The following is a 55973-nucleotide window of genomic DNA, read 5'->3' as shown; positions in this document are numbered from 1 at the left end:
TCGGGTGATGCGCCTCGCGGCGCTCCGCGAAGGCCGGTCCGTGGACGAGCACGAGACCGGCGAGCAGCGCGGCGCGCGACGTCAGGGGCCACAGCCTCGAGAGACGGTCAATCATGGTCAGGATCCGGCCGGCGCGGGAGGAAGGGTCAGAACTTGACGGCCGCGCCACCCCGGACGGTGTTCAACTGGGCGTTGTGACCGTTGAAGTCCTGGAACCGCACGTACTGGTACTCGCCGCGCACCAGGATATTGGGCGTGATGGCGTATTCCAGGCCGAAGCCGAGGGCGACGCCGCCGATGGTCTTGGTCCGGGCATTCGCGGTCAGCGGCGTCGGCGCGTACGGGACGGTCTGGGCGCCCTGTCCGGCCGGCGTCGAGTTGTTGAGCGGGAAGTTCGGATTGAAGCTCGCGTAGCCGTGCTGGTAGACCGCCGCGGGCTGCCCGGTGGTCAGGGCCTGGTTCGCCGCGTAGGTGGTGGCGCTGTAGCCGTAATTCTGGACCGATACGGTATCGTTGATCGTGACGCGGCCGATCGCGGCACCGGCGGTGACGTAGGGGAGCAGGTTGCCGAACGCGTAGCCGGCGCGGCCCCGGATGGTGCCGTAATCCTCGATCCGCGTGTTCGACGTGCCGAACAGGTTCACCGACTCGGAGTTGCCGGCGGCGGTCGTCATGATCCGGTTGATGCCGTTGGTCGACCAGCTGTTCTGGTCCGTGTGCGTGTAGTCGGCCTCGATGCCGAGGACGATCCCGTCGAACTGCACATTGAAGCCCGCGAAGGCACCGAAGCTGGCCCCGCGCGTCCGCGTGCCGGGGAGCGACAGCATTTTCGAGACGCTGAACTCGGATTCCACGGTGCTGTAAGCGAAGTAATTCGCCAGCGTGGACTGCATCGCGTTGCGCTGCGACAGGCCGCCGGAGGTGAAGCCGCCGTGGCCGCCGACATACACGCCGCTCCAGTCGACCACCGGGGCCGGGACCGGGTCGTAATCGGCGCCGCGCAGGTAATCGTAGTCCAGATCGGCGGCGCGCGCGGTGTTCACGCCGCAGAGACCGAGAACCGCCAGCAGCGGAAAGGTGACGGTACGCATCGGGATCGTCCTGGGACGGAAAGAGACGGATGGCGGATCGAGCCTCGACACGGTGATATGCCGGTAACCTTAATTCTCCGTTGCTCGACTGCGACAGGTCAGTCCCGATCCGGGGATGCCAGTCCCGGCGCGTATTGGGCTGGCCAAAACCGGCCGAGGACCGGCCGAGAACAGACCCGGTCGCGACGGGGCGCCGAAACGCGAAACGGCGCGGAGACCCTCCGCGCCGTTTCGCCTGTCAGTGGGATCGCGGTCGAGGTGCGATCAGTACTTGCGCACCAGCGGGCCGGGGACCGGCTCCGGCATCAGCGGCGGCAGCGGGGCCGCCACGACGCCGCCGAGGTAGTAGCGCAAGCCGATCTTCACGTCGTGCGCCTCGATGTCCTTGATCTTGATCGCCTGGAGGCTGCCGGTGCAGCACGGGACGAAGCCCGGGCCGGTCTCGGCCTTGCCGAGGTTCAGGTAGCGGTAGGCCAGCTCGATCTTCAGCGCGTCGGTCACGTTGTAGGCGAGACCGGCGTGGAGCGCCCAGGCGAGGCTGCCGCTGGTCTTGTCCTTGTAGAACTTGCTGCCGCTGTTGGTGTTGTAGACCGCGTTGCCGTTCGCGTCGTAGACCGGCGCGTAGTTGTAGGAGGGTTGTCCGCAGCCGCAGCCGTAGATCGGGTTCGCGTAATCGTAGCCGTAGGTCGGGCTGGTGAACTGCTGGTTGGTCGAGTAGCTCGAGACGTGGTTGAACGCGTAGCCGACGCCGCCGCCGATGAACGGCGTGATCCCGTACCACGTGCCGAGGTCGAAATACGCGTTGGCCAGAACCACCGCGGAGTCGAAGTTGCCGCTCGACTTGTTCACGCCGTACGACCCGAGCCCGTTATCGAAATCCGGACCCTTGTAGTACTCGCTGCCGCGCAGGCCGGTGGAGTAGCGGTACTCACCGGTGATGTCGCCGCGCAGGAACGGGGTGAACTGGTAGCCGACGCCGACGCCCGCGAAACCGCCGCCGCCGACCGCGTTGCCGAAGGCGCGGTTGGACTCGGCGTAGCCGGTGTAGTCGTAGGCGTCGCTGTAGCGCGGACGGGTGTAGATGCTGGCGCCCACGTCGCCGCGCAGGTACCAGCCGCCGCCGACCTCGATCGGCGGGGGCGGCGGCGGCGGGGGCGGCGGGAGCATCAGATCCGCGGCCGCGGCGAGGCAGGGCGCGCCGACGCTCGCCGCGAGCGTCAGGCTACGCACCAAAGCGTTCAGCTTGGAGCGGGCCATGGAGATTCCTTCACTGGACTCGTGAGCCGGACGCGCGGCGCGCGGTCCCGGGGTACGAGGGCAGGATGGAAGGAACGTCTTAAATCCGGCTTAACGTTAAATGTTAGCCTTGCGCATCCGTTGCCGAGCTGTCGAAACGGGTAACCGGGCGAGACTTGCTTGTTTCCGCCGCGTCGCGCCGCCGGGTCGGCGCAGTTCATCTGTCGGGGAGGGCCGCGTGGGCGACCCGATCGGCGTCGCCCGGCCGCCCGGGCCGCGCGGGAGTTGAGCGATCCGCATGGGGCCCGACGACGTGCGCATCCTGGCGCTGATGCTGCCCGAGGCGGTGGCGGGCGCCCACAGCGGCAACCCGGATTTCCGGGTCGGCGGCCGGGTCTTCGCGACCCTCTGGGTCGAGGAGGCGCGGGTGGTGCTGCGCCTCGCGCCCGCCGATCAGGCCGCCCTGTGCGAGGCCGAGCCGGACCTGTTCGCGCCGCTCGACGGCGCCTGGGGGCGGCGGGGCTGGACCAATCTCGACCTCGACCTCTGCCCGGAAGAGACCCTGCGGGCGGCGCTGCTGGGGGCGTGGCGGACGACCGCACCCGCGGAGCTGCGCGCCGCCTACGCCGACCTAGGCTGACCTAGGCTGACCTGGACCGATCCCGCCCCGATGCGGCGCGCCCGGCCCCCCGGGGGCGGAGCCGGGATTGCGGGCCGGGCCGCTCCGAGGCTCCGGCCTCAGGCCGCCGCGCGGGTGACGGCGTCGACCACCTCGTCGACCACCGCGTTGACGAGGCCGCGGTCGTCGCCCTCGGCCATGACGCGGATCACCGGCTCGGTGCCCGACGGGCGGATCACGAGGCGGCCGGCATTGCCGAGCCGCTCGCGGGCGTGCTCGATGGCGCTGACCACGCTGTCCTCGCGCAGGGGCTCGCCGCTCCGGTAGCGGACGTTCTTGAGGATCTGCGGCAGCGGGTCGAAGCAGTGGCAGACCTCGCTCACGGGCCGGTTCTGCCGCTGCACCACGCTCAGGAGCTGCAGGGCGGCCACGAGGCCGTCGCCGGTGGTCGTGTAGTCCGACATGATGATGTGGCCGGACTGCTCGCCGCCGAGATTGTAGCCGTGCGCCCGCATGTGCTCGAGGACGTAGCGGTCCCCCACCGCCGTGCGGGCCAGGCTCAGGCCGAGGCCGCCGAGGAAGCGCTCCAGGCCGAGATTCGACATGATCGTCGCCACCACGCCCGGCTGCGTCAGGCGCTCGTCCTCCTTCCAGGAGCGCGCCACGACGGCCATGAGCTGGTCGCCGTCGACCACCTGGCCCTTCTCGTCCACGATCAGCACCCGGTCGGCGTCGCCGTCCAGCGCGATGCCGATATCGGCCCGGCGCTCGCGCACCATGTCGATCAGGGCCGCGGGCGCGGTCGAGCCGACATCCCGGTTGATGTTGAACCCGTCCGGCTCGGTCCCGATGGCGATCACCTCGGCGCCGAGTTCCCACAGGGTCTCGGGGGCGACCCGGTAGGCCGCGCCGTTGGCGCAGTCGACCACGACCCGCAGCCCGTCCAGGGTCACCTGCCGCGGCAGCGTGCGCTTGGCGAACTCGATGTAGCGGGCGTGCACGCTCTCGATGCGCTTGGCCCGGCCGAGGTCGTTCGAGCCGGAGAGACGCTTGTGCATGTCGGCGTCGATCAGCCCCTCGATCTCGTGCTCGATCGCGTCGTTCAGCTTGAAGCCGTCGGGCCCGAACAGCTTGATGCCGTTGTCCTCGAACGGGTTGTGCGAGGCCGAGATCATCACGCCGAGATCGGCCCGCATGGAGCGGGTCAGCATCGCCACGGCCGGCGTCGGCACCGGCCCGAGCAGCAGCACGTCCATGCCGACCGAGGTGAAGCCGGCGACGAGCGCGGTCTCGATCATGTAGCCGGAGAGGCGGGTGTCCTTGCCGATCACCACCCGGTGGCGGTGGTCGCCGCGCTGGAACACGAGGCCGGCGGCCTGACCGACCTTGAGGGCGAGTTCCGGCGTGATCACGCCGTTGGCCCGGCCCCGGATGCCGTCGGTTCCGAAATACTTGCGCACCATCACGTCTCCGGCGCCCGGTCTCGCGGACCGGGCACAGCTTAGCAGGTTATCGCGCCCGCCGGCGGCTCAGCGGCCGGCAGAGTCAACGGGGTGCTCCCCGACAAAGGCGGTCGAAATGGGGCGCCCGGCGCGCTGCAGGAGCCGCGGCGCCGAGGCCGAGACCAGCGCGAGGCCCGAGACGGTCAGCAGGCCGAGCACGAGCCGGCGGAAGGCGACCTCGCCGATGCCGAGATAGATCCGGGTGCCGAGCAGCGTCGGGACCAGCATCGCCGGCAGGATCACCGCCAGCATCGGCAGCGTCGCCCGGGTGACGAGCCCCGCGGCAAGGTAGGTCGCCAGGGTCACGCTGAGCATCGCGAGGTTGAAGTTCTGGATCACCGAGCGCTGCACGTCGCGCTCGTAGCGGCGCAGGGTGCACCAGAGGGTCGGCAGCACGCCCGTGAAGCCGCCGAGCCCGCCCATCATCCCGCCGCCGAGACCCACCGCGGCGTCGGCGAGCCGGCCGCCGGCCGTGATCCGCGGCAGGTTCCGGGCGAGGAGCATGGTCGGGCACCAGACCACCAGCAGGAGGCCGAGGAGCATCTTGAACCAGTCGGCGTCGAGCCGCGGCAGCAGGAGGACGCCGAGGGGGATGCCGGCGAGGCCGCCGAGGATGAAGGGCGCGAGGCGCCCGGGCTCGAACCCGCGCCGGACCGAGACCGCGGCGATGACCTGGCCCGTGAAGGCGCCGGAGACGGCCAGCACGGCGGCGAGCTGCGGGTCGATCACCCAGGCCCAGATCGACAGGGCCGTGAGCCCGAAGGCGAAGCCCGACAGGCCCTGCACGAAGCCGGCGGCGACGGCGCCGAGGGCGACGACGAGATAGGTCGAGACCGGCATCGGGATCTGGCTACGGCCTGTGGAACGGTCCTGTGTTTCCGATTCGGCGGACGCCGCCGAGCCTCCGGCCAAGCTGACGACGTCGATCTGCCGACAGGAGGGCCCGTTTGTCAGGGGCGATGCGAGGATGGTCACGCGTCGCGGTCGAACGCCGACGCGGATGAGAGGCCCGACGCGCGCCCTGTCCCGTTCGGGCGAGGGTTGGGGTGAGGGATACGACGGCCCCGGATCGGGCGGACCGTTGCCGCGCGCCCGCGTCGAGCCACCCTGGGGCCGGCCTGATCCCGCACGCCGTCCCCTCCCCCGCACGGGAGAGGAAACCGGCGCCCGATCCGCGTGAAATCCCGGTCCGGCACGAAAAAGGGCGCCTCGCGGCGCCCTCCTCGCTCATCCGACCGCGCGGTCTCAGGCCTGCGGCTGCGGCTCCAGGCCGCCGTCGCTCTCCTTCGGCCGGCCGCGGCCTGCCGAGGGGACCGAGGAGCCCCGGGCCGGGGTCGGCGGCACGTCGCCGCCGTCGCGGATCGGGGGCTGGCCCTTGAGCAGGTTGCGGATCTCCTCGCCCGAGAGGGTCTCGTACTCGAGGAGCCCCTGCGCGAGGGCCTCCAGGTCGTCCTTGTGCTCGGCCAGGATACGGCGCGCCTCTTCCAGGCCGGTCTCCACGAGGCGGCGGACCTCGGCGTCGATCTTCTGGGCGGTCGACTCGGAGACCGACTGCTGCCGGCCCATCGACATGCCGAGGAAGACCTCGTCGTTGTTGTCGCCGTACGCGACGGTGCCGAGCTCGGGGCTGAAGCCCCAGCGTGTCACCATCATCTTGGCGAGCCGCGTCGCCTGCTCGATGTCCGACTGCGCGCCCGAGGTCACCTTCTCGCGCCCGAAGATCATCTCCTCGGCGATGCGACCGCCCATCATGATCGCCAGCCGCGAGGTCATCTGCTCGAAGCTCATGGAGAGCTTGTCGCGCTCGGGCAGCTGCATGACCATGCCGAGCGCCCGGCCGCGGGGGATGATCGTCGCCTTGTGCACCGGGTCGGTGGCCGGGACGTTCAGCGCCACGATGGCGTGACCGCCCTCGTGGTAGGCGGTGAGCCGCTTCTCGTCCTCGGTCATCACCAGGGTGCGCCGCTCGGCGCCCATCATCACCTTGTCCTTGGCGTCCTCGAACTCGTGCATCGTCACGATGCGCTTGCCGCGGCGGGCGGCCAGCAGCGCGGACTCGTTCACGAGGTTCATCAGGTCGGCGCCCGAGAAGCCCGGGGTGCCGCGCGCGATGGTCTTCAGGTCGACGTCGGGGGCCAGCGGCACCTTGCGGACGTGGACCCGCAGGATGCGCTCGCGGCCGGTGACGTCTGGGTTCGGCACCATGATCTGGCGGTCGAAGCGGCCGGGACGCAGCAGGGCCGGGTCGAGCACGTCGGGGCGGTTGGTCGCCGCGATGATGATCACGCCCTCGTTGGCCTCGAAGCCGTCCATCTCCACGAGGAGCTGGTTGAGGGTCTGCTCGCGCTCGTCGTTGCCGCCGCCGAGGCCGGCGCCGCGGTGGCGGCCGACCGCGTCGATCTCGTCGATGAAGATGATGCAGGGCGCGTTCTTCTTGGCCTGCTCGAACATGTCGCGCACGCGGCTCGCGCCGACGCCCACGAACATCTCGACGAAGTCCGAGCCCGAGATCGTGAAGAACGGCACGTTGGCCTCGCCCGCGACCGCCCGGGCGATCAGGGTCTTACCGGTGCCGGGCGGGCCGACGAGCAGCACGCCGCGCGGGATCCGGCCGCCGAGCCGCTGGAACTTCTGCGGGTCGCGCAGGAACTCGACGATCTCCTGGAGATCTTCCTTCGCCTCTTCCACGCCGGCGACGTCGTCGAAGCTGACGCGGCCGTGGGCCTCGTTCAGGAGCTTCGCCTTCGACTTGCCGAAGCCCATGGCGCGGCCGGCGCCGGACTGCATCTGGCGCGAGAGGAAGATCCAGGCGCCGATGAAGACGAGGATCGGCAGCCAGCTCACGAGCAGCTGGATGAACCAGGGGGTGTTGTCGGACGGCGGGCGGGCCGTGATCTGCACGCCCTTGCCCTGGAGCTTGGAGACCAGGCTCGGGTCGTTGGGCGCGTAGCTCGTGAAGTTGCCGCCGCCGACGTAGGTGCCGGACACGTCCTGCCCGGAGATCACCACCGACTGGATCTTGCCGGCATCGGCGTCGTTCAGGAGCTGGCTGTAGGCGATCTCGCTGCCGCCGCCCCGGTGCCCCGGGTTCTGGAACAGGGTGACGAGAGCCAGCACCAGCAGGAAGATGACGACCCACAAGGCAAAGTTGCGAAAATTCGGGTTCATCGATCAATCCCTGGCGTGTGCGACCCCCAGGACGGACCTGCCACGCGGCTATTCCGGTCCATCCGTGCACACCTCGCCAATGTAGGCGGGGGGCTCCCCCTTGCCAAGTAAGTCGGGGGACCCTGCGGCGAGGGCAGCACCTGCGGGCCCGTGCCGGCGCGGCGGCGCCGGGGCGAGGCTCACGGTCCCGCCCGCGTCGGCGGAGACGAGGAACCCCGCCAGGGTGCGGCGGACCGGCTCCCCGCGGCGCAGGGCCGGCAGGAGCGATTCGAGGACGAGGGTCTCGAGGCGCTCGAGGCGGCGCGGCGCCGCGCCGGCCCGGGCCAGGGCGAGATCGAGGCAGCGCAGGGCCACGGCGTCCGGCAGGACCGCCAGGGCGCGCCCGTCGAGGCGCAGCTCCGCGCCCGTCTCCGGCCCGGACCGCCGCGCCCCGTCGAGGGCCTGCTCGGCCGCGCTCCGGAGCGCGGCCTCGTCGCGGGCGGCCCGCTCGGCGAGCCGGGCGAGGCGCGCCCGGGTCAGGCCCTCGCGCTCCAGGGCCGGCCAGGCCGCCCGCAGGCGGCCGCGGGCGAAGCGCGGATCGCCGTTGGCGGGGTCGCGCGCGTAGGCGACGCCGCGCGCCGCGCACCACGCCACCAGGCTCGCCTTCGGCAGGTGCAGGAACGGGCGCCCGAGGGCGAGGCCGGGGCCGAGGTCGCGCTCGGCGCGCATGCCGGCGAGCCCCGCGGGGCCGCTGCCGGCCGCGAGCCGGATCAGCACCGTCTCGGCCTGGTCGTCCCGCGTGTGGCCCGTCAGCACGAGACCGGCGCCGACCGCCTCGGCATGGGCGGCGAGCAGGGCGTAGCGGGCCCTGCGGGCCGCGTCCTGCAGGCCGGTGCCGGGCTTCGCGCCCGCCCAGGTCAGGATCGCGTGGGGCAGGCCCAGCGCCCGGGCGGCGCGGCCGACGGCCTCGGCCTCCGCGCCCGATTCCGGCCGCAGGCCGTGATCCACGGTGGCGACCCGCAGGGACGCGCCGGTCGCGTCGCGCAGGCGCGCGGCGGCGTGCATCAGGGCGCTCGAGTCGGGACCGCCCGAGACGGCGAGGAGCACGCCCCGCCCGCCGCGCGCGGCCGGGTCGAGCCAGGGGCGGAGGGCGCCGAGGACCGGGTCGCCCGCGTCGCTCAGATCGCCCGAGGCGTTCAGGCGCCGCAGCGGGCGCGCTTCTGCTCGCGGGCGACGCCCTGGCGGACGCCGCTGCCGGCATTCGGGAACTTCCGGTCCAGCTCGGCCAGGGTCGCGCAGGCCTGCTCGCGGGCGCCGAGCGCGTTGAGCGTGACGCCGAGCTTCAGCATGGCGTCGGGGGCCTGGGAGGAGCGGGCGTAGTCGGTCGAGACCTTCAGGAACTGCTCGGCGGCCTCGCGGTTGCGGCCGCGGGCGAGGTAGCTCTCGCCGAGCCAGTAGGTCGCGCCGGCGACGCGGTTGTCGCGGGGATGGGACTGGATGAACTGGCGCAGGCCCATCTCGGCCTGCTCGTACTGCTTGGCGCGGTACAGCTCGACCGCGGCGTCGTAATCGGCGGCCGGATCGCCCGTCCGGGTCGCCGCCACGCTCTCGGAGGGCCGCGCCGGGATCGCCCCGGTCCGGGCCGGCGGCCGCAGGTCCACCGGCTCGTCGTAGCCGGAGGTCCCGGCCTCCGCGTCCTCCTCGTTCGGCTCGCCGATCGCGCCCTGCGGCAGGCGCTGCGGCCGCGGCGCCGCCTCGGCGGCCTCCTCGGCCTCGCGGCGGGGCAGCGGCGCGGAGGGCTGCGTGCTGCCGAGCTGCATCGGGGCGCCGGGGGCGCCGGGGGCCTGCGACGGGTCGAAGGCGTCGCCGCGCTTGCCGGGGCGGCCGGCGCCCGGGTTGCCGCCGTTGACGGGGCCCGACGGCGCGGGGGCGGCCGAGGGCTTGCCGCCCTTGCCCTCGTTCAGGCGGTACTCGACGTCCTCCTGGAACTTGCGCAGCTGCTCCTTGAGCTGGCGGTTCTCGTACTGGAGGGTCTCGATCTGTCCCGCCATCATCCGGGACTGGTTCTCGATGCGGCCGAGGCGCACCACCAGTTCCGAAGCGTCCTGCGCGGCGGCCGGGTGGCCGAGGAGCGCGGCACCAAGGGCGGTGGCGAGGGCGAGGCGGGTGCGAAGGCGGGCGGGCATGGTTCGGCTGCGGTCCGGTGTCGGCGCGAGGCCCTAACAGATGCGCCGCACCGCGGCAAAACTGCGGCGCGGCCGAAGGTGTGATCGAGAGCATCGATCGGAGGCGGCGGCCGAGAGCCGCCGCCGGAGCGCGGCCGCGCGGCGGCTTACGCGCCGGCGCCGCGGTCGAGGACGATCACCGCGCGGCGGTTCTGCGACCAGCAGGAGATGTCGTTGCACACCGCCACCGGCCGCTCCTTGCCGTACGACACGGTCCGCATCCGGCTCGCCGCGATGCCGCGGGTGGCGAGGTAGTCGTTCACCGCCTGGGCCCGGCGGGCGCCGAGGGAGAAGTTGTACTCGCGGGTGCCGCGCTCGTCGGCGTGGCCCTCGATGATGAAGGTGTAGCGCGGGTAGCGCTGCAGCCACGCGGCCTGCTTGTCGAGGGTCGCGGTCGCGGTGGGCGTCAGGTCGGTGGAATCCGACTCGAAGAAGACCCGGTCGCCGATATTGACGACGAAGTCCTGGGCGCTGCCGGGGGTCGCGGCACCCGCCCCGAAGGCGGAGGCGTCGGCGAGGTCCTTGTCGTTGCTGCAGGCGCCCAGGCCGAGGGCGGCGACGAGCGCGAGGCCGAGGGCGGCGGCGCGGAAACGCTGGGGCATGGTCTGAAAAACTCCTCGAGCGGTGCCGAAGGCCGGCTGCTGGTCTTCGAGGCGGGTCCGCGTATTCCTGGCGCCGTTGGTAGGCGGGGTTGGTTAAGCGACGGTTCCGCCGCGCGGCGCGGGGGCGTGGTGACGGTCCGCACCGGTCGACGGCGTGCGCTGACACACCCGGGACGCGCCCGGAATGCGGCGGCGGCGGGGCGGCGGGCCGCGACGCGGCATTTCGGCCGCCCCGGTTGCGGCGCTGCAACAGGCGCCGGGCCTCCGCCCGGTGACGGGTCCGCGCCGGGCTTTAAGAGATCCTCAACCCTATCGCTCCCTTATCGGCGGGCCGAACACCGGACCTCCCGCATGCGCCCCGCCCAGAGCGTCCTCATCGTCGAGGACAGCTACCTGCTCCTCGAGATCGTCGCGAGCCTGTGCGAGACGCACGGCATCCGGGTGATCGAGGCCTCCACGGGCGAGGCCGCGCTGACCGTCCTGCGCGAGCGGGGCGGCGCGATCGACTGGCTGTTCACCGACATCCACCTGCCCGGGCTGATCGACGGCTGGACGGTGGCCCACGCCTTCCGGGCGATCCATCCGGACCGGCCGGTGGTCTACACCTCGACGGACACGCACGGCCGCAGCGGCGTGCCGGGCAGCCTGTTCCTGCGCAAGCCCTTCCAGATGCAGGAGGTCAACCGCCTGGTCCGGATGATGGTCGAGGGCCTCGGCGAGGCCGGCGCCGACAGCCGGCTCTGCGCGGCGGGCTGAGTCACGGATCCTTCCGACCCGGACCGTCGTCGCGCGCGGCGAAGCCACCCCGGGCGGCGCGCGCTCGGCCGGCTGGACGCCCCGGCTGGACACCTCGGCTCCGGGGGGGCGGCCTCAGCCGCCCCGGAACAGCGCGACGATCTCCGGCGCGGCGAGCCACGCCTCGACCCGCGGGCAGGCGAGATCCCCGGAGGGCATCGCGTCGTAGAGGGCGAAGCTCGCCGCGATGAAGCCCGTGAGGTCGTAGAGCACCGGGAAGTCGTCGCCCCGCGGCTTGGTCTTGAACAGGTACGAGCCGGTCAGGCCGAAATGCTCGGCGATGGGCGGGTAGATCGGCCAGACCACGTCCTGGGCCAGCTCGTCGCCGAGGTAATCCTCGATCTCCACGGGCTCGGGCGTGAGCCCGTTCTCCCGCAGCAGCCGCCGGGCGATGTCGCCGAGGACGTGGACCTTGGGATGGTTCATCAGGTGCATGAAGGCGCCGCGGCGCGCCCAGCGGGTCACCTCGCGCTCCAGCCCGAAACCCAGGGCGTCGGCCGCGCCGACGAGCTCGCGCACGGCCGGGTCCCAGTGGTCGAGGTAGCCCAGGCGGGCGAACACGTCCTCGCGGAACAGGGTCGCGGTGCGGCCGGCGTCGAGGCCGAGCCGGTGGGCGGTGAGGACGATCGCCGAGTGGTACTGGCCGAGCGGCGACGGCGTCAGCTTGAGGGCGGCGAGGTCCGAGGCCTGCCCGACATAGACCATGTCCGGGTGGAAGGCCGAGAACACGATCGACGGGAACAGCTTGAGCCGCGGGTCGGCCGCCCGCACAGTGGCGGCGTCGCCGCCCGGGATCAGCCCGGCCGGGAAGGCCTGCGAGAAGACGTGGTCGTGGGCGCGCAGGGTCCGGATCAGGCCGTCGACGTGGCCGTGGTCGCGCTTCAGCGAGCCCATGGGCAGGTAGCGGACCGGGCTCTTCGGCGCGAGCAGGCGCATGGCCCGGGCGATGCCCCGCGCCTGGCAATTGCCCAGCACCGCGATGCTCGGCCCGTCGCGGGTCGTGGCGGCGCGGGCGCGGTTCCGCCATGGTGTCGCCCAGGTGGGGGCCCAACTGGGTGTCGAGCGGGTGAACGCGCTGCGGGCGCGCCGGGGCAGGTCGTTCAGGGCCACGTCGCGTGCCGGTGTCAGCGGACGGAACAGCGCCCCCGAGGGCCTGTCGCCGTCGTGAAGAAGAGGGTTCGAAGATGGCGTTGAATCCGTATACGGGTCTACCGGCCGAGCGATTCTGGCGCAAGGTCGTCACCAACGTGCCGCCCTTCGCGGTCAATCCGCACCCGAAGGACACGTTCGTGATCGGGCCGACCGACAAGGTCGCCACCGGCGGCTCCTGCTTCGCGCAGCGGGTGGCCGAGGCGGTGCGCGGCGCCGGGTTCAACTACTACCTGACCGAGCCGCCGACCCCCGGCATGAGCGCCGAGGAGGCCAATGCCCGCCAGTTCGGCACGTTCTCGGCGCGCTACGGCAACCTCTACTACACGCGCCAGTTCGTGCAGCTGTTCGACCGGGCCTACGGCAAGTTCGAGCCGGAGCTGAAGGCGTGGCTGCGCGACGACGGCCGCTACGTCGACCCGTTCCGCCCCACGGTCGAGCCGGCGGGCTTCGCCAGCGAGGCCGAGGTGGTCGCGGCGCGCGACGCGCACCTCGCCGAGGTGCGCCGCCTGTTCGAGACGCTGGACGTGTTCGTGCTGACCCTCGGCCTCACGGAAGGCTGGCGCTGGCGGGCCGACGGCGCGGCGCTGCCGCTCGCCCCCGGGGTCGCGGGCGGCACCTTCGATCCGGACCTCTACGAGTGCGTCAACGCCGGCGCGGCCGAGGTTCTGGGCGACCTCAACGGCTTCCTCGACCGGCTCTGGAGCGTGAACCCGAAGGCGCGGGTGATCTTCACGGTCTCGCCGGTGCCGATGATCGCCACCTACATGGACCGGCACGTGATGGAGTCGAACAGCTACTCCAAGTCGGTGCTGCGGGTGGCGGCCGGCGAGGTGGTCGGCCGGGGCGACCCGCGGGCGGTCTACTTCCCCGCCTACGACATCGTCACGAGCAACGTGAATGCCGGGCGCTACTACAACGAGGACCAGCGCACCATCAACGACGCGGGCGTGCGCCACGTGATGCGCCTGTTCCTGGCGACCTTCGCGCGCGACCGGGTGTCCCCCGCCCCGACCCACGCACCGGTGGACCTCGCCGCGGAGTTCGAGGGCAATGCCGGCGTGATCTGCGACGAGGAGGAGATCGAGCGCAGCGTGGCCTGACAGGGCCTAGCGTGGCGTGGGGTTTGCCTCCGGCAGGGCGTTTCGGGCAGTCTCGGCCGCCCGGGCGCCCGCGCCCTTCCGGAGACGAGTCCCTTGAGCCTGCCCCCGCCCCGCCGCGCCGACCACGACATCGATCCGGTCTTCGTGAAGCGGCACTCGCCCCGCGCCTTCACGGGCGAGGCCGTGCCCGAATCCGAGCTGATGCGGATGATCGAGGCGGCGCGCTGGTCGCCCTCCGCCTACAACTCGCAGCCCTGGCGCTTCCTCTACGCGCTCCGGGGCGACGCCCACTGGGACACGTTCTTCGACCTCCTGGTGCCGGGCAATCAGAAATGGGTGTCCGGCACCGGCGCGATCCTGTTCCTGGTCTCGAACGGGCTCATGAAGGTCGGCGACGAGCTCAAGCCCTCCTACAGCCACTCCTTCGACGCCGGCACCGCCTCGCTGGCCTTCCAGCTCCAGGCGATCCACCAGGGCTGGCACGCCCACGGCATGGTCGGGTTCGACCATGTCCGCGCCCCCGCGGTGCTGCGCCTGCCCGAGAACCACCGGATCGAGGCCGCCTTCGCGGTCGGCCGCAAGATCCCGGAGGCGGACCTCACCGAGGAGCAGCGGCCCCGCGAGACCCCGAACGGCCGCCGGCCGATCACCGACTTCACCATCGCGGGACCGTTCCCGCCGGCCGCCGGCTGAGACGGCCGGAACCCGCTTGCACGACCGGCGATTGGCTCCGCATCGCGACGCCGTCGCAGGCCCGGGGGCGCCCGCCCTCGGGCCCGGGCCGGGGGCCGGCGCCGCGCGCCTCCTGTCCACCCTCCGACGCTTCGGGAGCTGGCTCATGGATCCGTCCGACACCGCCGCGTCCGATCCCTTCCGGGACGACGGGCCGTTCGACTCCGTCTCCGGGCTGCAGGCCGTCGCCGACCGCCACGGGGTCGGCCTGGACGCGGTGCGCCACCTGATCCGGGCCCTGGAGCGCGGCCACGGCACGATGGCGCAGTTCGACCATCCCGATCTCGGCGGGATGGGGCAGTGGTTTTCCGGCGGGATGGTGATGGTCGGCCGGATGTTCGACGACGCGCTGAAGGCGCGAGTCGACGCGCTCTGCACCGAATTGGCCGGGGCGCTCCCGGCGGGCGGCTTCTCGGAGGCCGCGCCCGCGGCGCGCCGGGGCGGCGGCGAGTGGTGGCCGGCCGGCCTCGGGGATCCGGCGAGCACCGGCGCGCAGAACGGGCTGCGCTACGCCTATTTCCCCGACAGACGGCGGCTCGCCGTCGACGCGGGGTCCGGGATCGCGCTCTACGACACCGGCGAGCACCGCATCACCGGCGTCTCTCAGGCGAACGGCAGCCTCGGCTTCACGGGACCGGCCGGGGCCGTCGCCCTCGACCGCCTGCGCCGGATCGAGGCGGAGGTCGCCGCGCCGCGCCAAGCGGACCCGGCCGGGATCCCGGCGAGCGCCGCGTCGCCTATCCCTTCGCCTGCCCCGTCGCCCGCCCCTTCGGCCGCGCCGGACCGGTCATCCCCGGACGACGTTCTCGCGACCATCGAGCGGCTGGCCGACCTGCACGCGCGCGGCGTGCTCACCGAGGCGGAATTCGCGACCAAGAAGGCGGAGCTGCTGGCGCGGCTGTGACCGGCGCCCGCTCGTCCGACCCTCCGTCCCCGTCCCGGCACGCCCGGGACCGCCAAGGGCGAGGGTCGGGCCTGCCGGTTCCGGACGGCCTCAGACGATGCCGACGCGGAGCAGGTCGTGGACGTGCACGATGCCCACGGGCCGTCCGTCCGTGACGGCGAAGACCGCCGTGATCAGCCGGCGGTTCATCAGCTCCAGCGCGGCCTGGGCGAGCTTGTGGGGCTCCACCGTCACCGGGTCCCGGGTCATGACCGTCGAGACCGGCGTGTCGAGGAGCGCCGGACCCATGTGGCGGCGCAGGTCGCCGTCCGTGACGATGCCGACGAGGCGGCCGGCCGCGTCCGTGACGCCGACGCAGCCGTAGCGCCGCGCCGCGATCTCGATCAGCACCTCGGACATGAGCGCGGTCTCGTGGACCAGCGGCATGTCCTGGGGGCCGTGCATCACCTGCTGCACGGTCCTGAGGCGGGCCGCGAGGGTGCCGCCCGGATGCAGGGTGTGGAAGCGCGCCGAGGTGAAGCCGCGCCGCTCCAGCAGCGCCACCGCCAGGGCGTCGCCCAGCGCCAGCTGGATCAGGCTGGAGGAGGTCGGCGCGAGGTCGTGGGGGCAGGATTCCCGCACGCGGGGCAGCTCCAGCAGCACGTCGGCGGCCTTGCCGAGGGTGCTCTCGCCGTTGCGGGTGATCGCCACCAGGGGGATCGAGAACCGGCGGCTGAAGCCGACGAGGTCGGACAGTTCCGCGGTCTCCCCCGACCACGACAGCGCGATGATGACGTCGTCCCGGGCGATCATCCCGAGGTCGCCGTGGCTCGCCTCGGTCGGGTGGACGAAGAAGGCGTGGGTGCCGGTGGAGGCCAGCGTCGCGGCGATCTTGCGGCCGACATGGCCGCTCTTGCCGATGCCGCTCACGATGACGCGGCCCTTGCTCTGCAGGATCGTCTGCACCGCCTCCTCGAAGGCCGCGCCGAGCCGGCCCTGGAAGGCCACGCTCGCCTCCTGCAAGGCCGCGATGCCGAGCTGGAGGCTGCGGATCCCGAGGTCGCGGGTGGTGGCGAGATGCGCCGACGGCGCGTCGTAGCGGTCGTCGCGCAGGGCGCTGGAGGCGGGAGCGTTCATCGGTTCCGTTCTTGACCCGTCGTCCGGATCCGGCAGCGGGGGCCGGTATCGGGGAGCGGCGCAGCGAGGCGTCTCCGGCGACGCTAGGCAGCCGTCGTGGTTGAAATGTGACGCGGGGACGACGCAGCGCCGCACTCTGGTTGAAGGCGCGGCCGCCGAGGTCCATGCTGCCCGCACACCGTCCCGCGCCGCGGGCCCCAGGAGGGCACGAGCCCTATGACCATCCGCTTCCCCGATCCCGATCCCGCGATCCTCGCCCGCCGCGAGGCGATCCTGGCCGGCCTCGCGCCCCTGGTGGCGCCGGAGGCGCTGGTGGTGAGCGAGGACGAGCGCCGGGCCTTCGAGACCGACGGGCTGACCGCGTACCGGCAGATGCCGCTGGCCGTGGTCCTGCCCTCCACCACCGCGGAGGTCTCCGCCGTGATGGCCTATTGCCACGCCAACGGCGTGCGGGTCGTGCCCCGGGGCGCCGGCACGTCGCTCGCGGGCGGCGCCATCGCGCAGGCCGACGCGATCATCCTGGGCGTCGGCAAGATGACCAAGGTCCTCGACATGGACTTCGCCAACCGCACCGCCCGGGTGCAGAGCGGCATCACCAACCTCGCCATCTCCGGGGCGGTCAGCCACGAGGGCTTCTTCTACGCCCCCGACCCGTCGAGCCAGCTCGCCTGCACGATCGCCGGCAACATCGCGATGAATTCCGGCGGCGCGCACTGCCTGAAATACGGCGTGACCACCAACAACCTCCTCGGCGTCACCCTGGTGCTCAACGACGGCACCGTCCTGGAGATCGGCGGCCAGCACCTCGACAGCGGCGGCTACGACCTGCTCGGCCTCGTCTGCGGCTCGGAGGGGCAGCTCGGCATCGTCACCGAGGCGACCGTGCGGATCCTGCGCGCGGCGGAAGGCGCGCGCCCGGTGCTGGTCGGCTTCTCGAGGGTCGAGGACGCGGGCGACTGCGTCGCGGCGATCATCGCGGCCGGGATCATCCCGGTGGCGATCGAGTACATGGACCGCGAGGCGATCCTCATCACCGAGGACTTCGCCCAGGCCGGCTATCCCCGCGACGCCGAGGCGATGCTGATCATCGAGGTCGAGGGCTCGGACGCCGAGTGCGACGCCATGCTGGCGCGGATCGAGACGATCGCCCAGGATTTCCGCCCGACCAGCCTGCGCGTCTCGCGCTCGGAGGCGGAGTCGGCCGCGATCTGGAAGGGGCGCAAGTCGGCCTTCGGGGCCACCGGCCGGATCTCCGACTACATCTGCATGGACGGCACGATCCCCACCGGCCAGCTCGGGCCGGTGCTGGAGCGGATCGGGGCGATCTGCGCCGAGAAGGGCCTACGGGTCGCCAACGTGTTCCACGCGGGCGACGGCAACCTGCACCCGCTGATCCTGTTCGACATCAACCGGCCCGGCGAGCTGCAGAAGGCCGAGGCCGCGGGCGACGAGATCCTGAAGCTCTGCGTCGAGGTCGGCGGCTGCCTGACCGGCGAGCACGGGGTCGGCATCGAGAAGCGCGAGCTGATGCGCTTCCAGTACGACCAGGTCGATCTCGAGCAGCAGATGCGGGTCAAGGCGGTGTTCGATCCGGACTGGATGCTGAACCCCGCCAAGGTGTTCCCGCTGGACGGGCGCCTCGCGGCCTGAACCGGGCCGCGCGGCGTGGATGAGCCGGACCGCGCGGCGGGGTCCGGCCGAGGTGCAGGCCAGGACGCACGGCCAGGACGTACGGCCGAGGCGTCCGGAGCGGTGCGGGCGCGGCCGTCTCCGACCGCGCATCCGCCCCCGTCCGGCCCTCGCGGCCGCGCTCAGGCGGCTTCGACCTTGCGGCTCGCCCGGGCCTTGGTCGCGGCGGTCGCGGCCTTGCGGCGGCCGGACGCGGGGGCGGCGGGCGCCTCCTCGGCGGGGGCGGCGGGCTTGTCGCTGGACGGGGACCGGCCCGGCTGGCCGAGGCCGAGGCTCTTGGCGAGCGCCGAGCGCTGCGCCGAGTAGTTCGCCGAAGTGGTCGGGTAATCGGCCGGCAGGCCGTAGCGCTCGCGGTAGGTCTGCGGATCGAGACCGTGCTTGGTCAGGTGGCGCTTCAGCGTCTTGTACGACTTGCCGTCGATGAAGCTGACCAGTCCGTCGGGGCGGATCGACTTGCGGATCTGGGCGGGGGTCGGCCGCTCGACGCTCTCGGTCGCCGGAGCGGCGGGGCCGGCCCCGATCGTGTTCAGCGCCTCGTGGATGCTCGCGATCAGGGCCGGCAATTCGGCCGAGGGCAGCGAGTTGTTGGAAACGTAGGCCGCGACGACGTCCACGGTCCGCTCGATGAAGTCCAATTGCGATGTCGGCGCAGCTTCTGACATTCTCTCATTCCTCGGCACAAATGCCTGATGGGATCCCCACTGTTCGCGAGTTAAGTCAGCGTCCGAAAAATGCAAGCCGCGCCATACAATTATCTGTGATGAGACCGAAGTCTAACTCTGCATCGCGCGGCGAGGCTTACAGGGTATGGTTGCATTGGCGGCACTTAAGGGACACTTCTGAGAGGCTTTATCGGTGTCCGCCCGGCGAATTCTAGTCGCTTCCTCGAAGCGGGTTTTCGCAGCCGGCAGAGACCTTTACGCCCAGGTCGGGGCCCGTCTCTAGACGATCGTATACGGTTGCCGTCCGGCCGTGCCGGGACAATGCGCAATCTTCGTACAGTTGTGCGAAGGCCGGGTGGGGCCCTGCGTCATTTTCGCCACCCGGTCGCGGCCTCAGGCGAAAGTCTTGCGCGGGTCGAAGGCGTCCCGCACCGCCTCGCCGGCGAAGACGAGCAGGCTCAACATCACGGCGATGACCAGGAATCCGGTCAATCCGAGCCAGGGCGCGGTCAGATTGTCCTTGCCCTGCGCGAGAAGCTCTCCGAGGGACGGCGAGCCCGGCGGCAGTCCGAAGCCGAGGAAGTCGAGCGAGGTCAGGGTGGTGATCGAGCCGTTCAGGATGAACGGCAGGAAGGTCAGCGTCGCCACCATGGCATTCGGCAGCAGATGGACCGTCATGATGCGGATGTTCGACAGGCCCAGCGCCCGGGCGGCGCGGACATACTCGAAGTTCCGCGCCCGCAGGAACTCGGCCCGCACCACGCTCACCAGCGCGACCCAGGAGAACAGCAGCATGATCCCGAGCAGGACGAAGAAGCCCGGGGCGATGAAGGCCGAGATGATGATGATCAGGTAGAGGGTCGGGATGCCGCCCCAGACCTCGATGAAGCGCTGGAAGGCGAGATCGACCCAGCCGCCGAAATAGCCCTGCACGGCGCCCGCGACGACGCCGATCACCGACGAGACCGCCGCCAGGATCAGCCCGAACAGGACCGAGATGCGGAAGCCGTAGATCACCCGCGCGAGCACGTCCCGCGTGGTGTTGTCGGTGCCGAGCCAGTGCCAGGGAATGTCCGCGCAGGTGCTGCCGCCGAGCTTCTCGGCGACCGGCTTGCACTGCGCGTCCGTGAGCATCCAGGTGGGCGGCGACGGCGACGGCGTCGGCAGGTCCTCGTTGATCGTGTCGTACGAGAACGGGATCGGCGGCCACAGCGCCCAGCCGTTCGCCGCGATCTCCCGGCGAATCTCGGGGGAGCGGTAGTCGGTCGTGGCGAGGAAGCCGCCGAACTTCTCCTCCGGGTAGTCGACCAGGACCGGGACCAGCCACTCGCCCTTGTAGGACATCACGATCGGGCGGTCGTTGGCGATGAACTCCGCGAACAGGCTGAGCACGAACAGGATCGTGAAGATCACGAACGATCCGTAGCCGAGCCGGTTGCGGCGGAAATTGTCGAGGCGCCGCCGGTTGAGCGGCGAGAGCCGGGCGCGCCGGCCGGCGGCCTCGGGCGGGACCGGGGGCGGCGCCCCCTCGTCCGGCCGCAGGACCAGCGGCTGGGCGCCGGGCATCGGCGCGGGCACGACCTCGCTGTCGCCGGGACGCGTGACCTCGTTCATCCGTGCTGCCTCCCGCGCCGCGCCGCGCGCGCGCCCGCCGCCCCGTGATCCGGGCGGCCCCGCGACCGGCCGGCCGCGGGACGGGGACCGGGGACGCTCAGCCGTCGAGCCGGATCGCGGTGCCGTCGATCTCGGTGGGACGCAGGTTGCCGCTGCGCTCCAGCCAGCGGCGCAGCAGCCGGACGTTGCGGCGGTTGGCCTTGAAGGCGGCGTCGAACAGGTCGCCCGCCACCGGCACCGCGCCGATCAGCCCGTCGAAGGCCACGTTCAGCCCCATCCGGGCCAGCAGCCAGCGCGGCGCCCCGAGGCGCTTCGCCTCGTAGACGATGAAGGACGAGATCACCATGCCGGCCAGGTCGCCGATCACCGGCACGAGGCCGATCAGCGCGTCGAACCCGACCCGACGGTTGATGCCCGGGATGACGAAGGCCGTGTCCATCAGGTGGGCCAGCGTCTCCAGGCGGGCGAGGCTCGCCTCCCGGCCGAGATCCGCCGACAGGAAGGGGGGCCGGGTTCCGGCGCCGGTCCCGCCTCCGGGGAAGGTCTCGGCACGGGCGAAACGCCCGGACTGGGCAGCCTGGGTGAAGTCCATGGTCGGGATCCGTCGGGAAGCCATCGTCCCCAACGATGTGGCCCCCCGTCCGGATCCCCGCAAGGACGGCGCCCGCTCGGCGCGCGCCGCCCGTCGTGGCGTCTCCCATGGCGCCTCCCATGGCGCCTCTCACGCCGCCGCCCCGGGGAGCCCGCGCATGCGGTCGAGCGCCGCATCCAGGGTGGCGTCGTCCTTGGCGAAGCAGAGCCGGACGAGGCCGCGCACGGAGGCGTCCGGGTAGAAGGCGCTCACGGGGATCGCCGCGACGCCGTGACGGGTGACGAGGGCCTCGCAGAAGGCCACGTCGTCGGTGTGGCCCAGCGCGGCGACGTCGACGTTGAGGAACCACGTGGCCTGGGCCGGCAGCACGGTGAAGCCGAGCCCGCGCAGGCCGTCCGCGAGCCGGTCGCGGGACCGGGCGTAGCCGGCCCGCATCGCCTCGAACCACGGGGCCGGCTTGCCCAGCCCGTAGGCCACCGCCTCCTGGAGGTTCGGGGGCGTGGTGAAGGTCAGGAACTGGTGCGCCTTGGCGAGCCCGCGCATCAGCCGGGCCTCGGCCATCACGAAGCCGACCTTCCAGCCGGTGAGCGAGAAGATCTTGCCGGCCGAGCCGATCTTGACGGTCCGCTCCCGCATCCCGGGCAGCGCCATCAGCGGCCTGTGGCGCGCGCCGTCGAACACCACGTGCTCCCAGACCTCGTCGCAGAGGGCGGTCACGTCGAAGCGCTGGCAGTAGCGGGCGAGCAGGTCGAGGTCCTCCGGCGCGAACAGCGTGGCGCTCGGGTTGAGGGGATTGTTCAGCACCACGACCCGGGTCCGCGCCCCAAAGGCCTGCGCCAGCGCGGCCTCGTCGAGGCGGAAGGCCGGGGGCCGCAGCGGCACGATCCGCGGAACGCCGCCCGCCCGCCGGACCAGGGGCAGGTAGGCATCGTACATGGGCGCGAACAGCACGACCTCGTCGCCGGGCTCGATCAGCGCCAGGAGCGCGCCGGCCAGGGCCTCGGTCGCCCCGGAGGTGACCATCACCTCGGTCTCCGGGTCGAGGTCGAGCCCCTGGTGCCGCGCGTAGTGCGCGGCGACCGCCTCGCGCAGGGCCGGCAGGCCCATCATCGGCGGGTACTGGTTCCAGCCGTCCAGGAGCGCCCGCGCGCCCCGCTCTCGGACGTCCGCCGGCCCGGGATCGTCCGGGAAACCCTGGCCGAGATTGATCGCGCCGTGGACCCGCGCGAGCCGCGACATGGTCTCGAACACGGTCGTGGGCAGCGCGTCGAAGACGGGGTTGATGAAGGCGGGCGTCATGCGGCGCCGGGGATCGGGGAGGTCGGCATGGCGGGTCTCGGCATCGCCGGCCCTTAGCATGGCCGCGCAGGGCCGTCGCGCGTCGCGGAATGTGCGCCTTCGCACAGACCCGGTCGCCGAAGCGCGACCGACGGCTGACGAATATTGACATTCATCAGCCGTCTCGTAGGTTCGGGTCACGGCCGGAGCGGCGCACTCGCCGACGGGGCTTCGCCCCCTCGCCCCGTCAGCGGGGTGCCGCTCCGGTCCCCAGAAGGGCCATCGACTTGCGGGTCGGTGGCCCTTTCGGCATGTGCGGCGGCGGCCGCACCGCTCGCCGGCCCCCGGAGACGACGATGCCGCCCTCCTCACGCGCGCTCCTCGGCTGCCTGGTCCTGGCGCTGCTGATCGGCGGTCTCGGGCTAGGCCTGCGCCGCGCCGTGGCCGTCACCCCGGTCGATCCCGCGTTCCGGGCGGTGCTGCGCGCTTATGCTGCACCGGACGCGTCCGGCGGAACCCAGCAACACGAGTGAAACGTCGCCGCCCTAGTGACGGCGCATTGGCCGGGCACCGGTGGAGCGTACCGCGAGGTGCGCGCGCAGCGCGGCCGCGGGCGACCATGTCGCCGCGGTAAGGAGCCGTTCGGGACCCGGACAGCTTTATGGGCTTACGCTCCCGCACACGGGATCGGAGCCGCCGGGTCCCGCGGGATCGGGCGGCTTCAGGACGAGCTTCCGGGACGCGGCGTTCCGGAGGCGGCATGGGGGCTTGGACAGCGAGGGATAGGGTGCCGCCGGTCGCGCTGACGACCGTCCTGTGCTCTAGTCAGGCATGAACGAGAGTTCACCGATCCGGACCGACACGGCCCGCGCCTACCAGCCCGGCGAGGCGCCCGCGCGCGAGGTCCGGACGCGGCGCTTCCGGCCGATCCGCTGGCTCGTGATCCTGGTGCTGCTCGCCGGCGCCGGGGCGATCGGGCACCGCTGGTACGAGGCCCGCACCGACAGGGGTGCCGAGCCCGCGACGGCGCACCGGACCGGCGGCCGCGGCGGCCGGCACGGCGGCTCCGACATGCCGCAGGCGGTGGGTATCGCCAGCGTCACGACCGGCGACATGCCGGTGGTGCTGCAGGGCCTCGGCACCGTGACGCCGCTCGCCACCGTGACGGTGAAGTCGCAGATCAGCGGCTACCTCACGCAGGTGCAGTTCCGGGAGGGCCAGACCGTGAAGGCGGGCGACGAGCTCGCCCGGATCGATGCCCGCCCCTACGAGGCGCTGCTCGCCCAGTATCAGGGCCAGCTCGCCCGCGATCAGGCGCTGCTCCAGAACTCGAAGCTCGACCTGCAGCGCTATCAGACGCTGAACCGGCAGGACTCGATCTCGAAGCAGAACGTCGACACGCAGGCCGCGCTGGTGAAGCAGAACGAGGGCACGGTCGCGGCCGACCAGGCGCTCGTCGACCAGCAGAGGCTCAACATCGCCTACACGCACATCACGTCGCCCGTGGACGGCCGGGTCGGCCTGCGCCAGGTCGACCAGGGCAACTACATCTCGGCCGCCTCCACGGCGATCGTGGTGGTGACCCAGCTCCACCCGATCTCGGTGGTCTTCACCCTGCCGGAGGACGACGTGTCGCGGGTGATGCGGCAGGTGCGGGCGGGCGCGAAGCTCACCGTGCGGGCCTACGACCGCGGCGACGCCCACGAGATCGCCACCGGCCGCCTCGACACGGTCGACAACCAGATCGACACGACCACCGGCACGGTGAAGCTGCGCGCGCTGTTCGACAACGCCGACGAGGAGCTGTTCCCGAACCAGTTCGTCAACGCCAAGCTGACCGTCGACACGGTGCGGGGCGCGACGCTGGTGCCGAATTCCAGCCTGCTCCAGGGCACGCCCGGCACCTACGTCTACCTGATGGACGGGGACAGCAAGGTCACGGTCCGGCCGATCAAGACCGGCGAGACCGACGGCACCACCACCGTGGTGGTCTCCGGCCTCAAGCCGGGCGACCGGGTCGTCACGGACGGCACCGACCGGCTGAAGGACGGCGCGCCGGTGCGGATCACCGAGGGCGCACAGGCGGCTGCGGGTGACGGGAAGGCTGCCGAGAAGGCTGATGGCCGCCCCGGTGCACCGACCGAGGCTGCGGCGGCGGATTCGCAGGGGACAGCGGAGGGCGGTCGTCGGCACCGGCGCCGTCAGGCGCAGTGAGGGGATTGGCCGCGCGCGTGTGCGGCTTCCCCCCCTCTCCCCGCACGCGGGGAGAGGGCTCCGGCGACCTCGTCGTCGCCGGAGCGAGGCGGCAGCCGAAGGTGAGGGGGCTTGGCCGTAAGAGCCTCATCCTGCGGCACCCCCTCACCGCCGCTGCGGTTTCGCCTCCGCTTCCCGCAGGCACGACAAGGTGCCTGCAGGCCTCTCCCCGCCCGTGGGGAGAGGGGAAAAAGGCGGCGCGTCCATGAACCCGTCCCGCCTCTTCATCCTCCGCCCGGTCGCCACGACGCTCTTGATGCTGGCGATCCTGATCGTCGGCGGCGTGTCGTACCTGAACCTGCCGGTCTCGGCGCTGCCGGCGGTCGATTACCCGACGATCCAGGTCCAGACCTTCTATCCCGGCGCCAGCCCGGAGGTGATGACCTCCTCGGTGACGGCGCCGCTGGAGCGGCAGTTCGGCCAGCTCGCCAACCTCAACCAGATGACCTCGCAATCCTCCGCGGGGGCGTCGGTCATCACCCTGCAGTTCAGCCTGGACCTGCCGCTCGACATCGCCGAGCAGCAGGTCCAGGCGGCGATCAACGCCGCCGGCAACCTCCTGCCCTCCGACCTGCCGGCGCCGCCGATCTACGCCAAGGTCAACCCGGCCGACGCGCCGGTGCTGACGCTGGCGCTGACCTCCAAGACCCTGCCGCTCACCCAGGTGCGCGACCTCGCCGAGTCGCGGCTGGCCCAGAAGATCAGCCAGGTGGCGGGCGTCGGCCTCGTGAGCATCTCGGGCGGCCAGCGCCCGGCCGTGCGGGTGCGGTTCAACGCGCGGGCGCTCGCCGCCTACGGGCTCAACATCGACGACCTGCGCACCACCATCACCAACCTCAACGTCAACACGCCGAAGGGCACGATCGACGGGCCGAAGCAGTCCTACGCGATCAATGCCAACGACCAGATCCGCGACCCGAAGGCCTACGACGCGGCGATCATCGCCTACCGCAACGGCGCCCCGGTGATGCTCTCGGAGGTGGCCGACGTGGTCGAGGGGCCGGAGAACACCAAGCTCGGCGCCTGGGCCGACGCGACGCCGGCGGTGATCCTCAACATCCAGCGCCAGCCGGGCGCCAACGTCATCGCGACCGTCGACAAGATCAAGGCGCTGCTGCCCCAGCTCCAGGCGAGCCTGCCGGCCGCCGTGGCGGTGGCGCCGCTCACCGACCGGACCACCACGATCCGCGCCTCCGTGGAGGACGTGCAGTTCGAGCTCGGCCTCGCCATCGCCCTCGTGGTGCTGGTGATCTTCCTGTTCCTGCGCAGCCTGTCGGCGACCCTGATCCCGAGCCTGTCGGTGCCCCTGTCGCTGGTCGGCGCCCTGTCGGTGATGGACCTGTACGGCTTCTCCCTCGACAACCTGTCGCTGATGGCGCTCACCATCGCCACCGGCTTCGTGGTCGACGACGCCATCGTGGTGATCGAGAACATCGCCCGCCACGTGGAGGCCGGCGACTCGCCCCTGGAGGCGGCCCTCAAGGGCTCCCGCGAGATCGGCTTCACCATCATCTCGCTGACCGTCTCGCTGATCGCCGTGCTGATCCCGCTCCTGTTCATGGGCGACGTGGTCGGGCGGCTGTTCCACGAATTCGCCATCACGCTGGCGGCCACGATCGTCATCTCGGCGGTGGTCTCGCTGACGCTGGTGCCGATGCTGTGCGCGCGGCTCCTGAAGCACGTCCCGGAAGCCGGTCACCGCCGCCGCGAGGGCGTCCTCTCCCGCCTCGGCCGGCGCGCCGTCGACGGCACGATCGAGTCCTACGGCCGCTCCCTGCGGGTCGTCCTGAACCACCAGGGCCTGACGCTGCTGGTGGCGCTCGGCACGCTCGGGCTCACGATCTACCTGTTCGCGGTGATCCCGAAGGGCTTCTTCCCCGTGCAGGACACGGGCGTGATCCAGGGCATCACCCAGGCCGACCAGTCGGTCTCCTACGCCGCCATGGCCGAGCGCCAGCAGCGGATGGCCGAGATCGTCCTCAAGGACCCGGACGTGGCGAGCCTGTCCTCGTTCATCGGGGTCGACGGCCAGAACGTCACGCTCAATTCCGGCCGGATGCTGATCAACCTCAAGCCCCGGGAGGAGCGCACCGCGACGGCCAGCGCGATCATCCGGCGGATCTCGGCGGCCGCCGCGAACCAGCCCGGCATGCGGCTCTACATGCAGCCGGTCCAGGACCTGACCATCGACACCGCGGTCTCGGCGACCCAGTACCAGGTGATCCTCGAGAGCCCGAACATCGACGATTTCGAGACCTGGGTGCCGCGCTTCACCGAGGCGCTGGCGAAGTCGCCCGTGGTCACCGACGTGGCGAGCGACCACCAGGGCCAGGGGCTCGCCGCCTACGTGACCATCGACCGGCCCACCGCCGGCCGCTACGGCATCACCCCGGCGACCATCGACAACGCCCTCTACGACGCCTTCGGGCAGCGGATCATCTCGACGATCTTCACCCAGTCCAACCAGTACCGGGTGATCCTGGAAGCCGACCCGAAGCTGCACACGACGCTCCGCAGCCTCGACGCGATCTACCTGCCCTCGTCCACGGCGACCAACGGGCAGGTGCCGCTCTCCGCCGTGGCGCGGATCAGCGAGCGGCGGGCGCCGCTGCTGATCTCGCATCTCGGCCAGTTCCCGGCCACCACCGTGTCGTTCAACCTCGCGCCCGGCGCGGCGCTCGGCCAGGCGGTCGAGGCGATCGACCGGGTCAAGGCCGAGATCGGCCTGCCGCCCTCGTTCCGGGTGGTGCCGCAGGGCTCGGTCTTCGCCTTCCAGTCGGCGCTCGGCAACGAGCTGTTCCTGGTGCTCGCCGCGATCGTCACGGTCTACATCGTGCTGGGCGTGCTCTACGAGAGCTTCATCCACCCGATCACGATCCTCTCGACCCTGCCGTCGGCGGGCATCGGGGCGCTGCTCGGCCTGATGCTGTTCGGGCTGTCGCTCGACATCATCGCGGTGATCGGCATCGTGCTGCTGATCGGCATCGTGAAGAAGAACGCCATCATGATGATCGACTTCGCGCTCCAGGCGGAGCGCGAGGACGGGCTGGAGCCCCGCGAGGCGATCTTCCAGGCCTGCCTCTTACGCTTCCGGCCGATCCTGATGACGACGCTGGCGGCTTTGTTCGCCGCGGTGCCGCTGATCCTGGGCACCGGCGTCGGCTCGGAGCTGCGCCAGCCGCTCGGCATCTGCATCGCGGGCGGCCTGATCGTCAGCCAAGTGCTGACGCTGTTCACGACGCCGGTGATCTACCTGGCGTTCGACCGGCTGGAGCGGCGGATCTCGGGGCGGCGGGGGCCGGATCTGGCGGGCGGCGAGGCGCTGCCGTGAACATCTCCGAGCCGTTCATCCGGCGGCCGGTGGCGACCACGCTGCTCACCATCGGCGTGCTGCTCGCCGGGCTGTTCGCCTTCCTGAAGCTGCCGGTGGCGCCGCTGCCGCAGATCGACTTCCCGGTCATCCTCGTCCAGGCGCAGATGGCCGGCGCCTCGCCCGACACCATGGCCACCACGGTGGCGGCGCCGCTCGAACGGCGGCTCGGCGCCATCGCGGACGTCAACGAGATGACGTCCACGAACTCCCTCGGCTCGACCCGGATCGTGCTGCTGTTCGGCCTGAACCGCGACATCGACGGCGCGGCCCGCGACGTCCAGGCCGCCATCAACGCGGCCCGCGCCGACCTGCCGGCCTCGCTCCGGCAGAACCCGACCTACCGGAAGTTCAACCCCGCCGACACGCCGATCATCATCCTCGGCATGACCTCGGAGACCCTGACCCGCGGCCAGGTCTACGATTCCGCCGCCACCGTGGTGCAGCAGAAGCTGTCGCAGCTGCCGGGCGTCGGCAACGTCGATATCGGCGGCTCGTCCCTGCCGGCCGTGCGGGTCGAGCTCGATCCCACGGCCCTGTTCAACTACGGCATCGGCCTCGAGGGCATCCGCGCCGCGCTCGCCTCGGCCAACGCCAACTCGCCCAAGGGCGAGATCGACGCGGGCGACCGCCGCTACCAGCTCTACGCCAACGACCAGGGCCGCAAGGCCGCCGATTACCGCGACATCATCGTGGCCTACCGCAACGGCGCCGCGGTGAAGCTCACCGATGTCGGGCAGGTGCTCGACGGGGTCGAGGACAAGCGCAACCTCGGCATCGTCAACGGCAAGCCCGGCGTGCTGCTGTTCGTCTACAAGCAGCCCGGCGCCAACGTGGTCGAGACCATCAAGGCCGTGAAGGAGGCCCTGCCGCAGATCACCGCGTCCCTGCCCGGCGGCATCGACATCAAGCTCACCGGCGACCGCAGCGCCACGATCCGCGCCTCGCTCTCGGCCACCGAGGAGACCCTGCTGGTGGCGGTCGGCCTCGTGATCCTGGTGGTGTACGGCTTTCTGCGCTCCTGGCGGGCCACGCTGATCCCGGCGGTCGCCGTGCCGATCTCGATCGTCGGCACCTTCTCGGCGATGTACCTGCTCGGCTACTCGCTCAACATCCTGTCACTCACCGCGCTGATCATCGGCACTGGCTTCGTGGTCGACGACGCCATCGTGGTGCTGGAGAACGTCCAGCGCCACATCGAGGAGGGCAAGCCCCGGCTCCAGGCGGCGCTGATCGGCGCCCGGGAGGTCGGCTTCACGGTGATCTCGATGAGCCTGTCGCTCATCGCGGTGTTCCTGCCGATCCTGCTGATGGGCGGCCTCGTCGGCCGCATCTTCCAGGAATTTTCGGTGACCCTGTCGCTGTCGATCCTGATTTCCTTGGTGCTCTCGCTCACGACCACGCCGATGATGTGTGCCCGGCTGCTCCGGGCCGAGGGGCATGGTCCCAATGGCGAACCGCCGGCCGGCCGCCGGCCGAACCTGCTGATCCGGATCCTGGAGGGCGGCTTCGCCCGGCTGCTCGGCGCCTACGCGCGGACGCTGGAGGTGGCGCTCGCCCATCCGCGCCTCGTCCTGCTGAGCCTGCTCGCCACGGTCGGGCTCAACGTCTACCTCTACATCATCGTCCCGAAGGGCTTCTTCCCCGAGCAGGATACCGGGCAGATGATGGGCGGCATCCAGGCCGACCAGCGCATCTCGTTCCAGTCGATGGAGAAGAAGCTCACGCAGGCGACCGCGATCGTCGGGGCGGATCCGGCGGTCGAGAGCGTCGTCGGCTTCACGGGCGGCCGCGGCACCAACTCGGCCAACGTCTTCGTCGGCCTGAAGCCGCTCAACGAGCGGGCGCCGATCTCGGCCGTGATGGCGCGGCTGCGGCCGAAGCTCGCGCAGGTCGCGGGCGCGCGCCTCTACGTCTTCCCGCGCCAGGACCTGCAGATGGGCGGCCGCCAGAGCTTCGCCCAGTACCAGTACACCCTCCAGGGGGACACCGCCGAGGAGCTGTTCGCCGCCGCCCCGAAGCTGGTCGCGGCCCTGCAGAAGGACCCGACCTTCGCGGACGTGACCTCGGACCAGCAGGAGGGCGGTCTGGAGAGCCGGGTCGTGATCGACCGGGCGACCGCGTTCCGCTACGGCATCACGCCGAACAAGATCGACAACACCCTCTACGACGCCTTCGGGCAGCGCCAGGTCTCGACGATCTACAACCCGCTGAACCAGTACCACGTCGTGATGGAGATCGCGCCGCGCTACCTGGAGACGCCGGAGACGCTCAAGCAGATCTACGTCTCGACCTCGGGCGGCAACGCGCCGGGCTCGGCCACCACCAACGCGGTCGCCGGCACGGTGGCGGCGGGCGGGACCGTCAACACGAACGCGGCGACCGGCACCAGCAGCCCGGGCAGCGGGTCGTCGGCGAGCGCCGCGACCGGTGTCGCCACGGGCTCCGGAGCGGTGGGCGGCTCCGGGAGTTCCGGCGGCTCCGGCGCCGCCGCGGCGGCGGCCGCCTCCGCCAGCACGGCCGACACCGCCTCGAACGCCGCCGCCATCGCGTCCGACTCGGCCCGCAACGCCTCCGCGAACGCCATCGCGGCGAGCAAGGGCGGCGCCTCGTCGAGCGCGCCGGTCTCGGCCGCCAAGGAGACGATGGTGCCGCTCTCGGCCTTCGCGCGGATCGAGCCCGGCAGCGCCCCCGTGCAGGTGAGCCATCAGGGCCTGTTCGTGGCTACCACGATCTCGTTCAACCTCGCCCCGGGCAAGAGCCTGTCGGACGCGACCGCCGCCATCGACCGGGCCATGGCCTACCTGCAGCTGCCCGCCACGATCCACGGCGAGTATGCCGGCGCGGCCAAGAACTACGTCGCCTCCGCGTCGCGCCAGCCGCTGCTGATCCTGGCGGCGATCCTGGCGGTCTACGCGGTGCTGGGGATCCTCTACGAGAGCTTCGTGCACCCTCTGACGATCCTCTCGACCCTGCCGTCGGCCGGCGTCGGCGCGGTGCTGGCCCTGCTGGTGACGGGCACCGACTTCACCATCATCGCGCTGATCGCGGTGTTCCTGCTCATCGGCATCGTGAAGAAGAACGCGATCATGATGATCGACGTGGCGATCGACGCCGAGCGGACCCGGGCGGCGAATCCCGTGGACGCGATCCGGGAGGCCTGTCTCCTGCGCTTCCGGCCGATCATGATGACGACGCTGGCCGCCATGCTGGGTGCCGTGCCGCTGATCCTCGCCAACGGCGAGGGCGCGGAGCTGCGCCGCCCGCTGGGCATCGCCATCGTCGGCGGGCTGATTGTGAGCCAGATCCTGACCCTCTACACCACCCCCGTCGTCTACCTCACCCTCGATCGCCTCCGGCACAGGGTGCTCAACCGGCGTCGGCGCGCCGGGCGGGGCGGAGAAGCGGCGCTGCCGGCCGGAGAGTGATGGTTAAGGTTTCACGTGAAACAGCCGCGGGCCCGGGCGTACCCGAGGGTCCGTCCGATCCGCGTCCTCGTCCCGAGGTGCTGCGTCGCGGCCTCGAAGGAGGCCTGCGGGGATCGCGCGGCCTGCCGGGAGGCTCTTTCGAGGCCTCCGCCACGCTTCGGCACCTCCGGATGGGGTTCGAGGCGGGCGGCGCGCTTGCGACCGATCGTCGGCTTCACGTCCTCGCCGCCCTGCTCCTCGCCGCCCCCCTCATGACCGGCTGCGTGGTCGGGCCCGACTACACCCGGCCCTCCGTGGAGACGCCGCTCGCCTACAAGCAGGGCGGCGTCCGGGAGGACAGCCCGGCCTACGTCGCGGCGCGCAGGAAGGGCTGGCGCGAGGCCCGGCCGAGCGACGCCGTCGAGCGCGGCGACTGGTGGCGGGTGTTCAAGGATCCGGCTCTCGACCGCCTGATCCGCCTCGTCGACGTCGACAACCAGTCCCTCCGGCAGGCCGTGGCGAATTACCGGCAGGCCCGGGCGCTCGTCGCCTCCGCGCAGGCCGCCCTGTACCCGACCGTGATCGGCGCGCCGAGCATCACCCGGACCGGCAGCGGCACCGCCACGCGCACCAACGTGTCGCTGCTGGGCCAGGCAAGCTGGGAGCTCGACCTGTTCGGCGGCACCCGCCGCACCATCGAGAGCGAGGCGGCCCTGGCGCAGTCCGACGCCGCCACGATCGCGCTGACCCGGCTGAGTATCCAGGCCGAGATCGCGGCCGATTACCTGACGGTGCGCTACGCCGACTCCCTCCAGAAGGTGCTCGACGAGAATGTCGAGAACTTCAAGAGAACCCTGGCGATCACCGAGAACCAGTACGCCGCCGGCGTGGCGGCGCGCTCCGACGTAATCACCGCGCAGACCCAGGTGCAGACCATCGAGGCCCAGGCCATCGCGGTGCGGCTGACCCGGGTGCAGTACGTCAACGCCATCGCCACGCTGATCGGGCGCCCGCCCTCGGAGGTGTCGATCCCGGTGGCCGGCATCCCGCGCAACCCGCCGGGCGTGCCGGTGGGCATCCCCGGCGACCTGCTGGAGCGGCGCCCCGACGTGGCCCAGGCCGAGCGCCTCGTCCAGGCGCAGAGCGAGCGCATCGGCGTCGCGGTGGCGGCCTTCTTCCCCACCGTGACGATCTCGGCCCAGGGCGGCATCTCGGGAGCGACCCGCAACGGCCTGCTCTCGGCGGCCAACCAAGTCTGGTCGGTGGCGGCCTCCGGCAGCGAGGTGCTGTTCGACGGCGGCGCCCGCACGGCGGCCCTGCGCTCGGCCGAGGCCGGCTACGACTCGGCGGTGGCCAATTACCGGCAGGTGGTGCTGGCCGCCTTCGCGGAGGTCGAGAACCAGATGGCGGCCGTGCGTATCCTCGGCCAGCAGCAGCGGGCCCAGGACACCGCGGTGGACCTGTCGCGCAAGGCCGTGGAGATCACGCTCAACGAGTACCGGGCCGGCACCCAGAACTTCACCACGGTGGTGACCGCCCAGAACCTGCTCGTGAACAACGAGGTCAACGCCCTCCAGGTGCGGCTGAGCCGCTTCACCGCGGCGGTCACGCTGATCCGGGCACTCGGCGGCGGCTGGGACGTGCGCGCCCTGCCGAGCGATTCCGAGCTGAAGGGTCCGAGCCTGCCGATCGACCGCGGCGGCCAGGCCGTCCGCCCCGACGAGTAGCGGCCGGCGGGCCGCGTGATGGTGCGGCCCGGAGCGTCCAACCCGCACCCTCGTCCTGAGCGGTGACCGTGGTCGTCGTGCAGCGGCTGGACGCTCGCGAGGTTCGCGGCGAGCCCCAGGACCGCGATCGGGATCGCCTGATCGAAGTCGATCGTCACCGCGTGCCGCAGCCGGTCGAGGCTCTCGGCGCCGATCAGCAGGACGATCGGGCCGATCAGCAGGGCGCTGGCGAAGGCGCCAGGTCGCCGAACCTGCCGATGCCGAAGCGGCGATCGTCCGCGTGGCGCCGGGCGAGGTGGTAGGCGAGCGCCGCGATGCCCAGCACCGGCGCGCGGGTCGACAAGCGCCAGCCGTCGGCGCCCAGGGCCATCGAGCCGAGGCACGCGCCGCCGACGATCCCCGCCAATCTCGCGACGGCCGCGAGGGCGGCGACCGCGCCGGTCCGGCGGCGTGGCAGATCGTGCCGGTCACCCGGGAAGGCGTGGCTGTGCGCCCTGGGCTCGACGGAGAGGGTATGCGTGCGGGGTTCCTTGATCCTAGACTCGGCGCGGCATAGCCCGAGGGGCACCGGAACGGGCCCCGCCGCGGCGGGTTGTCAGGCCGGTTTGCTGCACCGCAGTCACACGGGAGTCAGGGATGGCCGAGCCGACGACAGCCCTCAAGGACACGGCAGCCTGCGGCACGCAGCCGGCGCCGCCCTGCACGCTGGTGATCTTCGGGGCCGGCGGCGACCTGACCAAGCGCCTGCTGATGCCCTCGCTCTACAACCTCGCGGGGGCGGGCCTCCTGTCCGAGGGCTTCTCGATCCTCGGCATCGATCACAATGACGGTACCGACGAGTCGCTCCGCGAGAATCTCACCCAGACCCTGGAGGCGTTCAGCAAGGACCCGACCTCGGAGTTCCACGCCGACCACATCGACCCGAAGAGCTGGGGTTTCATCCGGGACCGGCTCCACTACCTGAAGGGCGATTTCGAGAAGCCCGAGACCTACGCGGCCGTGAAGCAGCGGGTCACCGGCAGCGCGGTGTTTTACTGCGCGGTGGCGGCGCGCTTCTTCGGGACGATCGTGGACGGGCTCGGGCAGGCCGGCCTGCTGAAGCAGGAGGGCGGAACGTTCCGCCGCGTCGTCATCGAGAAGCCGTTCGGCTCCGATCTGGCCTCGGCCCGGGAGCTGAACGCCCGCATCCTCCGCCAGGGCGACGAGAGCCAGTTCTACCGGATCGACCACTTCCTGGGTAAGGAGACCGTTCAGTCGATCATGGCGTTCCGCTTCGCCAACGGCCTGCTGGAGCCGGTCTGGCGGCGGGAATACATCGACAGCATCCAGATCACGGCGGCCGAGACCGTCGGCGTCGAGGAGCGGGGCGGCTTCTACGAGCCGACCGGGGCGCTGCGCGACATGGTGCCGAACCACATGTTCCAGCTGCTCTGCATGGTCGCCATGGAGCCGCCGAACTCCTTCGACGCGGAGGCCGTGCGCACCGAGAAGGCCAAGCTCGCCGAGGCCGTGAAGCCGATCCCGCCGGAGGACGCGGTGCGCGGCCAGTACACGGCCGGCACCTCGGAGGGGCGCGACGTGCCCGCCTACCGGGACGAGCCGCACGTCGCGAAGGATTCGGTCACCGAGACCTACATCGCCCTGAAGCTCAACATCGAGAACTGGCGCTGGGCCGGGGTGCCGTTCTACGTCCGCACCGGCAAGCGCATGACCGGGCGACGCACCGAGATCGCCGTGCTGTTCAAGCCGGCGCCGTTCAAGATGTTCGAGGACACGCCCACGGCCGACCTCGGGCCCACCGTGATGCGGATCCAGATCGATCCCGATCACGGGGTCAGCACCGAGTTCAACGTCAAGGTGCCGGGGCCGCAGATGAAGATCGGCCGGGTGCGCTCCGGCTTCCGCTACAAGGACTTCTTCGCCGACCGGCCGAATGTCGGCTACGAGACGCTGCTCTACGATTGCATGACCGGCGACGCGACGCTGTTCCAGCGCGCCGACAACATCGAGGCCGGCTGGGCGGCGGTCGATCCCCTGCTCAAGGGCTGGCCGCAGGCGGAGGTGACATTCTACCCCGCGGGCAGCGCCGGCCCGACGGAGGCCGACGCGCTGCTCGCCCGCGACGGCCGCCACTGGCTGGGACTGGACGGCGAGACCGACTGAGCGGCCCGACGACTCGCTCGAACGCGAGGGTCGGCGGTCCCGCGCCTCCCCTTCCCGAAGCGGTGCGGCCGCCTCCTGCGGCCCAGCCGTCAGTGCGCGCGCAGCGAAGCGATGCAGGGCAGCGCCACGGCGACGGGCGTCGCGCGACCCTGCACGACGCTGCGCCCGCGGTGACGGGGTTTAGGCCCTGTCAAACTGGTCGTGGCAGACGGATCGACCCGGTTGTTCGGCGGGTCGCCGGCTCATCCGCGTCTCAGCCCGACCGCCCGTAATCGCGGGCGTCCCGCGCCTGGCGGTGGAAGGTGAGCCGGCGATCGAATTCCCGCGGGTCCTTCGGCTTCACCAGGGCGCCCGGGGGCACGTTCAGCCAGTCGACCAGCCGGGTGAGCATGAAGCGGAGCGCGGCGCCCCGGCACAGGATCGGCAGGGCCGCGACCTCGGCGGCCTCCAGGGGCCGCACGGCCTCGTAGCCGGCGATCAGCGCGGCGGCCATGTCCCGGTGGAAGGTGCCGTCGGGGTCGAAGCACCACGCGTTCAGGCAGACCGCGAGGTCGTACGCGAAGGCGTCCGTGCAGGCGAAGTAGAAGTCGATCAGGCCCGACAGGGCGTCGCCGATGAAGAAGACGTTGTCGGTGAACAGGTCCGCGTGGATCACGCCGCCCGGCAGGTCCCGGGGCCAGTGCGCCTCCAGGACGGCGAGGTCCGACCGGGTGCGCGCCGCGAGGCCGGGCTCGACCGAATCGGCCTGGGCCTCCGCTTGCGCGAAGAGCGGGCGCCACGCGGACACCGAGAGGTTGTTCTCCCGCACCATCGGGAAGTCCCGGCCGGCGGCGTGCAGCTCCGCGAGCGCCCGGCCGAGTTCCCGGCAATGCTCGGCGCCCGGCGCCTTGACCGAGACGCCCTCCAGGAAGCTCACGATGGCGGCGGGCCGGCCGCAGAGCTGACCGAGGGCCTGGCCGGCCCGGTCGCGCACGGGTTGCGGGCAGGCGAGGCCGCGGGCCGAGAGGTGCTCCATCAGCCCGATGAAGAACGGCAGGTCCTGTTCCCGGACGCGCTTCTCGTAGAGCGTCAGGATGTAGGCGCCCTCGGTGGTGTGCAGGAAGAAGTTCGAGTTCTCGACACCCTCCGCGATGCCCTTGAAGGAGAGCAGGCTGCCGATCGCGTAGGCGGACAGGAACTCGGCGAGCGCCGCGTCGGATACCTCGGTGTAGACGGCCACGTGTCTGCGCTCTGATGTCGGAAGTTCGATACGGCAAGGGGCGCCGAAGCGCCCCCGCACAAAGCCTGCCGCGCGCCCCGAGACCGAGGCGTCGGTCCCGCGCCGTCGACCGGACCGCCTTACTCGGCGGCCTCGCTGCGCAGCTCTCGCGGCAGCGGGAAGACCATGTCCTCGATCACCGTCGAGACCGTGTCGACCATCACGTCGTAGCGGGCCGCGAAGGCGTCGATGATCTCCTCGACCAGGACCTCGGGGGCCGAGGCGCCTGCCGTGAGGCCGAGCTTGCGGATTCCCTCGAAGGCCGGCCAGTCGATCTCCTCGGCGCGGAGCACGAGGCGGGTGATCGGGCAGCCCACCCGCTCGGCGACCTCGCGCAGGCGCTGCGAGTTCGACGAGTTCGACGAGCCGACCACGATCAGGGCGTCGACCAGCGGCGCCACCTGCTTCACCGCCTCCTGGCGGTTGGTGGTGGCGTAGCAGATGTCGTCCTTATGGGGCCCGGTGATGTTCGGGAACTTCTTCTTCAGGGCGTCGACGATGTGGCGGGTGTCGTCGACCGACAGGGTCGTCTGGGTGACCCAGGCGAGGTTGTCGGGATTGTCCGGGGTCAGGGCGGCGATCTGCTCGAGATCCTCCACCAGGGTGATCGAGCCCTTGGGCAGCTGGCCCATCGTGCCCACGACCTCGGGATGGCCGGAATGGCCGACCAGCAGCACGTGGCGGCCGCGCTTGTGGTGGATCTCGGCCTCGCGATGGACCTTGGTCACCAGCGGGCAGGTGGCGTCGATCGTGGTCAGCCCGCGCGAATCAGCGTTGGCCGGCACGGTCTTGGCCACGCCGTGGGCGGAGAAGATCACCGGGGCGCCGCCGTCCGGCACCTCGTCGAGCTCGCGGACGAACACGGCGCCCTTCCGCTTCAGGCTCTCCACGACGTACTTGTTGTGCACGATCTCGTGGCGGACGTAGACGGGCGGCCCGTAGATGGCGAGCGCCCGCTCCACGACGTCGATGGCCCGCACCACGCCGGCGCAGAAGCCGCGCGGGGCGCAGAGCAGGATCTCCAGCGGCGGCTTGCCGGCGGTGCCCGGGGCGGGCTCGGGGGTCGCGATATCGGCGGTCATGCGGGGGATGTGGCGAGGGCGGGGCTGTCCTGTCAACAGGACTGGCCCAGGAACCGGGCGGGAAGAGGGAAGCGGAGCCGCTCCGTGGCCCGTCTGTAGCACGATTGCCGCGGCAATGGGACCCGCGCCGGCCCCCTCAGAGCCGCCGGATCCCCGTCACGGCGCCGAAGCTGTGCGCCGCGATGCGGGCGACCGCCTCGGCGAGCGGCTCGGCGGCGACCGCCATGTGGTGGCCGTTGGCGTGGATCAGCGTCTCGGGATCGCCCATCAGCCCGACATGGCCGCGCCAGAAGACGAAGTCGCCCCGGCGCAGGCCCGCGAAGTCCGGGCGCGCGGGGTCGAAGGGCAGCGCCTGCCCGAGGGCCCGCTCCTGCATGTCGGCGTCGCGGGGACAGGGCAGCCCCGCCGCGTCGAGGCAGAGCTGCACGAGGCCGGAGCAGTCGAGCCCGAGGCTGGTGCGGCCGCCCCAGAGATAGGGGGTCCCGGCGAGCCGCGCGGCCGTCGCCGCGTAGTCCGGCGCGCGGGCGTCGACGGGCGCGCAGTGGCGGGCGAACACGTAGCCTCCCGGCGTCTCCAGGTAGGCGCCGGCCTCCCCCGTCGCCGCGAGGCGGGCGCCGAGGCTGAGATGGCCGAGGACCGGCCGCTTCAGGTCCGGCTCGGGATACAGGAAGGTGCGCAGGGCGGTGACGCGGTGCGTCGGCTCCGGATCGACCGGACCGAGGCTGTCGGCCGGCAGGTAGCCGACGTAGCCGTCGCGGGCGAGCTGCACGAAGGCGTAGCCGTCCGCCGCGTCGTAGAGATCGACCGCGTCGCCCAGCAGCGCCTCGGTGTCGAGCCCCGCGTCGGCGGCGGGCGCGCGGCGCAGCGGCGCCGACGGGGCGGTCACCCGCCGCGGCGTGCCGGCGACGTAGCGCGCCGCCGCGACGCGGTCCCGCAGGCGAAGATCGGCGACGTGCGGCCGGGCCGGGGTCAGCCGGGGATCGAGGCTCTCGGTCATGGGCGGATCCTACCATGCCGGGCTGAAGCGCGGGTAAGCGCGGGCCCCGCACGCCGCGCCACTATGACGCACACGGGCGCGCCCGGACCGGGACGGCCGGCATCTGCCCGCGGGATCGCCGCGAGGCCCGGTCGAACGGGCACCGAACGCCCGAGGCTGCACAAGGCCGCGGCAGCCGGCTTCGTATCCGCGTCGCCCGGACGCGAGACATGTGCGGGAGGCGCCCATCACACGTTTTTGATGCACTGCACAACCTGCCCGGAAGGCGCTATGTCTGGTGCATGAAGACTGCGAGTCGCCCCGTGAAGAAGACGCAGAAGAGCTTCGCCGACCTGCCGCCGATCCGCGTCCGCCGCGAGCCGCCCACCGTGAGCGAGGCGGTCGCCGCCGCGCAGGACCTCGCGGACGACGTCGAGCAGCAGGTCGAGATCGCCGCCGGCCTGATGGGCCTGCCGGCCGACGAGGTCCGCCCCCACGTCCTGGCGGCCAAGAAGGTCAAGCCGGAGCGCGCCCCCGAGCGGATCCTGACCCAGGCGAGCCCGAGCCGGGCGCCGCGCACCGTGGTGGTGGAGCGCCGCACGCGCCCGACCGTGGTCATCGAGCGCCGCAGCCGGCCCCTCGACCCGCGCCGCTGACGGCCCCGGGGCACCGCCCCGCCTCACCCACCGGAGGGGGCACCCGGCGGACAGACGGCCCGCCGGCCCTCGACCGCGCTCAGTCGGCGGTCTGCACCGACCACGTGGCGTGGCGGATGCCCGGCATGCGGGCCAGCGCGTTGGTCACGGCGTCGAGCTCCTCGGCCTTCACCGCGCTGGCCGTGAGCGTCGCCACCACGTCGACCGCGCTCTCGCCGCGCTCCTCGATCTCGACGCTGCCGACCGGATAGTTCGCGGCCTCCAGGCGCTCCACCAGCATGTCCTGGGCCGGCCCGGCCTCGCCGGGCGCCGTGGTGACCTGGACCTCGTAGGTCGCCTCGGTGGCGGATTCCCGGATCGGCGCGCGGTTGATGGCGTTCACCAGCGGCCGGAGCGCCGTGTTGCAGGCGAGCACCGTCACCATCACGAACACCGCCTCCAGGGGCAGGTCGGCGCCGCAGAAGGCCCCGACCGCGGCCGAGCACCACAGGGTCGCGGCCGTGTTGAGGCCGCGGACATTCATGCCCTCCTTCATGATCACGCCGGCGCCGAGGAAGCCGATGCCCGAGATCACGTAGGCCACCGTGCGGACGCCCCCGTCCGGGCCGGTCAGGCGCATGCCGAGATCCACGAAGGCGCTGGCCCCGACCGCGACCAGCACCGCCGTGCGCAGGCCCGCGGTGCGCTGCCGGTACTGCCGCTCGGCCCCGATGATCGTGCCCAGCACGAAGGCCACGAGCAGGCCGATCGCGGATTTCAGTTCTTCGGGGAGGGCGGCGTAGCTGGTCATCCACCGTCTCATGAAAGCGGGGAGGTGACGGAACCGTGACACCATGGCCCGGCCGGGACCGGAAAGCGTGTCCGAAGCGGGATTGACGGCCGCACCGGGCAGCGGGCACACCGGCAAGAGCCTGAGGATCCCTTAAGAATCCGGGACCCGGCCGAGGAGACGTGCAGGATGCAGCACACGGCCCAGGATAAGGCCCGACGGGCGGATTCGGTCCGCACCGGAACGTTCTCCGCATGAGCGGCGCCACCAGCGGCGCCCTCGCCGAACGCCGGCCCGACAGCGCGCCAGACCATGCGCCCACCGGCGCTCCCGACGCCGCCCTGCACGGCCGCGTCATGGCGCTGCGCGAGGGGCTGGAGCGCGGCCTGATCGGCAGCGCCGGCCTCGTGGAGCGCCTGCTGATCGGGCTCCTGACCGGCGGCCACCTGCTGATCGAGGGCGCGCCGGGGCTCGCCAAGACCCGGGCGGTCAAGCGGCTCGCCGACGGCCTCGACGGCTCCTTCGCGCGCATCCAGTGCACGCCGGACCTGATGCCGGCCGACCTCACCGGCACCACGGTGTGGCGCCAGGACAGCGGCACCTTCGAGTTCCTGCCAGGCCCCCTGTTCCACGCCCTCGTGCTGGTGGACGAGGTCAACCGCGCGCCCCCGAAGGTGCAGTCGGCGCTGCTCGAATCCATGGCCGAGGGGCAGGTGACGGTCTCGGGCGCGACGCACCGCCTCTCCGACCCGTTCATGGTCGTGGCGACCCAGAACCCGATCGAGCATGCCGGCACCTTCCCGCTGCCGGAGGCGCAGCTCGACCGCTTCCTCCTCCACGTCGTGGTCGACATGCCCGACGAGACCACCGAGCGGGCGATCCTCGACTTGGTGGAGGGCGAGATCACCCACCACGTCGACGCGATGACCGTGCGGCTGTCGCTCGCGGACGTGCGCGCCGCCCGGGAGGCGGCGCTCGCCACCTACGTGTCGCCGGCCCTCAAGGACTACCTCGTCCGGCTGGTCGCGGCGACCCGCACCGACGCGGCCGCCCCGGACCTGCGCGCCATGATCGAGCACCCGGCCTCGCCGCGGGGCACCCTGGCGCTGATGATGGCCGGCAAGGCCCGGGCCTGGCTGCGGGGACGCGACCACGTCACGCCCGAGGACGTCGCGGAGCTGGCCCGCGACGCCCTCTCCCACCGCATCGGCCTGACCTGGCGGGCGGCCGCCGAGGGCCGGACGGCGCGCGGCCTCGTCGGCGAGCTGGTGCAGCGGGTGCGGGCGCTCTGACGGTGTTCGGGTTCGGGCAGGCGCGCCGCAGATCCCCTCCCGCCGCCGCGGGGGAGCTTGGCCCGACCGCCGGGGCCGCCCTCCCCGCCCAGGGGTCCGGGCGGGATCGCGCCGGGCACGGCATCCACCTCTCGGGCGAGGCCCTGATGGGCCTGCGCCACCTCGCCCGGCGGGGCTCCGCGCCCGCCACCCGGACGCTGGCGGGCCTGCCCGGCGGCATCGTCACCCGGCGCCGCGGGCGCGGCTCGGAGCCGGAGGACGTCCGGCTCTGGTCCGAGGGCGACGACCGCCGGTTCATCGACCGCAACGCCACGGCCCGGACCGGGCAGCTGCACGTCCGCACCCACCACGACGAGCGCGACCGCGCCGTGGTGCTGCTCGCCGATTTCCGGCCCGCGATGCTGTTCGGCACCCGGAGGGCCCTGCGCTCGGTGGCGGCCGCCGAGGCCCTGGCGCTGCTCGGCTGGCGGGTCGCCGCCGACGGCGGCCGGGTCGGCCTCGCGGTCGCCTCGGCCGGCGCGCCGACCGTGCTGCGGCCGGCCGGCGGCGAGCGCGCCATGATCGCGGTGACCGGCGCCCTCGCCCAGGCCCACGCCGACGCGCTGGCGGCCGAGACCGGCGCGCCGACCCGCGCGGAGCCGCCCCTGGAGGCGACGCTCGCCCTCGCCCGCGGCCTGCTGCCGGCCGGCGGCCACCTCGTCATCGCCAGCGCCCTGGACGATCCCGGCCCGGGCTTCGACGAGCTCCTGACCCTGCTCGCCGAGCGGATCGCGATCCGGCTGATCCTGGTCAGCGACGCCTTCGAGCGCGCCCGGCCGCCGGGCTACTACCCCTTCGCCCTCGCGGATGGCCGCCGCGGGACCGCGCTGCCGACCGTGCCGCCGACCGTGCCGCCGACCGGGGCCGGGACGGCGGGGGAATCCGCCGAGGCCCGGCTCGCCGCCTACGCCCGCCGCGGCATCGCGGGCGTGCGCCTCGACGTCGAGACCGGCCCGGAGGCCTACGCGCCGCTCATGGAGCGCCTCGATGCGGTGCTGTGAGGCCGGACCCGGCGACCCGATCGGCGGCGCAATCCGATGAATCCCGTCGTGCCCGCCGAGATCCCCCTGTCCCTCGACCAGCTCCGGGGCCTGCACCTGCCCGGCGGCGCCGCGGGCGCCGTGCAGGGCGAGGTCGTGGCGGCGGCCGCCCTGGGCTTCCTCGCCGCCCTGCTGGTGGGGCTCGTGCGCTACGGGCGCGGCCGGGCGCGCGACACCCTGCGCCGGGCGGCGCTCGCCGAGCTCGCCCGGAGCCGCGGCCTCGGCCCGGAGGCGCGCCTCGTCGCCCAGGCCCGGCTGCTGCGCCGCCTCGACCGGTCCCTCGACCGGTCCGGCGGGGCCGGGACCGGGGCGACCGGCGCGGCCTGGGCGACGCGGCTCGACGGGCTGTTCCGGACCGACTTCTTCACCCGGGGCGCCGGCCGGGTGCTCGCCGACGGGCTGTACCGGCGGCAGGATCCCGACCTCGACGCCCTCGACGCCGCGCTCGCCCGCCTGATCGGGCGGCTGCGGGCATGAGCGGCGTCCTGCCCGCGTGGCTCAGCGCGCTCCTGTCGGCCTTCGACTTCGCCGCGCCCTGGGCGCTGCTGGCGCTGCCCCTGCCGCTGCTGGCCGCGCGCCTGATCCCCGCGGAGCCGGAGGGCGGCAGCGGCGCCCTGCGCGTGCCCGCCACCCTGGTGGCCGGGGCGCGCTCGGGCGCCGACCGCGCGGCCCGGGGCCGGCGGCGGGCCCTGCTCACCTGGACGCTCTGGATCGCCCTGGTGGCGGCCCTGTCGGGCCCGCGCCTCGTCATGCCGGCGGCCGCGCTCCCGGCCTCGGGCCGCGAGATCATGATCGCCATGGACCTGTCGGGCTCGATGGAGCGGCGCGACTTCGCCCTCGACGGCGAGACCGTGAACCGGCTCACCGCGGTCAAGCGCGTCGGCACCGACTTCATCCGGCGCCGGGCCGGGGACCGGATCGGCCTCGTGATCTTCGCCGACCAGGCCTACGTGGCGGCGGCGCCGAGCTTCGACACCGCGGCGGTCGCCCGGGCGCTGGACGAGGCGACGATCGGCATCAGCGGCCGCTCCACCGGCATCGGCGACGGCCTCGGGCTCGCCCTGCGCCGGCTGGACCCGCGGGACGCGGGGGGCGAGGCCGCGTCCGGGAGCAAGCCCGGCGAGAAGCCCGCGAAGGCCGTGATCCTGCTCTCGGACGGCGCCAACAATGCCGGCCAGACCGCCCCCAAGGACGTGGCGGAGCTCGCCCGGGAGCTGGGCATCAAGGTCTACACCATCGCGCTGGGCCCCCGCGACATGGCCGACGCCGACGGCGAGCAGGACGTGGTCGACACCGAGACCCTGCGCGACATGGCCCGGGCCAGCGGCGGCGAGGCGTTCCGGGTGCGCACCACCGAGGACCTCGTGCGGGTCGCCGACGCCATCGACCGGCTGGAGGGCGGCCGCGCCCTGGCGCCGCCCCTGCCGCTCCGCCGGGACCTGTGGCCCTGGCCGGCCGCCCTGGCGCTGCTGGCCGCCGCGGCGCTGCTCGCCAGCCGGAGGGGGGCGTGATGGTTCGTTACCGCGCCTGTCCGACCACCCCCTTGATCCCGAGGTGCGAGCGCAGCGAGCCTCGAAGGAGGGCTCCGGACGTCGCGCGTCTGGCTGGAGGGCTCCTTCGAGGCCTCCGCCGCGCTCCGGCATCTCAGGATGCGGTGGTCTGGGCGGGAGCACCCACCCGATGAGCGCCCTCGACGCCGTCGCGCTGCTGCGCCCCTGGTGGTTCCTGGCGATCCCGGTCGTCGCCCTGCTGGCGCTCCGCGCCGCGTGGCGCTCGGCGCCGCTCGGCGACTGGGCCCGGGCGGTCGACCCGGCGCTGATGGCCCACCTCGCCCGGACCGGCGCGGTGCTCGGCGGACGGCGGCAGGCGAACCGCGCCGCGGCGCTCGCGGCCGGGCTGATCGCCCTCGCGCTCACCGGCCCGGCGGTGGAGCGCGCCGACGGGCGCACCTTCCGCAACCTCGACGAGACCGTGCTCGTCGTCGACCTGTCGCGCTCGGTCACCGAGGGCGGCAACCTCCAGGGCGTCCGGCAGGCCGCCGCCGCCGTGGCGGAGGCCGCCGGCACCCGTCCGGTCGCCCTCGTGGTCTACGCGGGCGACGCCTACCTCGCCGCCTCCCCGACCACGGACCGCGACAGCCTCGGCACCACGCTGTTCGCCCTCGACGCCGACACGGTGCCGGACCGCGGCTCCCACCCCGAGCGCGGGCTGGCGCTGGCCCGCCGCACCCTCGCGGAGGCCAACGTGGTGGCGGCCGACGTGGTGCTGATCAGCGACGGCGACGGCGTCGGCGAGGCCGCCACCCGCGAGGCCCGCGCCATCGCCGAGCACGGCTGGCGGCTCCAGGCCCTGTTCGTCCCGACCGACAAGCCGCTGCCGCCCGGCGCCCCGAAGCCCGACCGGACCGCCCTCGACGCCCTGGCCCGGGCCGGCGGCGGCACGACCGCCGACATCGCGACCCCGGGCCCGGTGCTCGACGCGGTCGGGGCCGGCCTCGCCCAGCACCTCGCGGCGGGCGGCTACGGCGTCCTGGCCTACGCGGATCTCGGGCGCTGGCTGCTGCTGCTGGCGGCCCTGCCGGCCCTGCTGCTGTTCCGCAGGAGCGCGTGATGCGGAGCGCCCGATGCGGCTGACCCTCCCCGAGACCGGCCTCGCCGCCCCGCTCCGGGCCGGCCTGCCGCCGCGCTGGCGGCGTCTCGCCCGCGTCGCCGGCCTCGCCCTCGCCGGGATCGGCCTCCTGGCGCTGCTCGCGGTCTCGCAGCCCCGCACCGGCTTCGGCCGGCTGCTGATGGGCCTCGGCCTGCCGGGCCTCGCCGCGGACGTGTTCGTCGATCCGGCCTGGCGCGCCGCCGCGCTCTACGAGGCCGGCCGCTACGGGGACGCGATCGCGCTGTTCCGCGCCGGCGGCCGTCGGGCGAGCTACAATCTCGGCAACGCGCTGGCCAAGGCCGGCGACCTCGACGGGGCGCTCGCGGCCTACGACGAGGCCCTGCGCTTCAACCCCCGCGACGCCGACGCCCAGGCCAACCGCTCGCTGATCGCGCGGATGCGCGCCGAGGTGATCGACCGCGGGCCCGGCGGCGGCATCGCCAACGGCACCGCCCAGTACGGCGCCCGCTACAACAACACCGCCAATCAGGACCAGAACAACGACATCAACGCCGCCTCCAGCGGCGAGGGCCTCGCCGGCAACAAGGAGTCGAACGCCAGCGCGTCGCTGCCCGGCAACAGCAAGGTCGCGCGCCGCGGCAAGGCCGAGCAGCAGTCGATCGACGCCGGCAAGGGCCAGGCCCGGGGCTCGGCCGGCGACGCGGCCGGACGCGGCCGGACCGGCGGCGGCGCCGCCATGGTGGCCGAGGCGCCCGAGCGCGAGGTCCGCCGGGTGACCAAGAGCTTCGAGGCGCACGAGATCCGCCCGGACCGGCTCTGGCTCCAGACCCTGCCGGACGATCCCGGCCGCTATCTCAAGCTGCGCCTGCGCGCCGAGCAGACCCGCCGGGTCGAGGCCGGCACCGCGATTCCCGCCGGGAGCAACCCGTGGTGAGTTTTCTCGGGGTTTCCGGGAGGCGCGTCCGCGCCCTCCTCCTCCTCGCCCCCCTCCTCGCCCCCCTCCCCGCCCGGGCCGAGATCGAGCCGGGCGACCTCACCCTGACGGTGACCGCGGAGCTCAACGGCAACAGCGCCCCCTTCCCCCGCGAGATGGTGCTGCTGAAGATCCACGGGGTCTACAAGCAGCCGATCCTGCTCGAGGAGGTGGTGCAGCCCTCCCTCGCCAACTTCTCCTGGACGCAGCTCGGCCGCGACCACTGGAGCCGGACCAAGCTCGCCGACGGTCAGAGCGCCATCGCGTTCGACCGCACCGTGGCGGTCTTCCCGCACCATGCCGGCCAGTTCACCATCGAGCCGTTCGTCCACAAGCTCACCGTCAACGATGTCGGCGAGCGGCGGGTGGTCGAGGTCCGCTCGAAGCCGATCCCCTTCCCGGTCGCGTCGTGGACCGAGCCCACCGGCGGCCCCGACGCCAAGGAGCCCTGGTGGCTGCCCGCCAAGGACGTGGCGATCACCGACTCCTGGAGCCCGGACCCCGAGACCATCAAGGTCGGCGAGACCACCCGCCGGATCGTCACCCTGGAGGCGCAGGGCATGGTCGCCGAGGGCCTGCCGCCCCGGCCGGTCATGCGCACCCGCGGCATCATCACCTTCGCGGGGCCCGTCACCCGCGAGACCCTGCTGACGCCCTCGGGCCCCGTGGCCCGGGCCACCTACCAGTGGGACGTGAAGCCCGGCGTGCCGGAGATCATCCCCCTCGACGCGATCGCGATCCCGTGGTTCGACACCAACACCCGCACGATGCGCGAGACCGAGATCCCGGCCCGGCAGATCGGCGGCGGCCTGCCCGACCGCGACACCGAGCGGGCGCCCCCCGCGATCCCCTCGCCCCTCGTGGTCGCCGCCGCGGCGCTCGCCGCCTTCGGGCTGGGCCTCGCGCTGATCGGCTTCGGCCTCGGACGGCCGCGCCTGCGCCTCTCCGGTGCGGCGCGGCGCTCCTTACGCGCGGCGGCCCGCGCCGGCGACCCCGCCCGGTTCCGCGCGGCCCTCGACGCGGCCCTGCGGGAATCCCCCGACCTCGCCCGGACCTGGCGGGCACGGCCCGACCTCGCGGCCGCCTTCGCGGCCCTCGACCGGGCGGTCTTCGGCGCGGCGGGCGCTCCGGTCCCCGATCTCCGGGCCCTGTCCCGGACCCTGTCGCGCGCCGAGCCGGGCGAAGCCGCCGCCCCGGCGCCGGAGCGGCTCGCACCGCTCGACGGCCCGGTCCGCTGAGCGCGGCGCGGCTCCGCAGCTCGTGAAGGCGCGGGCGGGAACGCCCGCCGGGATCGTGATTTGGGCTGCCGGCACCGACCGCCACCGGAGATCCCCATGCCCGCGACCCCGCACAGATCCGCCCGCGCCGCGACCGTCGCCCTCGGAACCGTCCTCGGAACCGTCCTCGTCACCGCCCTCGTCACCGCCCTCGTCCTGCCGGCCGCGCTGCCGTCGGCGGCCCTCGCCCGGTCCTCCGGCACCGAGCGCGCGCTGAAGATGGTCGACACCGACCACGACGGCACGATCGACCTCGCCGAGGCCCAGGCCGCCGCCGGCAAGGTCTTCGACGCCGCCGAGACCGACAAGGACGGCACCGTCGACGCCCAAGAATTGAAGGGCCGGCTCAGCAAGAAGGACCTGAAGGCCGCCGACACCGATTCCGACGGCACGCTCGACCGCAAGGAGTACCTCGCCCTGGTCGAGCAGCGCTTCAAGGCGGCCGATCCCGACAACGACGGCACCCTCGACGCCAGGGAGCTCAAGTCCCCGGCGGGGCGCAGCCTGCTGCAGCTCCTGAAGTAAGCCCGCTTCCCGGACCCGTCGCCGTTGCACAGTTCATGAGCAAGTATTATTCCTGTGCAACGGCTCACGTTCTGAGCAGGCATCAATATTTTGCACTATCTTGCGTCATCTGAATTGGCCTCGTAGGTTTCGGTTATCCGAGCGGCAAAGCATCGGGTGAACCACCAGGGAGGAGCGCGATGGCACGCGCCAACGAGGTCAAGGACAGGTTCCGCGCGCGGCTGCAGGCGGCCGACGAGCGCAGCAACGACTTCCGGCGGAAGCTGCTCGAGGACGGGTCCCGGGCGCTTCAGCCCGTCATGGGCGTGCTGAACCTGATGGCCGAGGTCCTCAACGAGGAGGACAACGTGCACGGCAGCATCACCGGCCTCGAGGCGAAGATCGATCAGGACAACTTCATCAGCCTGTGCGCGCAGCTGCGCGGCACCGAGTCCGAGCAGAAGATCAAGATCAAGTACGGTCCGGAACTCGGCGGCAGCAACTACATCTCGGTCTCGGGCCTGAACCAGCGCTACAACGAGCGCCTCGTGCCGGGAGCGGCGAGCTGCTCCATCGGCCGGACGGTCGGCAGCGACATCCAGCTCGACGAGCACCGGGGCGACGAGCTGGCCGAGGTGGTGCGCGAGGTCGTCGAGGACTTCTACGCCGCCCAGATCGAGCAGCGCAGCCACTTCGCCTTCGCGCGCTGAGGCCCGCGGCTCCGCGAACCGACCCGCGGACCGCCCCGGACCCCGCCGAAGGGCTGAGCCCTTCGGAGACCCCGTCTCAGTCCGCGATGAACTTCAGCCGGTGGTCGCGGTAGAGGTCGACGATCGCGGCCGCGGTCTCCTCGATGGAGCGGCGGGTCACGTCGATCGTCGGCCAGCGGTTCTTGGTGAACAGCCGGCGGGACATCGTGATCTCGTCCGCCACCGCCGACCGGTCGACGTAGAGGGACGATTCGTCGGCGTTCAGGCTCGACAGCCGGTTCTGCCGGATCTGCACGATGCGCTCCGGCGAGGCGAACAGGCCGACCACGAGGGGCTTGCGGGCCCGCTCGATCGCCGGCGGCAGCGGCATGCCCGGCACCAGCGGCAGGTTGGTGGTCTTGAGGCCGCGATTGGCGAGGTAGATCGAGGTCGGCGTCTTCGACGTCCGGCTGACGCCGAGCAGGATCACGTCGGCCTCCTCCAGATCGTCCGGCAGGTTGCCGTCGTCGTGGGCCAGCGTGAAGTTCATCGCGTCGATGCGCTTGAAGTACTCGGCGTTCAGCATGTGCTGGGCGCCGGGCCGCGCCGTGGTCTCGGCGCCCAGATAGGCGCGCAGCAGGTCGTGGACCGGCCGCAGGACCGACAGGCAGGGCGAGCCGGTCTCGCGGGCCACCTCCTCCAGCCGCTCGCCGAGATCGCCCCCCACCAGCGTGTAGAGGACGAGGCCCGGCGCGGCCCGGATCTCCGAGATCACCCGGTCGAGCTGCGCGGCCGAGCGCACCAGCGGGTAGACGTGCTCGATCGCCGACACGCCCTCGTACTGGGCGGCGGCCGCGCGCCCGACATTGATCAGCGTCTCGCCGGTGGAGTCGGAGACGAGGTGGAGGTGGAAGTAGCTGCGGCCCATTCCGATCGCCTCTGCGGTCGACCTCTCGGCCGACTGTGCGGCCGCCTCGCGCGGCGCCCACGTTGTCCACCGCCGGCCGCCAGGGGAGTCGATGAGTGTGGATAGGATGCCCCGCCGGGCCGGTCCAGGGCGATCCCGGTGCGCGCTGTCGACTCCGCCGTTCACAGGCAGACGATCGGGACGCGCCGAATCCGGCTCTCTGGACGAATCGGTCGCGAATCCGGCGCCCGTACACGACTCGGCGTTGCCAAGGCGCTGTCGGACCATCCGGTTCTCGCAAGTTGGCGGAAATCCTTTAAAGCCCCGTTAACGGCGCGGCGGCGGGGACCGCCTGTGGACGCTTTTGTGCCCCCGAGATTCGGCCCCCCAAGAGAAAAAACAGACTCCAAGATTCTCTCTTATCTTTTCGAAGGGGCCTGTGTGGGGATCGGCGCGCCTCGACTCGACAGGACGCCCGCCGACGGGCATGCGGGGTGAGGGATACGGGATGGGAGCGACCATGACGGGGACGGAGCGCGAGCCCGAGCGGGAGACGTCCGGGACGACGTCCGAGCGCAAGGTGCTGCGCGTCCTCGAGGGCGAGGCGATCGGGCCGCCCCCCGCCTGGATGATGCGCCAGGCCGGGCGCTACCTGCCGGAATACCGGGCGACCCGCGCCCAGGCCGGCTCGTTCCTCGATCTCTGCTACAGCCCGGACTTCGCCGTCGAGGTGACGCTCCAGCCGATCCGCCGCTTCGGCTTCGACGCGGCGATCCTGTTCTCCGACATCCTGGTCGTCCCCCACGCGCTCGGCCAGGACGTGCGCTTCGTGGAGGGCGAGGGCCCCCGGCTCGATCCCCTCGACGGACGGGCGGCGTTCGCGCGCCTGCGCGAGGCCGGCGACCCGGCGGTGATGAGCCACCTCGCGCCGGTCTTCGAGACCGTGACGCGGCTGCGCGCCGAGCTGCCGGGCGAGACCACGCTGCTCGGCTTCTGCGGCGCCCCCTGGACGGTGGCGAGCTACATGATCGGCGGCCGCGGCACGCCGGACCTCGCCCCCGCGCGGGCGCTGGCCGAGGGCGACACCGCCCTGGTCGACACCCTGATCGACCGCCTCGTCGCCGTGCAGACCGAGTACCTCGTGCGCCAGCTCGAGGCCGGCGCCGACGCGGTGCAGATCTTCGAGTCCCACGCCGGCACCCTGCCGCTTGCCGTTCCGGCTCCCGGCGGCACGGTCGAGCCCGTCGGCGACGTCGCCGAGAGCGCCCTGCCGGGTGCGGCCGCGGCGGACGCCCTCACCCGCTGGTCGCTGCGGCCGATCGCCCGGATGGTGGCGGGCGTCCGCGCCCGGGTGCCGGGGGCCAAGATCATCGTGTTCGCCCGCGGCTCGGGCCTCGACGGCCACGCCCGGGTGGTACCGGAGACCGGCGCCGACGCCGTCGGCGTCGACTGGGGCGTGGATCTGAAGGCCCTGCGGCAGACGGTGCCGGCCGCGACGGTGACGCAGGGCAACCTGCATCCTGAAACGCTGATCGCGGGCGGCGCGGCCCTCGACGCGGCGGTGGACGCGGTGCTCGAGGCGACCGCCGGCCTGCCGCACATCTTCAACCTCGGCCACGGCATCACGCCGCAGACGCCGGTGGCCCATGTCGAGCGCATGCTCGCGCGGCTGCGCGGCCAGGGCTGAGGTCGGGCGCGTGCTGTACGACTGGATCAAGGCCCTCCACGTCATCAGCCTGATCGCCTGGATGGCCGGGATGCTCTACCTGCCCCGGCTGTTCGTCTACCACGCGAGCCTGCCGCCCGGCGCGGAGGCGCAGTCGGCGACCTTCAAGGTCATGGAGCGCCGCCTGCTCAAGGCGATCATGAACCCCGCGATGATCGCCACCTGGGCGTTCGGGCTGGCGCTCGCCTGGATGAGCGGCTTCTACGCGAGCGTCTGGCTGCAGGCGAAGTTCGTGCTGGTGCTGGCGATGTCGGGCATCCACGGCTGGCTCGCCCGGATGGTCAAGGATTTCGCCGCCGACCGGAACACCCGCGGCCACAAGTTCTACCGGGTGCTCAACGAGGTGCCGACGCTGCTGATGATCGGCATCGTCATCCTGGCGATCGTCAAGCCGGGCCTCTGATCCCGGGATCCCGCCATCCTGTGATCCCGTGATCCCGGCCGGCGCCGCCCCAAGCGCCAACCCAGGCGCTTCCCGAAGAGACGCCCGATCATCGGCCGGCCGCGGCGGCCGGAGCCTTTCCGCCGCCGGCCCGTTGGGAGGCCATGTCGAAGCCCCTCATCCGCGCCCTCGCGCTGGCCGCCCTCGCCGCCCCGATCGCCGCAGCCCCCGCCCGGGCCGCGAGCTTCCCGTGCGACAAGGCCGAGGCCCCCGACGAGAAGGCGATCTGCGCGCATCTCCCCCTCAACGATCGGGATGTCGAGATGGCGACCCGGTTCGAGATCCTGAAGAGCGTGCTGCCGATGGGCGGCCAGGCCAAGCTGCGCGACGACCAGGAAGCGTGGCTCAAGGAGCGGCAGGCCTGCGGCGGCGACGTCGCCTGCCTCAAGTCCGCCTACGAGACCCGGCTCAAGGTCCTGCGCGGGGTGCTGGCGGAATTCGCCAAGCAGGGCCCGTGAGGGCGCCCGCTCCGATCCTCTCCAACCCCTTCGCTCAGGCCGCGCGCGGCAGCGCGGCGGCGTCGTCCCGGCAGGCCGCCACGCAGGCGCGCGCCAGCGCCTCGGTGGCGTCCACCAGCAAGCCCGACACGGGACTCCCGGCCAGCGCGATCGGGATCTCCGTGCAGGCCATCACCACCCGGCCGCACCCGGCTTCCGCCAGCGCCCGCGCCTGCGCCTCCAGGAGCGGCGTCGCCTCGGCCGCGCGGTTCGCCTTCACCAGGCGGATCGCCGCCGCGACGGCGGCCTGACCCTCCGGATCGGGCCCGAGGCAGGTGAGGCCGTGCCGCGCCAGCCGGTCCGGATAGAGCCCGGCCCGCAGGGTGCCGTCGGTCGCGAGCAGGCCGATCCGGCCGCCGGTTCCGGCTCCCGCCAGGGTCTCGGCCACGGCGTCGACGATGTGGAGGATCGGCAGGGCCGTCCCCGCCTGCAGCGCCGCGTGCCAGTGATGGGCCGTGTTGCAGGGGATCGCGATCCGGGTGGCGCCGCCGGCCTCGAGCCGCGCCAGGGCGGCGCGCATCGCCGGCAGCGGGTCCGGGCCGGCGCCCAGGATCGCGTCGGCACGGTCGGGGATGTCGACGGCCGAGCAGACCAGGGTCGGGATGTGGTCCTGGTCGCGCCCCGCGGGCGTCGCCCGCACGAGCTTGGCCAGGAAGTCCACCGTGGCCATCGGGCCCATCCCGCCGAGTACACCGAGCATCGCCGCCTCCGACCGTCGCGACGCCCTGATGGGCCGCGGCGGGGCGGGAATCCAATGCCGTGTCGGCACCGGCCATGCCGATCCGGCACCGGGGCGTGCGGCGGTTCCTAGGGTTCGGCCGCCAGGGCGGCGGCCGCGGCCCAGACCGCCTCGACCGCGCCGCCGCGGCCGGCCCGGCGGTACAGCCGGATCTCCAGCGCCGTGCCCGGCCCGGCCGCTACGAGGCTGCCGTCGGCGAGTTCGCGGGCGACGAGGCTCTCGGGCAGCCAGGCGCGGCCGTGGCCCGCGAGGACCATGAACTTCAGGGCCTCCGCCATGGCGTTCTCGTTGACGTGGGCGGCCGCCGCCCCGTCGCCGGCCAGCGCCGCGACCCGGCCCAGGAACGAGTCCCGGGGATAGCCGAGCCCGGGCCGGTCCGCGGCCGGCCCCGGCCGGTGCACGGGCACGAGGCTGTCCCGGCCGATGGCGAGGTGCGGGAAGGCGGCCGGGTCGAGGGGGATCGGCACCAGCGGATGGTGGTAGGTCAGCAGCAGGTCGTAGCCGCCCTCGGCCAGGGCCTGCACGCAGGCGTGGAAATCGTCCGGCAGCAGCCGGCTGCCGAGCGGCCCGGTGCGGGCCTCGACGTCCCGGAACCAGCGCGGGAAGACGGTCAGCGCCAGGGTGTGGAGCGCCGCCACCGACACGGTCCGGGGCGGCGGCCGGATCCGGGCCCGGAGCGCGTCGCGGCTGCCGTGGAGCCGCCGCACGGTCTCCTCGGCGGTCTCCAGGAACAGCCGGCCCTCCGGCGTCAGCGCGGTCGGGTAGGTGCTGCGGTCGACCAGCGCGACGCCGAGCCAGCCCTCCAGCGCCCGGATGCGGCGGCCGAAGGCCGGCTGGGTGACGTGGCGCTCGACCGCCGAGCGCGAGAAGCTGCCGGTGCGCGCGAGGCTCAGGAAGTCCTCGAGCCATTTCAGCTCCATCGCGCGGCGGTCTCAGAGCCGCGCCAGCAGCCGCTCCGCCAGCGGGTTCTCGGCCGCGAAGGCGTAGTCGACCCGCCGCACCGTCACGGCCCGCGCGCCGGCCTCGACCAGGGCGCCGGCCAGCTCGAACACCGCGGCCTCCTTGCAGCGCAGGACGATCTCGCCCTCCGGACCCTGCGGCGCGCCGTAGGGCAGCTCGGCCTCGTGCAGGCCGGCCAGGGTGGCGAGGTCGATCGTGCCGCTCTCCGGCAGGGCGGCGCGCACCTCCCGGGTGGTCCGGGCGCGCTCCTCGGCGGCGATGCGGCCGAGCACGGTGCGGAGCGCGGCCCGCTGGCCATCGCCCCAGGGGGCCTTGAGCGAGGCGACGAGGTTCGCCTCCGAGCGCAGGATGATGCCGTCGTCCAGCACCTTGAGGGCGTTGGCCGAGAGCGTCGCCCCCGTGGTGGTGATGTCGACCACGATCTCGGCCGAGCCCGCGGCCGGCGCCCCCTCGGTGGCGCCCAGGCTCTCGACGATCCGGTAATCGGCGACGCCCTTCTCGGCGAAGAACCGGCGGGTCAGGTTCACGTACTTGGTGGCGACGCGCAGGCGCCGGCCGTGACGGGTCCGCATGCCGGCCGCGACCTCGTCGAGGTCGGACATGTCGCGCACGTCGATCCAGGCCTGGGGCACCGCCACCACCACGGTGGCGTTGCCGAAGCCGAGCGGCGTCAGCAGCTCGACCTGGCCGCGCACGTCCGGCAGGGTCTCGCGGATCAGGTCCTCGCCGGTGACGCCGAGATGGGCGGCGCCGGAGGCGAGCTGCGCGGCGATCTCGGAGGCCGAGAGGTAGCGCACCTCGACGTCGGGCACGCCGATGAGCTTGCCCCGGTAGTCGCGGGCGCCGGCGCCCTGCGCGAGCTTGAGGCCCGCGCGGCCGAAGAACGCGCTGGCATTCTCCTGCAGGCGACCCTTGGACGGGACGGCGAGGATCAGCGGCATGGCGGCCGCGTCCGAGGCACTCATCGGCCGGCTCCCGCCACGCGCTCGATCCAGAAGGTGCAGCCGACCGCGGGCAGCGGCGCCGGGCTGCCGAGATGGCCGAGCAGGCCGTCGTAGCGGCCGCCGCCGACCAGGGTCGGGCCGTCCCGCTCGGTCACCTCGAAGATGAAGCCGGTGTAGTAGTCGAGGTTGCGGGCGAAGCCGCCCTGGAAGCGGAAGCGCTCGATCGGCAGGCCGCGGGCCGCGATGAAGCCGGTGCGCTCCTCGAACAGGTCGAGGGCGGCCGCGAGGGCGTCGTGCCGGATGCCCGCGTCGGCGACGAGCGCCCGCAGGTCGCGGGCGGCGGCGTCCGGGTGGCCGGCGATCGCCCGGTAGCGGTCGAGGAGCGCGCGGTTCTCGGCGTTGAGCCCGGCCCCGCCATGGGCCTGCGCGGCGGCCTTGGCGAGGAAGCGCTCGGCGATCTCGCCGGCGCTGCGCCCGCCCACCGCCGAGATCCCGGCGATGGCCAGCACGTCCTCCACGAAGGCGCGTACCCCGCGCGGGTCCTGGCCCTGGATCGCCGCCAGCAGGCCCGCGTGGGGATCCTCCGGACGGGTGCCCTCGGCGCCGTTGGTCACGGCGTCCAGCGAGCGCCCGGCGGCGAGCGCCCGGAGCGTCCGGCGCTTGGCGGCGGGCGGGACCGCGAGCCCGTCGAGGAGCGCCACGGTCAGGCCCATGTCGCCGAGCCGCACCGCCGGGTCGGTCCGGCCGAACAGCGCGAGACCCTCCAGGGCGAGGCCCAGCACCTCGGCGTCGGCCGCCGGCGTGTCGGTCCGCCCGATCGACTCGATGCCGGCCTGGAAGAACTCGTCGGGCTCGTCGGCGGCGAGCCGGAAGACCGGGCCGCAATAGCTGTAATCGGCCGCCTGCCCGTCGGCTTCCGCCCGGTGCAGGCGGCAGACCGGAATGGTGAACTCGGGCCGCAGGCACAGCTCGGCGCCGCCCGCGTCCTGGGTGACGAAGATCCGCCGGCGGATATCCTCGCCCGACAGTTCGAGGAACGGCTCCAGCGGTTGCAGCACCGGCGGCGTCACCGGCCGGTAGCCCGCCGCCGCCAGATGCGCGGAGAGCCGCGCGCGCGCCGCGTCCCCCGCCCCCGTCTCGCCCGCCTCCGGTCGTGTCATCGCGATCCACCTCGCGGGGCAATCCACCTCGCGGGCGCTCTGTAGCAACCGCGACCGGACTTGGCGACACTCGGCGCGGCGAGACGTGCCGCGGCGCCGCGCCGGCGCGCCGCGCAGGACTGCGCAGTCCCGCGCCGGGACCCGCTATCCGCTACGGAATCAAGGACGTGACCGGCCTCACAGCGGCCTCAGAGCGGCCGGAGGCTGCCGAGGCGCGCGCCGCGCGGGCGCCGGGCCGGCTTGCGGCGGGCGAGCACGGTCAGGGCGGGCGCCCCCGCGATCCCGGCGCTCAGGATCGGCGCGCTGCCGGTCCCGGGCGTGGCCTGCGCGACGGCGCTGGGCAGCCGGCCGAGGACCGGCCGCGCGGCCCAGACGGGTCCCGCGCCGGCGCAGATCAGGCCGGCCGACAGGACGAGGATCTTCGCGCGCATCCCGACATCTCCGCGGCACCGACCGA

General features: G+C 72.8%; 51 protein-coding genes (1 of these 51 cut by a window edge). 25 read left to right on the top strand and 26 right to left on the bottom strand.

Translation table 11 applies throughout. From position 1 onward, the window contains the following. From BKE41_RS22670 to BKE41_RS22660, 3 genes are all read right to left on the bottom strand, one after another. Positions 1-115: the beginning of a hypothetical protein gene (locus BKE41_RS22670; RefSeq protein WP_029358663.1), read on the bottom strand. The gene continues 128 nt to the left of window position 1, outside the view; only the first 115 of its 243 coding nucleotides appear in the window; it begins with the start codon at positions 113-115; its stop codon lies off the left edge, out of view. 31 nt (positions 116-146) lie between these two features. Continuing rightward, complete coding sequence (locus BKE41_RS22665; protein ID WP_024828840.1) at positions 147-1091, bottom strand: outer membrane beta-barrel protein; 945 nt, start codon at positions 1089-1091, stop codon at positions 147-149. A gap of 264 nt (positions 1092-1355) precedes the next feature. After that, positions 1356-2348, bottom strand: coding sequence for an outer membrane beta-barrel protein (locus BKE41_RS22660; RefSeq protein WP_012321259.1), 993 nt, complete (start codon positions 2346-2348; stop codon positions 1356-1358). 277 nt (positions 2349-2625) lie between these two features. Between BKE41_RS22660 and BKE41_RS22655 the strand changes: the two genes are divergently transcribed. Continuing rightward, entirely contained in the window at positions 2626-2967 is a 342-nt protein-coding gene (locus BKE41_RS22655; protein ID WP_012321258.1) for an MmcQ/YjbR family DNA-binding protein, read from the top strand. Between the two features lie 98 nt (positions 2968-3065). On the opposite strand, the gene glmM is transcribed toward BKE41_RS22655, so the two are convergent. The 6 genes from glmM to pal form a co-directional block, all read right to left on the bottom strand. Beyond that, entirely contained in the window at positions 3066-4406 is a 1341-nt protein-coding gene (gene glmM, locus BKE41_RS22650) for a phosphoglucosamine mutase (protein WP_024828841.1), read from the bottom strand. A 69-nt stretch (positions 4407-4475) separates the two neighbouring features. Continuing rightward, on the bottom strand, positions 4476-5288 hold the full coding sequence (locus tag BKE41_RS22645; RefSeq protein ID WP_071000138.1) for a sulfite exporter TauE/SafE family protein: 813 nt from the start codon (positions 5286-5288) through the stop codon (positions 4476-4478). 405 nt (positions 5289-5693) lie between these two features. Next, positions 5694-7616 carry an ATP-dependent zinc metalloprotease FtsH gene (gene ftsH / locus BKE41_RS22640; protein WP_012321255.1) on the bottom strand — a complete coding sequence of 641 codons (1923 nt, stop codon included), beginning with the start codon at positions 7614-7616 and terminating at the stop codon, positions 5694-5696. A gap of 48 nt (positions 7617-7664) precedes the next feature. Then, complete coding sequence (gene tilS / locus BKE41_RS22635; protein WP_059409033.1) at positions 7665-8702, bottom strand: tRNA lysidine(34) synthetase TilS; 1038 nt, start codon at positions 8700-8702, stop codon at positions 7665-7667. Positions 8703-8791: 89 nt separating this feature from the next. Further along, positions 8792-9781 (bottom strand): tol-pal system protein YbgF, encoded by a 990-nt coding sequence (ybgF, locus tag BKE41_RS22630; RefSeq protein WP_012321253.1) that lies wholly within the window; start codon positions 9779-9781, stop codon positions 8792-8794. A 146-nt stretch (positions 9782-9927) separates the two neighbouring features. Then, the gene (pal, locus tag BKE41_RS22625) at positions 9928-10422 is read right to left on the bottom strand and encodes a peptidoglycan-associated lipoprotein Pal (protein WP_012321252.1); all 495 of its coding nucleotides are present in this window, start codon (positions 10420-10422) and stop codon (positions 9928-9930) included. Between the two features lie 351 nt (positions 10423-10773). Between pal and BKE41_RS22620 the strand changes: the two genes are divergently transcribed. Beyond that, positions 10774-11178: a response regulator gene (locus tag BKE41_RS22620; protein WP_012321251.1), complete on the top strand. Its 405-nt coding sequence runs from the start codon at positions 10774-10776 to the stop codon at positions 11176-11178. A 114-nt stretch (positions 11179-11292) separates the two neighbouring features. On the opposite strand, the gene BKE41_RS22615 is transcribed toward BKE41_RS22620, so the two are convergent. Beyond that, the gene (locus tag BKE41_RS22615) at positions 11293-12327 is read right to left on the bottom strand and encodes a WcbI family polysaccharide biosynthesis putative acetyltransferase (protein WP_071000137.1); all 1035 of its coding nucleotides are present in this window, start codon (positions 12325-12327) and stop codon (positions 11293-11295) included. 74 nt (positions 12328-12401) lie between these two features. On the opposite strand from BKE41_RS22615, the gene BKE41_RS22610 reads away from it, so the two are divergent. The 3 genes from BKE41_RS22610 (at position 12402) to BKE41_RS22600 (ending at position 15105) form a co-directional block, all read left to right on the top strand. Then, positions 12402-13469 carry a GSCFA domain-containing protein gene (locus tag BKE41_RS22610; protein ID WP_059409034.1) on the top strand — a complete coding sequence of 356 codons (1068 nt, stop codon included), beginning with the start codon at positions 12402-12404 and terminating at the stop codon, positions 13467-13469. A gap of 93 nt (positions 13470-13562) precedes the next feature. After that, the gene (locus BKE41_RS22605) at positions 13563-14162 is read left to right on the top strand and encodes a nitroreductase family protein (protein ID WP_012321248.1); all 600 of its coding nucleotides are present in this window, start codon (positions 13563-13565) and stop codon (positions 14160-14162) included. Positions 14163-14307: 145 nt separating this feature from the next. Further along, positions 14308-15105: an SHOCT domain-containing protein gene (locus BKE41_RS22600; protein ID WP_199825811.1), complete on the top strand. Its 798-nt coding sequence runs from the start codon at positions 14308-14310 to the stop codon at positions 15103-15105. A 90-nt stretch (positions 15106-15195) separates the two neighbouring features. Here the strand turns inward: BKE41_RS22600 and BKE41_RS22595 are convergent, their stop codons facing one another. Next, on the bottom strand, positions 15196-16221 hold the full coding sequence (locus BKE41_RS22595) for a KpsF/GutQ family sugar-phosphate isomerase (RefSeq protein ID WP_012321246.1): 1026 nt from the start codon (positions 16219-16221) through the stop codon (positions 15196-15198). Positions 16222-16437: 216 nt separating this feature from the next. Between BKE41_RS22595 and BKE41_RS22590 the strand changes: the two genes are divergently transcribed. Then, entirely contained in the window at positions 16438-17871 is a 1434-nt protein-coding gene (locus tag BKE41_RS22590) for an FAD-linked oxidase C-terminal domain-containing protein (RefSeq protein ID WP_024828845.1), read from the top strand. 161 nt (positions 17872-18032) lie between these two features. Here BKE41_RS22590 and BKE41_RS22585 read toward each other — a convergent pair whose 3' ends face one another. The 4 genes from BKE41_RS22585 to BKE41_RS22570 all read right to left on the bottom strand — a co-directional run bounded on the left by BKE41_RS22585 (position 18033) and on the right by BKE41_RS22570 (position 22077). Next, the gene (locus tag BKE41_RS22585; RefSeq protein WP_012321244.1) at positions 18033-18572 is read right to left on the bottom strand and encodes a MucR family transcriptional regulator; all 540 of its coding nucleotides are present in this window, start codon (positions 18570-18572) and stop codon (positions 18033-18035) included. Positions 18573-18965: 393 nt separating this feature from the next. Then, a complete protein-coding gene (locus BKE41_RS22580; protein ID WP_024828846.1) occupies positions 18966-20186 on the bottom strand; it encodes an ABC transporter permease in 1221 nt (406 codons plus the stop codon). Between the two features lie 97 nt (positions 20187-20283). Continuing rightward, positions 20284-20778 carry a DUF4112 domain-containing protein gene (locus BKE41_RS22575; protein ID WP_012321242.1) on the bottom strand — a complete coding sequence of 165 codons (495 nt, stop codon included), beginning with the start codon at positions 20776-20778 and terminating at the stop codon, positions 20284-20286. 129 nt (positions 20779-20907) lie between these two features. Further along, positions 20908-22077 (bottom strand): aminotransferase, encoded by a 1170-nt coding sequence (locus BKE41_RS22570; RefSeq protein WP_174805098.1) that lies wholly within the window; start codon positions 22075-22077, stop codon positions 20908-20910. Positions 22078-22412: 335 nt separating this feature from the next. Between BKE41_RS22570 and BKE41_RS31740 the strand changes: the two genes are divergently transcribed. The 5 genes from BKE41_RS31740 to BKE41_RS22545 all read left to right on the top strand — a co-directional run bounded on the left by BKE41_RS31740 (position 22413) and on the right by BKE41_RS22545 (position 32813). Beyond that, a complete protein-coding gene (locus BKE41_RS31740) occupies positions 22413-22589 on the top strand; it encodes a hypothetical protein (RefSeq protein ID WP_164891353.1) in 177 nt (58 codons plus the stop codon). Positions 22590-22887: 298 nt separating this feature from the next. Continuing rightward, positions 22888-24270 carry an MdtA/MuxA family multidrug efflux RND transporter periplasmic adaptor subunit gene (locus BKE41_RS22560; protein WP_012321239.1) on the top strand — a complete coding sequence of 461 codons (1383 nt, stop codon included), beginning with the start codon at positions 22888-22890 and terminating at the stop codon, positions 24268-24270. A 244-nt stretch (positions 24271-24514) separates the two neighbouring features. Then, positions 24515-27640, top strand: coding sequence for an MdtB/MuxB family multidrug efflux RND transporter permease subunit (locus BKE41_RS22555; protein WP_071000136.1), 3126 nt, complete (start codon positions 24515-24517; stop codon positions 27638-27640). Then, positions 27637-31107, top strand: coding sequence for an efflux RND transporter permease subunit (locus BKE41_RS22550; RefSeq protein ID WP_071000135.1), 3471 nt, complete (start codon positions 27637-27639; stop codon positions 31105-31107). The genes BKE41_RS22555 and BKE41_RS22550 overlap by 4 nt, the downstream gene beginning before the upstream one ends. 170 nt (positions 31108-31277) lie before the next feature. Next, positions 31278-32813: an efflux transporter outer membrane subunit gene (locus BKE41_RS22545; RefSeq protein ID WP_199825810.1), complete on the top strand. Its 1536-nt coding sequence runs from the start codon at positions 31278-31280 to the stop codon at positions 32811-32813. 214 nt (positions 32814-33027) lie between these two features. Here the strand turns inward: BKE41_RS22545 and BKE41_RS30495 are convergent, their stop codons facing one another. Next, positions 33028-33381 carry a hypothetical protein gene (locus BKE41_RS30495; RefSeq protein WP_199825809.1) on the bottom strand — a complete coding sequence of 118 codons (354 nt, stop codon included), beginning with the start codon at positions 33379-33381 and terminating at the stop codon, positions 33028-33030. Between the two features lie 68 nt (positions 33382-33449). Between BKE41_RS30495 and zwf the strand changes: the two genes are divergently transcribed. Then, positions 33450-34976, top strand: coding sequence for a glucose-6-phosphate dehydrogenase (gene zwf / locus BKE41_RS22535; RefSeq protein ID WP_024828853.1), 1527 nt, complete (start codon positions 33450-33452; stop codon positions 34974-34976). 253 nt (positions 34977-35229) lie between these two features. Here the strand turns inward: zwf and BKE41_RS22530 are convergent, their stop codons facing one another. The 3 genes from BKE41_RS22530 to BKE41_RS22520 form a co-directional block, all read right to left on the bottom strand. After that, a complete protein-coding gene (locus BKE41_RS22530) occupies positions 35230-36195 on the bottom strand; it encodes a homoserine kinase (RefSeq protein ID WP_024828854.1) in 966 nt (321 codons plus the stop codon). A gap of 119 nt (positions 36196-36314) precedes the next feature. Continuing rightward, entirely contained in the window at positions 36315-37316 is a 1002-nt protein-coding gene (gene ispH, locus BKE41_RS22525) for a 4-hydroxy-3-methylbut-2-enyl diphosphate reductase (protein ID WP_012321233.1), read from the bottom strand. 136 nt (positions 37317-37452) lie between these two features. Continuing rightward, positions 37453-38313: an NlpC/P60 family protein gene (locus tag BKE41_RS22520; protein ID WP_063111479.1), complete on the bottom strand. Its 861-nt coding sequence runs from the start codon at positions 38311-38313 to the stop codon at positions 37453-37455. 302 nt (positions 38314-38615) lie between these two features. Here BKE41_RS22520 and BKE41_RS22515 point away from each other — a divergent pair, with 302 nt between their 5' ends. Continuing rightward, the gene (locus BKE41_RS22515; protein ID WP_024828856.1) at positions 38616-38948 is read left to right on the top strand and encodes a hypothetical protein; all 333 of its coding nucleotides are present in this window, start codon (positions 38616-38618) and stop codon (positions 38946-38948) included. A 79-nt stretch (positions 38949-39027) separates the two neighbouring features. Here the strand turns inward: BKE41_RS22515 and BKE41_RS22510 are convergent, their stop codons facing one another. After that, on the bottom strand, positions 39028-39738 hold the full coding sequence (locus tag BKE41_RS22510; RefSeq protein ID WP_053622597.1) for an MgtC/SapB family protein: 711 nt from the start codon (positions 39736-39738) through the stop codon (positions 39028-39030). Between the two features lie 233 nt (positions 39739-39971). Here BKE41_RS22510 and BKE41_RS22505 point away from each other — a divergent pair, with 233 nt between their 5' ends. The 9 genes from BKE41_RS22505 (at position 39972) to BKE41_RS22465 (ending at position 48162) form a co-directional block, all read left to right on the top strand. Then, positions 39972-41009, top strand: a complete 1038-nt coding sequence (locus BKE41_RS22505; protein ID WP_024828857.1) for a MoxR family ATPase — start codon at positions 39972-39974, stop codon at positions 41007-41009. Positions 41010-41155: 146 nt separating this feature from the next. Next, entirely contained in the window at positions 41156-42049 is an 894-nt protein-coding gene (locus BKE41_RS22500; protein WP_083374497.1) for a DUF58 domain-containing protein, read from the top strand. 36 nt (positions 42050-42085) lie between these two features. Continuing rightward, the gene (locus BKE41_RS22495; RefSeq protein ID WP_059410085.1) at positions 42086-42565 is read left to right on the top strand and encodes a DUF4381 family protein; all 480 of its coding nucleotides are present in this window, start codon (positions 42086-42088) and stop codon (positions 42563-42565) included. A gap of 8 nt (positions 42566-42573) precedes the next feature. Next, positions 42574-43599, top strand: a complete 1026-nt coding sequence (locus BKE41_RS22490; protein WP_024828859.1) for a VWA domain-containing protein — start codon at positions 42574-42576, stop codon at positions 43597-43599. A 169-nt stretch (positions 43600-43768) separates the two neighbouring features. Then, entirely contained in the window at positions 43769-44698 is a 930-nt protein-coding gene (locus tag BKE41_RS22485; RefSeq protein ID WP_012321225.1) for a VWA domain-containing protein, read from the top strand. 13 nt (positions 44699-44711) lie between these two features. Beyond that, the gene (locus BKE41_RS22480) at positions 44712-45632 is read left to right on the top strand and encodes a tetratricopeptide repeat protein (RefSeq protein WP_012321224.1); all 921 of its coding nucleotides are present in this window, start codon (positions 44712-44714) and stop codon (positions 45630-45632) included. After that, on the top strand, positions 45629-46909 hold the full coding sequence (locus BKE41_RS22475) for a BatD family protein (RefSeq protein WP_107088365.1): 1281 nt from the start codon (positions 45629-45631) through the stop codon (positions 46907-46909). The genes BKE41_RS22480 and BKE41_RS22475 overlap by 4 nt, the downstream gene beginning before the upstream one ends. A gap of 96 nt (positions 46910-47005) precedes the next feature. Further along, positions 47006-47473 carry an EF-hand domain-containing protein gene (locus tag BKE41_RS22470; RefSeq protein WP_071000134.1) on the top strand — a complete coding sequence of 156 codons (468 nt, stop codon included), beginning with the start codon at positions 47006-47008 and terminating at the stop codon, positions 47471-47473. Positions 47474-47652: 179 nt separating this feature from the next. Next, positions 47653-48162, top strand: a complete 510-nt coding sequence (locus tag BKE41_RS22465) for a hypothetical protein (RefSeq protein WP_012321221.1) — start codon at positions 47653-47655, stop codon at positions 48160-48162. A 76-nt stretch (positions 48163-48238) separates the two neighbouring features. Here the strand turns inward: BKE41_RS22465 and BKE41_RS22460 are convergent, their stop codons facing one another. After that, positions 48239-49069 carry a pyruvate, water dikinase regulatory protein gene (locus tag BKE41_RS22460; protein ID WP_012321220.1) on the bottom strand — a complete coding sequence of 277 codons (831 nt, stop codon included), beginning with the start codon at positions 49067-49069 and terminating at the stop codon, positions 48239-48241. Between the two features lie 487 nt (positions 49070-49556). On the opposite strand from BKE41_RS22460, the gene BKE41_RS22455 reads away from it, so the two are divergent. The 3 genes from BKE41_RS22455 (at position 49557) to BKE41_RS22445 (ending at position 51674) form a co-directional block, all read left to right on the top strand. Next, entirely contained in the window at positions 49557-50735 is a 1179-nt protein-coding gene (locus BKE41_RS22455) for a uroporphyrinogen decarboxylase (RefSeq protein ID WP_175654090.1), read from the top strand. A gap of 10 nt (positions 50736-50745) precedes the next feature. Then, positions 50746-51177: a protoporphyrinogen oxidase HemJ gene (gene hemJ, locus BKE41_RS22450; RefSeq protein WP_012321218.1), complete on the top strand. Its 432-nt coding sequence runs from the start codon at positions 50746-50748 to the stop codon at positions 51175-51177. 143 nt (positions 51178-51320) lie between these two features. Continuing rightward, the gene (locus tag BKE41_RS22445; RefSeq protein ID WP_083374403.1) at positions 51321-51674 is read left to right on the top strand and encodes a lysozyme inhibitor LprI family protein; all 354 of its coding nucleotides are present in this window, start codon (positions 51321-51323) and stop codon (positions 51672-51674) included. 34 nt (positions 51675-51708) lie between these two features. Here BKE41_RS22445 and BKE41_RS22440 read toward each other — a convergent pair whose 3' ends face one another. The 5 genes from BKE41_RS22440 to BKE41_RS22420 all read right to left on the bottom strand — a co-directional run bounded on the left by BKE41_RS22440 (position 51709) and on the right by BKE41_RS22420 (position 55947). After that, positions 51709-52413 carry an amino acid racemase gene (locus BKE41_RS22440; RefSeq protein WP_063110122.1) on the bottom strand — a complete coding sequence of 235 codons (705 nt, stop codon included), beginning with the start codon at positions 52411-52413 and terminating at the stop codon, positions 51709-51711. Between the two features lie 107 nt (positions 52414-52520). Next, on the bottom strand, positions 52521-53372 hold the full coding sequence (locus BKE41_RS22435; RefSeq protein ID WP_071000133.1) for a LysR family transcriptional regulator: 852 nt from the start codon (positions 53370-53372) through the stop codon (positions 52521-52523). Between the two features lie 12 nt (positions 53373-53384). Beyond that, a complete protein-coding gene (gene hisG, locus BKE41_RS22430) occupies positions 53385-54377 on the bottom strand; it encodes an ATP phosphoribosyltransferase (RefSeq protein WP_071000132.1) in 993 nt (330 codons plus the stop codon). Further along, positions 54374-55516, bottom strand: coding sequence for an ATP phosphoribosyltransferase regulatory subunit (locus BKE41_RS22425; RefSeq protein ID WP_012321213.1), 1143 nt, complete (start codon positions 55514-55516; stop codon positions 54374-54376). The genes hisG and BKE41_RS22425 overlap by 4 nt, the downstream gene beginning before the upstream one ends. A gap of 188 nt (positions 55517-55704) precedes the next feature. Further along, complete coding sequence (locus BKE41_RS22420; protein ID WP_012321212.1) at positions 55705-55947, bottom strand: hypothetical protein; 243 nt, start codon at positions 55945-55947, stop codon at positions 55705-55707. Positions 55948-55973 lie beyond the last annotated feature (26 nt).

The organism is Methylobacterium sp. C1 (genome assembly GCF_001854385.1).
GTDB classification, from domain to species: Bacteria; Pseudomonadota; Alphaproteobacteria; order Rhizobiales; family Beijerinckiaceae; genus Methylobacterium; species Methylobacterium radiotolerans.
The sequence above is the reverse complement of the archived record's forward strand: the minus strand, read 5'-3'. Positions and strand labels throughout refer to the sequence as shown.

What these genes read in the sequence shown, in the direction of transcription:
- BKE41_RS22665 (WP_024828840.1), bottom strand. Translation starts at nt 1,091, where the DNA reads ATGCGTACCGTCACCTTTCCGCTGCTGGCGGTTCTCGGTCTCTGCGGC.
- BKE41_RS22660 (WP_012321259.1), bottom strand. Translation starts at nt 2,348, where the DNA reads ATGGCCCGCTCCAAGCTGAACGCTTTGGTGCGTAGCCTGACGCTCGCG.
- BKE41_RS22655 (WP_012321258.1), top strand. Translation starts at nt 2,626, where the DNA reads ATGGGGCCCGACGACGTGCGCATCCTGGCGCTGATGCTGCCCGAGGCG.
- BKE41_RS22645 (WP_071000138.1), bottom strand. Translation starts at nt 5,288, where the DNA reads ATGCCGGTCTCGACCTATCTCGTCGTCGCCCTCGGCGCCGTCGCCGCC.
- ftsH (WP_012321255.1), bottom strand. Translation starts at nt 7,616, where the DNA reads ATGAACCCGAATTTTCGCAACTTTGCCTTGTGGGTCGTCATCTTCCTG.
- ybgF (WP_012321253.1), bottom strand. Translation starts at nt 9,781, where the DNA reads ATGCCCGCCCGCCTTCGCACCCGCCTCGCCCTCGCCACCGCCCTTGGT.
- pal (WP_012321252.1), bottom strand. Translation starts at nt 10,422, where the DNA reads ATGCCCCAGCGTTTCCGCGCCGCCGCCCTCGGCCTCGCGCTCGTCGCC.
- BKE41_RS22620 (WP_012321251.1), top strand. Translation starts at nt 10,774, where the DNA reads ATGCGCCCCGCCCAGAGCGTCCTCATCGTCGAGGACAGCTACCTGCTC.
- BKE41_RS22610 (WP_059409034.1), top strand. Translation starts at nt 12,402, where the DNA reads ATGGCGTTGAATCCGTATACGGGTCTACCGGCCGAGCGATTCTGGCGC.
- BKE41_RS22600 (WP_199825811.1), top strand. Translation starts at nt 14,308, where the DNA reads ATGGATCCGTCCGACACCGCCGCGTCCGATCCCTTCCGGGACGACGGG.
- BKE41_RS22595 (WP_012321246.1), bottom strand. Translation starts at nt 16,221, where the DNA reads ATGAACGCTCCCGCCTCCAGCGCCCTGCGCGACGACCGCTACGACGCG.
- BKE41_RS22590 (WP_024828845.1), top strand. Translation starts at nt 16,438, where the DNA reads ATGACCATCCGCTTCCCCGATCCCGATCCCGCGATCCTCGCCCGCCGC.
- BKE41_RS22585 (WP_012321244.1), bottom strand. Translation starts at nt 18,572, where the DNA reads ATGTCAGAAGCTGCGCCGACATCGCAATTGGACTTCATCGAGCGGACC.
- BKE41_RS22580 (WP_024828846.1), bottom strand. Translation starts at nt 20,186, where the DNA reads ATGAACGAGGTCACGCGTCCCGGCGACAGCGAGGTCGTGCCCGCGCCG.
- BKE41_RS22575 (WP_012321242.1), bottom strand. Translation starts at nt 20,778, where the DNA reads ATGGACTTCACCCAGGCTGCCCAGTCCGGGCGTTTCGCCCGTGCCGAG.
- BKE41_RS22570 (WP_174805098.1), bottom strand. Translation starts at nt 22,077, where the DNA reads ATGACGCCCGCCTTCATCAACCCCGTCTTCGACGCGCTGCCCACGACC.
- BKE41_RS31740 (WP_164891353.1), top strand. Translation starts at nt 22,413, where the DNA reads ATGCCGCCCTCCTCACGCGCGCTCCTCGGCTGCCTGGTCCTGGCGCTG.
- BKE41_RS22560 (WP_012321239.1), top strand. Translation starts at nt 22,888, where the DNA reads ATGAACGAGAGTTCACCGATCCGGACCGACACGGCCCGCGCCTACCAG.
- BKE41_RS22555 (WP_071000136.1), top strand. Translation starts at nt 24,515, where the DNA reads ATGAACCCGTCCCGCCTCTTCATCCTCCGCCCGGTCGCCACGACGCTC.
- BKE41_RS22545 (WP_199825810.1), top strand. Translation starts at nt 31,278, where the DNA reads ATGGGGTTCGAGGCGGGCGGCGCGCTTGCGACCGATCGTCGGCTTCAC.
- zwf (WP_024828853.1), top strand. Translation starts at nt 33,450, where the DNA reads ATGGCCGAGCCGACGACAGCCCTCAAGGACACGGCAGCCTGCGGCACG.
- ispH (WP_012321233.1), bottom strand. Translation starts at nt 37,316, where the DNA reads ATGACCGCCGATATCGCGACCCCCGAGCCCGCCCCGGGCACCGCCGGC.
- BKE41_RS22520 (WP_063111479.1), bottom strand. Translation starts at nt 38,313, where the DNA reads ATGACCGAGAGCCTCGATCCCCGGCTGACCCCGGCCCGGCCGCACGTC.
- BKE41_RS22510 (WP_053622597.1), bottom strand. Translation starts at nt 39,738, where the DNA reads ATGACCAGCTACGCCGCCCTCCCCGAAGAACTGAAATCCGCGATCGGC.
- BKE41_RS22505 (WP_024828857.1), top strand. Translation starts at nt 39,972, where the DNA reads ATGAGCGGCGCCACCAGCGGCGCCCTCGCCGAACGCCGGCCCGACAGC.
- BKE41_RS22500 (WP_083374497.1), top strand. Translation starts at nt 41,156, where the DNA reads ATGGGCCTGCGCCACCTCGCCCGGCGGGGCTCCGCGCCCGCCACCCGG.
- BKE41_RS22495 (WP_059410085.1), top strand. Translation starts at nt 42,086, where the DNA reads ATGAATCCCGTCGTGCCCGCCGAGATCCCCCTGTCCCTCGACCAGCTC.
- BKE41_RS22485 (WP_012321225.1), top strand. Translation starts at nt 43,769, where the DNA reads ATGAGCGCCCTCGACGCCGTCGCGCTGCTGCGCCCCTGGTGGTTCCTG.
- BKE41_RS22480 (WP_012321224.1), top strand. Translation starts at nt 44,712, where the DNA reads ATGCGGCTGACCCTCCCCGAGACCGGCCTCGCCGCCCCGCTCCGGGCC.
- BKE41_RS22470 (WP_071000134.1), top strand. Translation starts at nt 47,006, where the DNA reads ATGCCCGCGACCCCGCACAGATCCGCCCGCGCCGCGACCGTCGCCCTC.
- BKE41_RS22465 (WP_012321221.1), top strand. Translation starts at nt 47,653, where the DNA reads ATGGCACGCGCCAACGAGGTCAAGGACAGGTTCCGCGCGCGGCTGCAG.
- BKE41_RS22460 (WP_012321220.1), bottom strand. Translation starts at nt 49,069, where the DNA reads ATGGGCCGCAGCTACTTCCACCTCCACCTCGTCTCCGACTCCACCGGC.
- BKE41_RS22455 (WP_175654090.1), top strand. Translation starts at nt 49,557, where the DNA reads ATGGGAGCGACCATGACGGGGACGGAGCGCGAGCCCGAGCGGGAGACG.
- BKE41_RS22445 (WP_083374403.1), top strand. Translation starts at nt 51,321, where the DNA reads ATGTCGAAGCCCCTCATCCGCGCCCTCGCGCTGGCCGCCCTCGCCGCC.
- BKE41_RS22440 (WP_063110122.1), bottom strand. Translation starts at nt 52,413, where the DNA reads ATGCTCGGTGTACTCGGCGGGATGGGCCCGATGGCCACGGTGGACTTC.
- BKE41_RS22435 (WP_071000133.1), bottom strand. Translation starts at nt 53,372, where the DNA reads ATGGAGCTGAAATGGCTCGAGGACTTCCTGAGCCTCGCGCGCACCGGC.
- hisG (WP_071000132.1), bottom strand. Translation starts at nt 54,377, where the DNA reads ATGAGTGCCTCGGACGCGGCCGCCATGCCGCTGATCCTCGCCGTCCCG.
- BKE41_RS22425 (WP_012321213.1), bottom strand. Translation starts at nt 55,516, where the DNA reads ATGACACGACCGGAGGCGGGCGAGACGGGGGCGGGGGACGCGGCGCGC.
- BKE41_RS22420 (WP_012321212.1), bottom strand. Translation starts at nt 55,947, where the DNA reads ATGCGCGCGAAGATCCTCGTCCTGTCGGCCGGCCTGATCTGCGCCGGC.